The sequence below is a fragment of the Dorea phocaeensis genome (assembly GCF_900240315.1).
GTDB lineage: Bacteria > Bacillota > Clostridia > Lachnospirales > Lachnospiraceae > Dorea_B > Dorea_B phocaeensis.
This window is the reverse complement of record NZ_OEPZ01000004.1, coordinates 115,139-172,809: the sequence shown is the minus strand read 5'-3', so window position 1 is coordinate 172,809 and position 57,671 is coordinate 115,139. Positions and strand designations below refer to the sequence as shown.

Below are 57,671 nucleotides of genomic sequence, written 5' to 3'. Positions count from 1 at the left end.
CCTCCCTTGATCACTTTGTCAGCCGGGATCTTACCTCGACCTGCACGGATCATTTCCTTTAAGTTCTCTACTGATGTTCTTTCCATTTTCGTAATCCTCCTTAACATTGTCTCTCTTGCAACAAAAAAGATACATCGGCCAAAGGCTAAACAGGTTTCCCGTCCTGCAAATGTATCTTGAAGAATTTTGAAATATTCAGTTGTATTATCTCGTTAGATTTATCATAGCATATTGATCTGCAAATGAAAATCTCTTACCCCATTACATTTTTGCATATCCATTCATAAGTTATACTTATAAAGGGAAGAGCACCTATTTCAATAAGTGCTCTTCCCTTTATATTTCATTATATTTCATTATACTTCCATATTGTATCGCAGATAATTTGATCACAATTAATCGACCAGTCCGACCATATCGGCAACCGTCTCAAATCCGTATTTTTTCATATACGCTTCAATTCCATCCACAATCTCCATCGTCACAGCCGGATTGTGGAAGTTAGCTGTTCCTACAGACACCGCACTGGCTCCTGCCAGAATCATCTCAATCGCATCTTCTGCACTGGCAACTCCACCCATTCCGATAATCGGAACCTTCACCGCATGCGCTACCTGATAAACCATACGCACCGCAATCGGATGAATGGCTGGACCAGATACACCTCCGGTCTTATTCGCCAATACGAACTGTCTCCGGTTCACATCAATCTTCATTCCAGTCAGTGTGTTGATCAGAGAGACCGCATCTGCGCCACCGGCTTCTACAGCCTTTGCCATCTCTGAAATATCTGTCACATTGGGACTCAACTTCATAATCACCGGCTGCTTCGCATACTTCTTCACAGCCTTTGTAATCTCTTCCGCCGCTTTCGGATTCTGTCCAAATGCGATTCCGCCTTCCTTAACGTTCGGACAGGAAATATTGATTTCCAGCATATCCACATCCTCATCTGCCAGACGTTCCACCACTTCACAGTAATCTTCTGTTGATTTTCCACATACGTTCACGATAATGCGAGTATCGTATTCTTTCAAAAACGGAATGTCCCGCTGACAGAACAGATCCATACCCGGATTCTGCAGACCCACTGCATTCATCATTCCTCCATAGACTTCCGCCACTCGAGGAGTCGGATTGCCCGGCCACGGAATATTGGCAACACCTTTTGTCGTCACAGCTCCCAACCGGTTTAAATCTACATAATCCGCAAATTCAGCGCCGGAGCCAAAGGTTCCAGATGCTACTGTTACCGGATTTTTCCATTCCACTCCCGCGATATTTACCTTCATATTCATCAGATCTCCACCTCCGTAGACAGGAATACCGGACCATCTTTGCAGATCCGCTTGTTATTCACATTGCTGTGATGATCCTTCTCCTTCGACTTGCAGACGCAGGCAAGGCAAGCTCCGATTCCGCATGCCATTCTCTCTTCCAAAGAAATATAACATTCTATGTTCTGTTCTTCTGCATACTGCTTGATTGCCCGAAGCATCGGGGTCGGACCACATGCGTAAATGATGTCAGCCTCAAGACCATTTTCCCGAATCGCATCCATAACATTTCCTTTTGTTCCCACACTTCCATCTTCGGTAGAAATATAAAGCGTCCCGTTCTGCTCAAATTCTTCCTTCAAAAAGGTCTGCTGATCGCGGTAACCCGCCAGAATCTGCTTTTCTTCACACTCCAGCTGTTTTGCCAACTCCAAAATTGGCGGCACACCAATTCCACCGCCCATCAAAAACACTTTTTTCCCTGCTGCTCTTTCCAACGGAAAACCATTTCCAAGAGGTCCGATAACCGGAATGGTGTCTCCCGCTTTCATCCGTGAAAAGCTTTCCGTTCCTGTGTGCTCTCCTGTCACGCGGTATACCACGCGAAGGCTGCCATTTTCTGCATCGATCTCACAGATGCTGATCGGACGCGGAAGAAGCTTTGTTCCATCGTTCGTATACAAAGACAGGAACTGTCCCGGCTTTGCCGCCCTGGACGCTTCCGTCCGAATCCACATACTGTATATTCCATCTGCAAGCTGTTCTTGAGATATCACCACAGCCTGTTCTTTCTTCTTTTCTTCCATCCTTGTTCCTTCTTCCCTTTTCTATTTCTGTTCCAGACTTTCCCGAATATCAGCAATCATATCCTCTACTGCTGCTCTGGAGGCATCCCCAAAGTTTTCTTCTCCATATTTTGCGTATGCTTCCTGCTTATAAGCCGCGATAATTCCACGGGAAGAATTAATGATTGCACCCAATCCGTCTTCATTGAAGAAGTGAACCAGATCTTTGCCTTTCCCGCCCTGGGCTCCATATCCCGGAACCAGAATATAGGATTTCGGCATTACTTTACGTAATACTTTTCCCATCTCAGGATAGGTTGCTCCCACAACAGCTCCTACATAACTGTACTCATCGCCCATATGCTCGCTTCCCCATTCTGCAACTTTCTCTCCTACCAACTCATAGAGCGGTCTTCCATCGATCAGTCTGTCCTGGAATTCACCACTGGAAGGATTGGATGTTTTCACCAAAATAAAGAGGCCTTTCTTTTCTTCCTTACATACATCTACGAATGGTTTCACACCGTCAGAGCCCAGATACGGGTTAACCGTCACAAAATCTTCATCAAACGGTACATATGTCTTAGATCCAACCTGTACACGTCCCACATGACCTACTGCATACGCCGCAGAAGTAGAGCCAATGTCTCCTCTCTTAATATCTCCAATAACTACCAGCCCTTTTTCTTTACAATAATCAACCGTCTTCTTAAAAGCGGCAAGTCCCGGAATTCCAAACTGCTCATACATAGCGATCTGTGGTTTCACAGCCGGAATCAGATCATATGTCTTATCTACGATCTCTTTATTGAATTGCCAGATTGCTTCTGCCGCACCTTCTAAAGTCTCTCCGTATTCCGCAAAAGCTTTGTCCTGTACATGCTTTGGAATATAGTTTAACATTGGATCCAGTCCAACCACGATTGGCGCTCCTGTCTTTTTAATATTGGCTACTAATTTGTTAATCACTTTTCGTTCCTCCTTATTTCTCGTATACAACTTTTCCATCTACCAGCGTGAACCGTACTTCTCCTGTTACGGTTCTTCCGTGAAACGGAGTATTTTTTCCTTTGGATACAAACGTATTCTTATCAATGGTGTAGGTTGGATTCGGGTCAAAAATCACCAAATCTGCCTTCTTCCCTTCTGCTACAGCTCCTTTGTCCGAAAGTCCCAGAATCTGCGCCGGATTGTAACTCATCTTCTCTGCCATCTGCATCACAGACAAAATTCCCGTCTTCACAAGCTCCGTATAGGTCAGCGCCGCGGATGTCTCAAGACCCACAATTCCAAATGCCGCCTTCGCCATAGATCGGTTCTTCTCTTCTTCTGAATGAGGTGCATGGTCTGTGGAAATGACATCCATCGTTCCATCTGCCAGCCCACGCCTCAACACTTCCACATCTTTCTTCCCTCGAAGCGGTGGATTCATCTTGTAATTACCGTCATCTTCCAAGATATCGTCTGCCGTCAGAATGAAATGGTGCGGACACACCTCTCCTGTTACCGGAAGGCCTTCTTCTTTGGCAAGACGAATCATCTCTACACTGTCCGCTGTAGAGCAATGACAGAGATGGAGCCGCACTCCCGTCTCTTTTGCCAGCAGAATATCTCTTGCTACGATCACATCTTCTACTGAATTCGTAATTCCTTTTAGTCCCAGACGCACAGCGTTCTCATCGGCATTCATCACACCGCCCTCTACCATGGTAATATCCTCACAGTGGGCAAACACCGAGATTCCTTTCTCTTTCGCGATCTTCATCGCCTTGCGATAAAGAGAGGCATTCATCACCGACTTTCCGTCCTCGCTAATGGCATGGCATCCCGCTTCTGCCATCCCTGCAATATCGGCCAGTTCCTGACCTGCCTGATCTTTCGTAACCGCGCCGATTTGTATCACATGAGCAGGAGACTCTTCCTCCGCCCTCTTGTGAACCTCTGCCACCTTCTGCCCGTCATCCATAACCGGCTTTGTATTTGGCATGGCGCACACCGTTGTAACACCGCCTTTTACCGCAGCCATTCCACCCGTCTGAAGGGTCTCTTTATATTCCAGTCCCGGATCTCTCAAATGTACATGGAGATCAATAAATCCTGGCATCACATAGCAGCCTTCCGCGTCCAGCACACGGTCTGCAGTCTCGTCAATCTGTTCTGCCACGCGCACGATTCTGTCATCTTCCACCAGCACGTCAAAGCGTCCTTCCGTTTTGGAGGACGGATCTACTACCTGTCCATTACGGATTAATATTCTCATATTCTCTATCCTTTCCTTAAACATCACAGTTTGTAATTTATTTTATCACAAGGCATGATAAAAGGGAATGCCTGTTTTGCATTCCCCTTTTGATTCCTCTTTGTTGTGATTTTATTTCGTTATTTTTTCTTTTACAACCTCAACAGCCCGGTTCAGCTGATTGTCTGCCGTTGGATCTTCCAAATTCGCTTCATATTCCACTTCTACATCTGGAACGATTCCTTTTCCGTCAATACTTCTCTCCTTCGCTGTAAAATATTCCGCAACTGTAAGCTTTAAGGACGTGCCGTCTTTCAGATCGAAAACCTGCTGAACTACGCCCTTTCCATAGGTCGTCGTTCCCACAATCTCGCCAATTCCATAATCCTGAATGGCTCCTGCATAAATCTCAGATGCGCTTGCGCTATTGCCATTCGTCAGCACAGCCATCGGTTTTTCAAACTTATGCTCCTCATCCGAATCAATCTGTTCCTTATGCCCACCTTTATCTTCGGTAAACACAATCGGTCCCTTTGGAAGCATCAGATCCAGCATATCACACACCGTCATCAAATTGCCTCCCGGATTATTCCGAAGGTCTACAACCAGACCTTTCATTCCCTGGGCTTCCAGATCTTCCAACGCCTTCTTATACTGCTCGTAAGTCACTGTGTCGAATTCAGATATCGCAATATAGCCGATCTGATCAGCCATCATCCGGTAATCAACGGTCTGCGCTTCTACCTTGTCACGGGTAACCACTGCCGTAATCTCCTCTGCTGTCTCACCCCGAAGCACCGTTAATTCCACCTTGGTTCCTTTTTCTCCCTTAATTTTAGAAACAACCTCGGAGAGATCTTTCCCAGTCACTTCCTCGCCTTCTACCTTGTAAAGGATATCATTATCCCGAAATCCCGCCTTCATTGCCGGCGAATCTTCATATACCTGAACCATTGTAATCGCTCCCGTCTCCCGATCCTGGCTCATAAGCACTCCAATTCCCTCAAATTCTCCGGAAGACGTCTCATACATTTCTTTCGTCTCCTCTTTATCGTAGTAAGCAGAATAAGGATCTTGAAGTCCTGCAATATAACCCTTGTAAATGCCTTCTGTCAGCTCCTCTTCATCCACCTTATGGATATAACTTTCATCAATCAAGGATTCCAGTTCACCCAGCTTTTGCTCCACCGCTTCTGCCGGATTCTTTCTTCTGCCATTATTCAATTTTCCACCGCAAAATACTAATCCTGCCGCCAATAACATAGCGAGGGCGCCACAAAGCGCCCCCTGCAAAAAACTTTTCTTTTTCATTCTATAAAGTCCTGTTCTGTTTTCCGTCTTCCTACAAGAAATTTCTCGGATTTACCGGTGTTCCATTCTGCATTACCTGAAAATGCAGATGAGGTCCGGATGAATTTCCCGTATTTCCTACCGTTGCAATATTATCTCCTTTGCTGACTGTCTGACCTGCCCGCACAAACATCTGATTGGTATGCATATAATAGGTTTGCAGTCCGCCGCCGTGATCAATAATCACAAGATTTCCAGCATTACCGCTATAACTTGCCTGAAGCACACGTCCAGAATCCGCTGCATAGATTGGAGTTCCTGTTCCTGCCGCAAAATCCATTCCCTTATGGTTGGAACTTGCTCCCGGAATCGGTCTCGGTCTCCATCCAAATTCACTGGAAATATAAGTATAGCCCGGACACGGATGTGCAAAACGTCCATTTCCCGATATCAAAGAACCGCCTGCATTTGGAGAATATCCATTATTTGCCTCGTTCTGCTTTCTCGCTGCCGTTGCTGCTGCTTCTTCCAGCTCAGCAAGTGTCGCCTTAGCGTCACCAAGCTTGGTGTCCAGTTCACTGATTTCTGCATCTTTGCCGCTGATCGTACTCTCTACCTCGGTCTGCTTTGCAATCAGATCATTCTGCATCACTTCCAGATCATCGTATTCTTCCTGCAGCTCTTTCTCCTGCTTCTCCACAGTTTCTACCACTTCCTGGAACTCTGTCAGCATATCTCTGTCATATTCCGAAATGGTTGTAATATATTCGGCATTATTTAAGAAATCACCAATTGACTGGGATGCACAGAGGATCTCAATAAACTGTGTATTCCCATTTTCATACATGTACTGGATTCTCTTCTTCATGCTGTCATACTGATTGCTTTCATCAATCTTTGCTTCAATCAGTTCTTCTTCCTTGGCAGTAATCTCTTCTTCCATATCCTCAATCTTGGTCTTGGTCTCCTCCATATCGGAAATGATATCTGCCAGCTGCGTTGTTAGAGATTCTTTTTCTGCCTCCGCTGCTTTCTTCTGATTTTCAAGTTCTTCTGCCTTCTTTTTTGCCTCGTCAATTCCTGCCGCTTCCACCTGAGCCGCCATTCCAAAGCAAAGCGTCGTCGCGAGAAGGAGACTGACAATTTTCTTCTTACCTTTCATATGTATCCCCCTTGGCATTGATACCTCTTATCAAATCATTCTACCTTGTCTGCTATACTTTCAGATGCTTGCGGATCGTAAAGAAACTTCCTACAAAACCAATTCCAACTCCCAATGCAATTCCAACTGGAAGTAACGTACGGTAAACGTGTGCCACCGGAAGGAAATCTATAATATTGTTCAGCAGACTGAACCGAGTCATTACATAAGCCACCGCTTTGTCATACATAAAATACAGAAGTACCAGCGGGATCAGCGCTCCTATCACACCGATCAAGAGACCTTCAATAACAAACGGCGCCCTGACGAATCCGTCCTTCGCTCCAATATACTTCATAATTGCAATCTCTTCTCGTCTGACCGTGATACCCATGGTAACCGTATTACTGATCAGGAAGATAGAAACTGCTAAAAGGATTGCAATAATCGCAATGGAGATATATCCTACCAGCTTATTCACACTGGTCAGCGTCTTTGCCACAACATCAGACTTATTTACCTTACGCACGCCATCTAACGTCTCCGCGTAAGAAACAACGTCTTTCTGTTTGGATACATCCGCCATGTAAACCTCATAGTTATCAGAATTGGCAAGTGGATTATCGTTCTTAAATCCTTCTGCCAGTTCTCCTGACTCTCCAAAGTAATCATCTTTGAATTTATCCCAGGCTTCATCTGCACTGACATATTTTACTTCCAGAACACCTTCCGCCTTCTCAAGCTTTTCGCCGATGTCCTCCTTTTCTCTCTCAGTTGCATCATCATCGAAGAATACGGTAATCGCAACCCCTTCTTCTGCTTTTTCCACAATATAGTTAAAGTTCATTACAATAGCGTAGAACAATCCAAACAGGAAGATACAAGCTGCCATCGTCGCAACAGACGCAATGGAAAACATCTTGTTTCTTCCGATGTTCTTCACCCCTTGTTTCATCGAATATCCGACTGTACTAATTCTCATTATTATACCCACCTTTTTTCTCGTCGCTTACAATGACTCCCTTTTTCATCGTAATTACACGCTTCTTCATCTCGTTTACAATTTCCTGATTATGCGTAACAACCAGTACCGTTGTTCCTCTTTCATTCGCCTCTTCCAACAGTTTCATAATCTCCCATGAATTGGTCGGATCCAGGTTACCGGTAGGTTCATCTGCCAACAGAATAGCCGGTTCATTAACGATCGCACGCGCAATGGCAACTCTCTGCTGCTCACCTCCCGAGAGCTCTTTCGGGAAGGATTTGTACTTCTGTGCAAGTCCTACCAGTGACAGTGCTGCCGGTACTTTCTGCTTAATAATACGAGTTGGCGTCTCCGTTACTCGCTGTGCAAACGCAATATTTTCATAAATGTTTCTGTCTTTCAGAAGACGGAAATCCTGGAACACAACTCCGATTCCTCTTCGGTACATCGGAATCTTTCTATGCTTCAGTCTCGCCAGATTCTGTCCATTTACTACAATACTTCCAGACGTAGGTTCCAGCTCTTTCATCATCAGACGAATCAGAGTTGACTTTCCTGACCCACTGTCTCCTACGATAAATACAAACTCTCCCTGTTCAATCTTTAAATTGATTCCATTCAGAGCTGCAACCCCTTTTGAGTACTCTTTCGTTACTTCTTTTAATTCAATCATATTCTCCTCCTGATCCTTAATACTCCAGCGTCTCCATATACTTCATATACTTCACTACCATCAGTGCAATCTTAAAAGTAATGGCATCCTCAAACACGCGCAGATCAAGCCCCGTGCTCTTCTGAAGCTTATCCAGCCGGTATACCAGCGTATTCCGGTGAATGTATAACTGTCTTGACGTCTCTGATACGTTCAGATTGTTTTCAAAGAATTTATTGATCGTCGTCAGCGTCTCTTCATCAAAGTCATCCGGCGACTTTCCTTCAAAAATCTCACGTATAAACATCTTGCAAAGCGGAATCGGCAGCTGATAAATCAATCGTCCAATTCCCAAAGCACTGTACGCAATCACATTCCTCTCCCCAAAGAATATCTTGCCGACATCCAATGCAAGCTTTGCCTCCTTGTAGGATTTGGATACTTCTTTGATATCACCTACAATGGTTCCATAAGCAATCAGTACATCCTCTTCTCCGTCATCCTTCAAAAGTGTGTACATATTCTGAGCGATCTTCTCAAGCTCCACATGCCCGTCTGTCGGTTCCAGTTCTTTTACTACAATAATGTTTTTCTCATCTACCGCTGTCACAAAATCTCTTGCACGGTTTCCAAGAAGCGTACGCACATTGTCAAGGGCATTGCTGTCCTTCTCGTGCTTCGTTTCAATAATAAAGATAACACGTCTTACTTCTGTGTCAATATGTAATTTTTTGGCGCGGTTATAAATGTCCACCAGAAGCAGGTTATCAAGCAAAAGATTTTTAATAAAGTTGTCTTTGTCAAACCGTTCTTTATATGCGACCAGCAGATTCTGAATTTGAAATGCCGCGATCTTGCCTACCATGTAGACATCGTCGCTTCCGCCATTTGCCAAAAGAATATATTCCAGCTGATGCTCATCAAAAATCTTAAAGAACTGATATCCCTGAACAACCTGACTGTCTGCCGGGGACTCCACAAAGGAGACAATCTCGTCTTCGTAGTTCTCCTGTTCCGCAAATGTACTTGCCAGAGATCTCCCGTCCGTGTCCATAACACAGAAATCAATCCGCGTAATTCCTTTCAATCCTTCAATTGTATTTTGAAGTATTTGATTAGATATCATATTCCATCTCCTCCACTCGTTTCAATATGCATTTTCCACAACAAATTTATCATCGATGCAGACAAATCGCATACTACCAATCCCTATATTAATATATATAAACAAAAAAATAAAGAGGAAATTACGTATTTTTGTTAATTTCCTCAGGTTATTTCGTCTTTTCCCGTTTTTTCGTGCTATACATAGTGACGAAATATATTTCTTATTTTTTTCTTATCTCTTGCTTTTTTCTACTTCTTTTTTCAAAATATACTTTGTTACAAACCGAGCAATTCTTCCCTCTCCAAAGCCTCTGCGCCTCACTGAAAGAATTCCCGGCCCCATTCCAAGCCATACTTCAGCATCCAGCCGGCTTCGATTCCGAATAATGAACTCCTGCTCCAAGGGCGCCGGAAGGGATGCAAACACACAATCTGCCTCTCCTCCGTTAATCGCGTTCACCAACATATCATCCGCCCGGTCTTCTGCTGAAACCTTCGCAAGACCTGCAACCTGAATCCCGCTGTAATTCTTCTGAAGATAATCATAGAACTGCTGTCCTTCTTCTTCCGAACCAACCAAAAGATAAACCCTCTTATGATTCTTATGAAGATAACGCAAAAACATCTTCAGAAAGACCTGCCCTTCCGTCTCTTGCAGATACTTCCGGTCCGTCACCTCTGCTGCTTCCAGAATCATCTTATCCCCGGCCAGCACCAGATCAAACTGACTGATCCCCTCTTTTAGCTCCTGCGCTTCGTTGATTCGCATCAGCCCTTCTGCCGTCACCATCTCGATCACACTAACCGGCATGGATCCCAAATACCCGATCGCCGCCTTCATTGCCTCTTTTGCCGGACATTTATTTATTTCTATATCAAATACATTCATCTTACTGTCCATCACTTCACCTGCTAATTCCTATTGCCAGTTTTTCGATTATAGCAAATGGGGCATGTCTTTTCAAGCTTTCTTGGTAATTGTTCACACTTATTAATATTCTTAATAATTTTGTTACTTTTGAACTTCTTTTTGTGCTTTTCGTTTCTTTGTCATCAGACCGCCAATTCTTCCGGTCTCTTTTGACGACAAGGATTTCCATCCCTGTTCCATCACCCGATCCAGAAGTCCCAATTCTTCTGCAATCTCATATTTCAATTTCTCTTCCTTCGGTAAATTCGCCAGATCCACTGGCTGTTTCTTTTTTCCTGCCATAACAAATACCCCTTTCCTGTTTTCTAAAGTATTGACTCAGGAAAGGGGTATTATTCATTTTTTCTCTATTTTCTATTCTTGGGCTTCAAACTGCACAGTTACCGTTCCCATTCCGCACTCAATTCCAAATTCTCTTCCCGTATGATTCAGAATCTCCTGTTCCAATCCAACTCCGGAATAATGTTCTTCTCCAAGCAGCACGGTTCCAGCTCCACACTCGATCTCATAATCATAGGATTCTTTTTGATCCGATGCAGTATAGTTGATCTCACCTGTTCCACAACTTAGACTAACTTCCTGGCGTGCCGTTCCTGACGCTGTCAGCGTACCCGTACCACAGTCCATTTCCACCTCATTTACTTCAAAACCATTCACATCTGCCTCCCCAGCTCCAATGTCTACCGACAGACTGTTAGAATGAATATCTTCTATATATAAGGCTCCCACTCCTATGGACACAGAAATCTCATTTAATAGACGATCGTATGGCACATAGACCGTGATCTCTCCCAAATGTCCCAGGTTCTTTAATTTCGCCGATTTCTTTTGAGAACTTATCATCAGTTCGCTTCCCTCCCGGCTGCAGAAAAGTCCCAGTTCTTGCGGAACATCATGCGTCTCAACTCTTACGTGATTTTCTTTGGATGGCTGAATATGAACCTCTGCTCCATAGATATCAATCTCCAGCTCCTGTACTCCTTCATATATTTCTTCTCCGTCTGCTGCCAGTACGTCCCGGCCTCCCTGCCAATGGTGGTCTTCGTCATCCCCGTCGCCGATTTCGTCTAAATCATCCAGCCAATCATCCTGGAATAGTCTGATTCCATGTCCATCGTCATTCCAAATCCCGATTCCATTGGGGAACCGATAGCGAAGCGACGCTGCCGATACCCCCATTGCCAAAGCTACAACACAGCACGCAACACCGATTCCTGCCGTCACGCCACATACAATCCAGAAATTTCTCCAGCGTTTCTTCATATTATGCCACCTTCTTTCTATTCTTCACCTTATTCCACATTTTCGTAATCCATCTGCCTGCTGCCGGAAATGCAATCATGCAAAGCTTTACCAAAAGTACACTTGCGATGACTCCGCACACCCCTGCGATCAGTCCTCCGCCAATTAACGCAAGTCCCACCGCCGGTTCTGCGATCAAAAGTGCAATTCCTGAAACAACTGCCAACACACCTGAAACCACAACGAGAACCGCTGTTAAAATCACGGAAAATACGGTTGCAATGATTCCGGCAAGTAATCCCAATACTCCGCCGCCGATCCCCAAAAGGAGGGGAAGCCCAAATATTACCACCAGTACAATCAGTACGATCTTCCAGATATGATTGCTCTGTTCCTGCGTTCCGACGTTCTGTGTCCCGACGTTCTGTGTCCCATTATTCTGCGCTCTGGCATCCTGTGCTCCGGTATGATTCGCTCCAGTGTTCTGTGCCCCACCACTTGCTATCTCTGTCTGAATGCCAAGATCTTTTTTTATATTCTCTGCCACCTTCTCCGGACTTCCAAGCTCCTTCACAACATCCTTTTCTTCCTCGCCTGCATCGTCAAAATAGTCATTATAATACTGCATAGCTTCCTTACGCTCTTCCACTGGTACATCCTGCAAAAGTGCCGCCAGTTCTGTCATAAATTCAATCCGATTCATGCAATAACACCTCCCTCAAATAGATTACTGATCTTTAACGAATATTCTTTCCATTCTGTCCGATAAATCTCTAACTGATCTCTTCCTCTTTCTGTCACCTTGTAATAACGACGGTTCCTTCCATCAAACTGCCTGTCATATACTACCAGGCATCCATCCTTCTGCAGTCTTCTAAGAACCGGATACAGTGTAGACTCTGACACGTCTATGGCTCCCCTTACGTCCTGCGTAATTTTATATCCGTAAGTCCCTTCCGCTTCCCGTGACACAACCGCCAGGACAATCGCATCCAAAAGTGCAGCTCCGGTGTTAAATACCATATTCTCACTCCTTTTCTTTGGACTTTTAGTTTTGCAATATTGTTTTGTTGTATATATTATATGTCGTATAATATAGTTTGTCAACATATATTATAAAAAGAGCGTAGTAAGAAAGAATCTGACATACATTTGATGCCATCCTTTCCTATCACACTCTTTTTAAAAACCTTATTTTATAGTTTTTCTCCTTTACGGCAGTTTAATCTCCTGCTGAAGGGTAAAAGAATAAATCCATTTCTCTTTCACTCGTTTTCCGGTAATCTGCTCCAGTGCTTTACTATAATAATCCAGCTGTCCATGGTATCTCTCCATTAGCTCTTCTGCCTTGGACACCCGGTCCGTCTTATAATCCAAAACCACCAATCCATCCGCTTCCTCAAAGTAGACGTCGATGATTCCCTGTACCAGAAGCAATTCCCCTTCCTGTTCGTCTGGATAAACGTCCGACGCATCTACCCCCAGTACAAAGGGTTGCTCCTTCCAAAGCCTTCCGCTCCTTGCCGCTTCTTTCATCCGAAGTCCTAAATCGCAGGATAAAAACGTAAGAATATCCTTTGTCTGAATACAATCTTTCATTTCCTGTGTCATCCGTCCTTCCGCGATGAATCTGGCGGCTACTTTCGCAAGCTTCGATCCATCATAATCATCCGCAAAATCCAAAAGTTCCATCAGGCGGTGGTACGCTGTACCCCTTAATGCTCCGGTCAATTTCTCTTCTTTTTTCAAAAACTTCGGAATCAAAGGCGCCACCTCTGGTTCCCCGTAAAGTGCTTCTATGTCTTCTCCCAGAGCCTCTTCTTTCTCCATAAAGTAAATCTGCTTCTTTAACTCTGACACGGTAAACTTAAGCTTGCGGCCACTTTCAGACGCATAGGGATACCGATATCCAAACTGTTCTGTGACCCCGGATAAGCCATCCCCCGTCTTTTGTTCACACTGCTTATACTCTTCCATCCTCTCCCATGTCTCGAAAGCTGCTCGCGTCACTTTCTTCACCGAACGTTCTTTTATCTCGCCTTCCACAACATCAAGAATTGTCCAATATTTTCTGCAAATTGGGATGTGTTCATCGATTCTTGCAAGAGCCGGAAGAATCCAGTCCCAGAAAGTAGATGCCTTGCTGAGTCTGCCAAATCCAAGCTCTATCTGCTGCCGGCTTCTGAGCATACAAACCGCTTCTTCCTGCTTCACGGGATCCGTCATTGTTCCCGTCAGGATCAGCTTTTCTTTCGCACGCGTCAGCGCTACATAGAGCACCCTAAGCTCCTCTCCCAGACTATCCAACACTTCTTCTTTCTGAATCATTTTCTTAATTAGGCTCGGTCTCTTTGTCCGCTCTTTCAGATTCACGGCATCCAACCCGATTCCAAGTCCTGCATGGATTACCACACTGCTCCTTGCGTCCGTCATATTGAACCGCTTGCCAAGTCCGGCTACAAACACCACCGGAAACTCCAAGCCCTTACTTTTATGAATCGTCATAATCCGAACCGTATCCGACTGCTCATCTTCCATATTCGCCTCACCATAATCCACATTATATTTCTGCAGCTGCTCAATATACCGAACGAAATGAAACAATCCTTTATAACTCGTGGACTCGTAGCTTCTCGCCTTCTCCATCAGCATTTCTAAGTTCGCTCTTCTTTGCTCTCCTCCCGGCAGCGCATAGACATAATCTCCGTATCCTGTCTCTGTCAAAATTTTCCAAAGCAGCTCGTGCATCGGTGTATAAGGAACCATCCTCTGGTAATGATTCAGCGTCTCGAAAAAGTGACGAAGCTTCTCCACAAGCACCAGATTTGGCTGTTCTTCATCCTCCGCCTTTGGAGAAAAATATTCTATTACCGCCTCAAAAAACGACTTCTTAGGGCTGGCACTTCTAATTGCGGCAAGTTCTGTTTCTGTCACTTTACCAAACGGGGATACAAGCGCTGCCGCCAGCGGAATATCCTGGCACCGATTATCTAAAATCCTCAGATAATCCAGGACAACCCCGACTTCCCATGCATCAAAATAGCCTTCTTTCGTTCCTGCGTAGGCTGGAATTCCTTCCCGATTCAACACCTCAGCAAATACATCTGCAATCCCCTGCACGCTTCGCGTCAGGATGACGATATCCCGGTACCTCACCGGGCGAAAATCGCCGGTTTCCTTATCTACTACCTGGAAGCCGGAAAGAAGCTCTTTGATCCGTCTTGCGATCACTCTGGCTTCCAGTTCTCGCTCTGAGATTTTGCCCGCCTCATATTCTTCCATCCTGCTGTCTATCATCAGCACTTCCGTCTCCTGACCTTCCCCTTCCGGATAGCTGGCCCCTACATAAAGAGCCGCCTGATCATCATAAGTAATCCCGCCAAGACTCTGCGTCATCAACTGCCGAAAAAGATAGTTGACGCTTCCTAGCACCTGGCTTCGGCTTCTGAAATTCTTATGAAGATCAATCCTCTGCATCCGGCTGTCATCGGTACTGTAGGTACGAAACTTTTCCATGAATAATTCCGGTCTTGACAGACGGAACCGATAAATGCTCTGCTTGACATCTCCGACCATAAACATATTATATTTCCCCTGATGCACTCTGGAGATACTGGTCAGAATCGTCTCCTGAATCAAGTTGCTGTCCTGGTACTCATCGATCATAATTTCCTGGAACTGCTCCTGATATTCCACCGCGATCTCTGACGGTTTCCATCCGCCCTCTGTCTTACTAGCCAAAATTTGAAGGGCATACTGTTCCATATCCGAGAAATCAATCAGATTGCGGGCGCGTTTTTTTTCTTCAAAGGCTGTTTGGAAGCGAATCACCAATTCCTTCAATTCTTCTATGGCAGGCTGGCACCGCGAAAGATCTGCCAGAATCTCTTCCGGGCTTTGAGAAAAATATTGATTTCCCAAATCCTTGATCATTTTTCGCAGTTCGTCCCGAATGGACTTCACCTGAGAAATCTTCTCCTCAGACACAGTCTCATCCTTGTTGATAGCCAAACGCACCAGTTTTGCCTTAGACACCTTCTGGCAAAGCTCTCCAAAACTAATTTCTTCTTCCAGTTCTTCCAAAAGCGCACGATCTTTCCTTAGCGTTCCTTCGTAAGCCGCCGGTCCGTCTGCCTCCAGACAAATATCGATTCCCTGCTCAATTAACTCTTTTAAATCTGCCAAGTACTTTTTCACATTTTCCATGGCAATTTTTACATACCGATTTTCTTCCAGCTCCTTCTCATCCCTGATTCTGTAAGCTTCCACACATTCTTCCAGCCAGTTGTCTGCATCCGGATAACTTCTGGAAATCTCATAGATTTTCAAGATCAGCTCTTCTAACTTCTTATCATTCTTCCCTGCTCCGTAGGCCGATGCAAAATCAAGGAACCGCTGCTCTCCTTCCTGGTACTTTTCTTCCAGCACAGTTTCCAGCACATCGTGGCGCAGAAGCTTTAACTCTCCTTCCTCACCAACCCGAAATCCCGGATCTAGATCGATAGCCGGGAAATGATCCCGGATTACCGACAAGCAGAAACTATGTATCGTTGTAATACGCGCATTGTGAATCAGTGTCGCCTGCTGTTTCAGATGTTCATTCTCCGGGTAAGCCTCCAGCGCCTTTTCGATCGCCACACGGATTCGCTCTTTCATCTCCGCTGCCGCTGATTCTGTAAAGGTCACAATCAGCAGGCGATCCACATTCACCGGAGTAGGATCCTTCGTCAGCATCGTGATAATCCGTTCCACTAAAACTGCCGTCTTTCCCGAACCCGCTGCCGCCGATACCAGAATATTGCGGTTCCTTAGATCAATCACTTTCTGTTGTTCTTCTGTCCAGGTCACTCCCATGATCTATGCCTCTCCTTTCCCGGTTTCTTTCACATCTTTTTGCATATTTGCAAGAACTTCTTCCTGGTTCATGGATTCAATTTCGAGATACTGATACCCCTCAAGCCGACTGTCAAACCCACAAATATGCCGATATCTGCAATAATCACACGCCGTCTCCTTCCCTCTTCGGTAAGGAGACGGCCTCACATCTCCGGACGCAATCTTTCCGCGAATCTCCTCCGCCTTTTGCACTGCATAATCCATCATTGTCTGAAACGCTTCCTGCGCCACCGCCTTCGATCCTCTTCCCAGAGATCCATTGAGGTTATATTTCACCGGTACAGCAAGAGACTCTCCTTTCTGATTGCGATCCAAATGCAAAAGCACCTCGTCCTGAAGGTTAATCATGCCGTCTGGCTTCAATTCTTTCAAAAGCAGCGTTTCTACCTCTTCCTTTTCCTTCGGTGCCTCCACAAAAGGATCCTGAATACGGTAGTAAAACACACCTGCGGGAACAATCTCTTTCTCCGAATGTTGTTCCTTCTCCCACTTTACAGCGGCATTTAAATACACCATCAACTGCATCTGCAGTCCATGATACAACGCCACCATATCAAACGTCTTGCTTCCCGTCTTGTAATCCATTACCTTCACATAAATCTTATCTCCATCCTCGCAGTCATCCACCCGGTCAATCTTGCCTTCTGCAAACCGAAGCTCATAAGCTGCCGGACGGAAATCCCCCGCCGCAAGCTGTTTAGACAATGCCCACACGGTACGTTCCAGCATCCGCTTCATTCTCACAATCAGATATTCGTTGCGCGCAGAGCTATAAAGAACCGAATTCTCATAATCTGCGATGGCTTCCTCTACGCTTTCGTCGATGTACCGACAGCGCAGTTCTTCTGAAACCTGTGTCCAGTCAAGTCCTTCCCCGGCAAGCTTTCCGGAAAAATGTTCCAGCGCCCGGTGGCAGACATTTCCCATGTCCATTGGTTGAAATTCATACACTTTCCGCTCGGCAAGACGAAGTCCATATGCCAGATAATGGGCATAAGCGCAGGCGGAAAAGCGTTCCATACGGGAAATACTATTCTCGAACCTCTCTCCATACAGCCGCTTCGCCACTTCTCGATCCAATGCGTCCATCTTTTTGACGAAAAATACAGCGTCTAGAATCTGTTCTAACTTCTCTTTCCACTCCGGGAACTGCCTATACCATCCATAGAGCTCCTTCCAAATCTTTTCTTCCTTCTGCTGATTTTCACAAGCTCCATCCTGCCTTTTCATTCCCCCAGCTATCGCAGTCTGCTTCAGTCCTTTGATCAACTCATCAATTCCAAGGCTCTCCGTCAGTTCTCTTTCCTCGACTCCCTTTTCCTCTTCATCAATTACTGTCAGCTTTGGATATAGTTTTTTCAGCTCCTGAATCAGATAAGACGGCCGCACACTCTTTCCATCCGAAGATACCTTACTATAAAAAATTCGTACCGCCTCAGACGGCTTTGTCAGATTCATATATAAATAAAATTTCTGAATATAAGTCTTTTCTTTTCCTCCCGGAGCCAACTCTAGCTTCTCTTTTGCAAATTTTTCCCGATCCTGCTCCGACAATAGTCCTGTGCGCAGCAATGTTCCAGGAAGCTGCGTATCATTCGCACCGATTAAGAACAACGCTTTGATATCTTTTAATCGTGTACGCTCCACATCACCTGCCACAACCTGATCCATACTTGGCGGGATCACTCCCACCCGTGCTTCCTCAAGCCCCGCATCTAACAAAGTACAGTATTCCGAAAGACTTACTTCTTCCTCCCCCAAAAGTTCCACGAATTTGTCAAACAGATCTATCATAATCCGATACACTTGTGCGTACTCTTTGGCAAGCGCCAGTTCCCCGTTCTCCTGAAACAGTTCTTCCTGCTTCTTCAACTTTTTCTGCAGTTCTTCTTTCACCATGAATTCATAGACTGCCTGGGTAATATCCCGCACGGTCTTCTTCCTCTGTTTGAGCACGAACAACAGATCATCCACCTTCTCTACCAGAATAACCCGGTAATGATTCAGTTCTTCCAACTCCTCTTCTGTCATCCCCGGCATCTTACGGATCCACTTCTCCTGCCACCTCTTATATCCTCGGATCCCTAATCCCAGCACATAGTTTTCCACACGGTCCACCACATGATGATCCATTCCAGCCATGTCTGTTCTAAGAAAACGGAACACACTTTCATAAGAGAAATTTTCTTCTGCCATTCCAAGAAGACTTCGGATATATTCCACGAAAGAATTCAGCAGAATACTCCGCTTATGATCCATGAAAAAGGGAATCTGATAGGTTTCAAATGCCTGTTTCAAATAGTCACCATACACATCCATATTGCTGACGATAACCCCAATTTCCCGATAACGATATCCTCTTGTACGCACCATCTTCCTAATTTCACTTACGCAGGCGTAAGCCTCTTCCCGCGGGCTTCTCGCCACGTGAATCTCTACAGATTCCGGCACTTTCCCGAATGTTTTCTTTCCATAACGGAACAGATTTTTCTCTAAAAATGCAAGTTCTTCATTTTCCCTGAACCGATGAACCGGATGTCCAAACAGACGCACCGGATCCTCCACCTCTACGGCAGCTTCTTTTGCTAAGCAAAGTAGTCCCGTCACCATATGCTTGCTAAGTCCAAACAACTGATAAGGATGACTGTACGTAAATGGATCTTCCCTCTCATCTATGACCGCAGTCACCATCACCTTCCGGCAGCACTTCATTAGTTCCAGCATCAACCTGCTCTGCACCGGCGTAAATCCGGTAAATCCATCCAACACAATTGTACTGTTCTGAATCAACTCTGATTTTCCTGCCACCCGGCTCAAATGATCCAGAAGTTCCTCTTTTGTAATATATTTTTTTTCTAAATAATCCTGAAATCCTCGATATAAGATTCCAATATCACGAAGCTTATAGTAAAGCCTGGAACCTTCTCCTGCTCTTTCCATCACCCGTTCCAGTTCTTCCTCACCGATATCATACTGCGTAAATTCTGAAATCACCGACTTCACTTCACTGATATAACCAAGCTTTTTCATATTTCCACGCAGGACTTTCAATTGGGATTCATAATCCCCGGCAATTTTCCGAAGGATCAGATTCTTTCCTTCATCGTCCAATACCGGAAGCTCGCCTCCTCCAGTCTCTTCGAAGACACGATAGGCGAGACGCCCAAAGCTTAAGACATCAATATTCATAATTCCATGATTGGGATGCATGCTGACCAGATCTTTCTGCGCCTGCATTGTGAACTGCTCCGGCACCAGCACAATATAAGACTGTTCCGGATGTTTTCCTGATTCTTCAATAATATGTTGATATAGATAATGTGATTTTCCTGAGCCCGACGGCCCAAATACAAATTGTAAAGGCATAGGTCTTCCTCCCTATGCCTTAGTATACCTGATTAAACCAATACAGTCCAATCCTATTTCTGTTTTCTAGTTCGCTCTTAGTTTCTCCACAAACTCATTGCTCAAAGAAATCTTCGCTACATAAAAGACATCGCCCGTCATATAAACGTTCCAGTCATCTGCAATCTCCACCTGAAGATCTCCGCCCGGCATATGAACTATCACCTTATTATTCGTAAGTCCCAGCTTATATGCCACACCTGCTGCCGCACAGGCTCCTGTTCCGGATGCCAGCGTGTATCCCGCACCCCTCTCGTAAATCTCAATGGCAACATGCTCTTTATCAATCACCTTCATAATCTGTGTATTGATACGATTTGGAAAATATCTTGCAATCTCTGAGTAATCCCCGATCTTACATACCAGCGGCTTAGAAATCTCCCGCATCGGAATTACACAGTGCGGATTTCCAATGGATACACAGGTAACCGGATAGAGAGTTCTGCCAAATACCATGTCCTCGTTGATCACTTCTCTTCTCTCGCCCGTCACCGGAATATCGTCGCTCCAGAAAGAAATCTTCCCCATAGATACCCGCAGTCTACTTCCATCTTCATTTAAAAATGTAACTTCCACCGGTCCATTTCCGGTATATAATTTAAAGTTTTTCTTCTGCACATAACTGGCGTCTTTCAGATATTTTGCAAAAATACGCACACCATTTCCACTGGTCTCTGATTCACTGCCGTCCGGATTCCAAACTTTCACATGCATTCCATCTTCTTTCAGAACCGGACCTTCTAGCACACCGTCTGAGCCAAGCCCTGCATTCCGGTCACAAATCATCTTTACATTTTCCGGTGTCAGTTCCAATTCATTTCTATTCGGATCAAACACAACATAATCGTTGCCAAGTCCGTGGTAACGTTCCAATACAACCTTCATAACTTACCTCCGCTCATTATTTTCCTGGTTACTTACATCATAGCAGGCATTATTTCCCTTTACAAGACAAATCATGCTCATAACATTGCAAAAAATGCCCTATTCTTGTATGATAAAATCAAACAGGAGGGATTCTATGGATCAGTATAGCAAAAAGGGATATTTAAACAGCGAATTTCGACTCTTTCACCTGACGGATCAGGAAACACAAGAAGTCGATTATCACTACCATGATTTTGATAAAATTACGATTTTCATCAAGGGCAGCGTAACCTATACCATCGAAGGAAAATCTTATGAGCTTAGACCCTACGACATTGTCCTGGTGCGCCACGGCGATATCCACCGCCTCACTGTCGATAACTCGAAAGTGTATGAGCGAATTATCGTCTATATCTCTCCTAATTTCATGAACGCTTACAAGACAGATTCCTATGATTTAAGCTGTTGCTTTCAAAAAGCTTTGCAGGAGGAATCGAATGTACTTCGGATTTCTTCTTTGGAAAAAAGTTCCCTCTTTCGCTCCATCACCCGGCTGGAACAGTCTTTTGCCGATGACGGATATGCTGCCGATCTTTACCGGCAGGTCTTATTTCTGGAATTCATGGTTCACTTAAACCGGGCTGCAAGAAAAAACCGACTGGAATTTATCGACACGGATAACTGCAATGCCAAAATCATAGACATTCTGCGTTACATCAACGATCATTTGACCGGTGATCTTGGGATTGATACCCTCGCCGGGAAATTCTATATCAGTAAATATTATATGATGAGACGATTCAAACAGGAAACCGGCTATACACTGGGACAATATATTTCCCAAAAGCGGCTCCTGTTTGCAAAAGAATTGATATCATCTGGGGTTCCGGCATCCCAGGTCTGTTTTGACTGTGGATTTCGAGATTACTCTACTTTTTCCAGAGCCTACCGAAAAGCATTCGGCAAGTCTGTACGAGACACCTTAAACCAGTCTCTCTAAACTGCTATGCTTTCCCAGCCGGGCGGACTTTTTCATAAAATTCCGCCGGCACATACGCCTGTACAAAAATTCCATCTTCCCGGTATTCCTCTTCCTTAAGTTCTCCGTATTTGCGAATCAATTGAAGTTTCCCGGCATCCTGATAAGGATACACCCCTTCAATAAATACTTTCTGCTCTCGAAGAACAGCCTCTATAGTTTGCAAAAGTTCAGAAAGGCCATCTCCCTTTTTTGCAGAAATCTTCACCGTATAATCCGCATGAAAATCCCTGATAATCAGCCCTTCTTCTGCCAAATCCTGCTTATTGAATACCGTAATGATCGGCTTATCCTTCACCTCTAAATTCGTCAATGTCTCATAGACCGTATACATCTGCTCATCCATCTGTGGATTTGCCGTGTCCACTACATGCAGAATCAGATCCGCGTACTTTGCTTCTTCCAGCGTACTTTTAAACGCCTCTATCAGATGATGCGGAAGCTTGCGGATAAATCCAACCGTATCTGTCAAAAGAATACTCTGTCCACTGGGAAGCTTTAGCTCTCGTGTCGTCGGATCCAAGGTTGCAAACAGTTTATCCTCCGCCAAAATATCTGCTCCCGTCAGTGTATTCAAAAGCGTAGACTTTCCTGCATTGGTATACCCAACGATCGCCGCCACCGGCATATGACTCCTATTCCTCTGCTCTCTGGTCACCTCACGATGTCTTCGGACATCTTTTAACTCCCTATTTAACTGGGCAATTCGATTTCGGATCAGACGCCGATCCATCTCCAGCTTCTTTTCTCCCGGTCCTCTGGTTCCGATACCGCCGCCAAGTCTTGACATCGCCGTTCCAAATCCCGTCAACCGGGACTGGCGATACTTTAATTGAGCCAGCTCCACCTGGATCTTTCCTTCACTTGTAGACGCTCTCGCCGCAAAGATATCTAGAATCACCAGCGTTCGATCCATCACCTTTGTGTCCAGCAATTCCTGCAGATTCTTCATCTGTACCGGTGATAATTCATCATCACAAATAATACCTGTCGCGTCCATCTCCCACAACAGGTCCTTAATCTCCTCTATCTTTCCTTTTCCCACGTAAGTCCCCGGATGCATCTGTTCTCGGTTCTGCACAACCATACCAGCCGTCTCGGCTCCTGCTGTAGCCGCCAATTCCGCCAGCTCTTCCAGTGACTTTAAGGTATCATCCTGATCAGACGTGCTGACTCCCACCAGGATGACCCGTTCCTTCTTTTCCTTTAATTCTATCATTTCTGTCCTTTCAGATTCTATCTGGTATTTAGAAATTCCAGCTCTTTTGCCGCCTTCTCGTCATCCGGATACGCCTCTGTATAGGCTTCCAGCTTGACTTTTGCACTCTCCCAGTCTTCCATAGCTTCATAAGCCGCAATTTCATTATATTCCATTTCCCGCTTCAGTTCCTTACTGATATCTTCACTGGCAAGTCCCAGATTGTAATAATTCAGAGCAGATTCTGGATTACCCAGGCGAAGCTCACAGGTTCCAATAAAATTGTATAAAGTTCCCGTCTTCTTCGCACCATTTTCCAAAGCATTCTTAAACGCCTCGCACGCGCCTTCATAGTCTTCCTGCTCCCATTTGGCAATTCCAATTCCACGATAGGCGTCTCCAACGTTTACGTCGTCCTCAACGGCCTGTTCAAATTCTTTCACTGCCTCTTTATATTTCCCTTCTTCCAGTAATTTTACTCCGTCCTCGGATGCATTTTTCCCACATCCTGTTATCAGAACTGCAAGTGACGCTGCTAAAAGCATCTTACCCAAACATCTCTTCACTTCGTTCACTCTCCTATACTCTGTACCGCACCACCCAGACAGCATTTAAAATCCCGGCAAACATCACGCCTACTTCTGCAATAATGGCCTCCCACATACTGAAATAGCCTATTGCAGCCAACACCAGAATCACCGCCTTAATCACAAGCGCAAAGGTAATGTTCTGTGTCACCACTCTGAGTGTCTCTTTTGCAATCTTAATCGCATCCTTAATTCTCGGAAGCTCATCGTCCATCAAAATAATGTCCGCTGCCTCTACAGCTGCCGCAGATCCCATTGCTCCCATAGCAATACCCACATCTGCTCGTGCAAGCACCGGCGCATCATTGATTCCATCCCCCACACAAACGACCCGTTCCATTCCATCCTGAAGCTCCATAAACTCTTCTAACTGCTCCATCTTATCTGTCGGCATCAGGTCCGTGTAAGCATAATCCATCTTCAATTCCTTGGCAACGGGAATACTTGCATTCTCTGTATCTCCGGTCATCATTACCAGTACAGCTTCCCGTTTTTCTTTCAGATACCGAAGCGTCGTACGCGCCTTCTCTTTAATGGTATCTGCAATCACAATATATCCGGCGTATTTATCCCCTAACGCCACATAGACAACGGTCCCAGGCTTTGACACGGTATCACAGACAATCCGCCTCTTCTCCATCAGCCTCTTGCTTCCCATATATACCTTCTGTCCTTCAAACGTTGCGCTGATTCCATACCCTGGAATCTCCCGCATCCGTCCCACTTTCACCTGGCTGATTTCGCCTTCATAAGCTTCCTGAAGCGACTGTGCAATCGGATGATTGGAATAACTTTCCACATGGGCTGCAATCCGAAGAAGCTCTTCATTCGACATCCCCACCGCTTTGATTTCTTTCACATGGAACACGCCCTCTGTCAGCGTACCCGTCTTATCAAATATAAACGTATCTGCTTTCGTCAGATCTTCCAGGTAATTGCCGCCTTTTACTACAATTCCATGGCACGCAGCCGATGCAATGCCTCCCAGAAATGCAATCGGAACAGAAATCATCATTCCGCTTGGGCATGCCACTACAAGGAAAATCAATCCCCGGTAAATCCAGGTATCCCAATTTCCGTAAGAGAAGGTAAGCGGAGGATAGATCATTACCAAAAGCGCCAAGATCAACATGATCGGCGTATAAATTTTGGAAAAGCGTGTAATAAAATTCTCGCTTTCTGCCTTCTCATCCTGTGCTCTTTCCACCATCTCCATAATTCTGGACACAGTCGAATCCTGATAAACAGCCAATACTTTCGCCTCAATTACAGCATTCAAATTAATGCAGCCACTGTAAATCTTCTCTCCCGGCTGTACAGACTTCGGAACAGACTCTCCTGTAAGCGCCTTCATATCAATGCTGGTTGTTCCTTCTGTCACAACTGCATCCACAGGAATCCTCTCTCCCGGTTTAATCACAATGGTATTCCCAAGCTTAAGCGCCGAAGGAGCCACCTGATATTCTTTGCCATGCACTTTTCTCGTTGCATACTCCGGACGAATGTTCAGCATCTTTGTAATGGAGCGCTTGGCGCTGTCCGTAGCAAAGGATTCAAAAATCATCCCCAGTTCAAATAACAGCATTACAAGTACGCCTTCTCTGTATCTTGCGATACCGAACGCACCTACGGTCGCCAAGATCATCAATGTGTACTCTGTCAAAAATTTCTTCTGGAGAATCTGTTCCGCCAGCTTCTGAAATGCACCGAATCCAATCACCAGATACGCTACCAGAAACCAGACAAACTGAACCTCATCCGCCACTGTATGCTTTCTGGTCACCATCACCGCACACACATAGATCAGCACACCTATTCCATATATGATACTTCTTATCTTCAGTTCCTTCGTCATAGCAATCCCTTCAAATAACTATATGAACACTATTCCGCGATATGTTCCATTCCCTGGCTGATAATAGTCAAAATATGATCATCTGCCAACGAATAATACACCGTCTTTCCTTCCCGCCTGTTCTTCACAAGCTTCATCTGCTTCAGCACCCGAAGTTGATGGGAGATCGCAGACTGTGTCATTCCCAATATCTCGGCAAGGTCGCACACACACACTTCTGATTCCAGCAATACACACAGAATCTTGATTCTGGTTGCATCTCCAAACACCTTATAAAAATCAGCCAGTTCTTTCATCTTCTCTTCCGCAGGCATCATTTCTCGAACTCTGCGGACTGTATTGTCGTGAATGCATGTCACCGTACAACATTCGACTTCCGTCTTCTTCATATATTTCTTCCTTTCATTATATACTTAATAATTATGCCAAATGGTCTTCTTCATTTCAACCACTTGGCATAAATTGACACGAAAGTTAATAATTCTGTAATGATTTCTTACGCTTTTCTTTTGGAATACAGAATTCTGACAGAATTCAGTACACAAAGCATGGCTACTCCAGTATCGGCGAACACCGCCATCCACATATTTGCACATCCCGCAAACCCAAGTACCATGATCAAAAATTTTACTGCCAGCGCAAAGATCACATTCTGCATAGCAATCCTTCCGGTACACCTTGCAATCTCCACGGCTTCCGGAATCGCATCTACCGAAGATGTCATAAACACCACATCTGCCGCTTCAATAGCTGCATCTGCTCCACTTCCCATCGCCGCACCCACATCAGCTCCCGCCAATACCGGCGCATCGTTGATTCCATCTCCCACGAACATTACAGCTCCATGATCCGTCCGAATCTTCTTAAGATGGGTCAGTTTTTCCTCTGGTAAAAGCTGTGCATACACTTCATCAATTCCCACCTCACAAGCTACTGCTTTTGCGTTTCTTTTTGCGTCTCCCGTCAGCATAGCAGTTATCATATGCTGACGCTTCAGCCTTCCAACAGCCTCTTTGGCTTCCGGTTTAATCACATCTGCCACAACCAGATATCCTTCCAGTCTTCCATCTACCGCTACAAGCACTTCTGTCCCATAGCCCTCCTTCTGGTAACCGGATACATCCACGCCGTAATGTTCCATAAGTCCTTGGCTTCCGCACAGTACCGTCCCCTCTGAAAATACCGCGAAGATTCCTTTTCCGGAAATCTCCTGCACCTCTTTTGGACGAATCAGCTTACAGTGCTTTTCCTCTGCCGCCTGAACAACACTTCGCCCGATTGGATGGGTGGAAGCAAGTTCACAGTCCGCCGCCATCGTCAAAATCTGCTTTTCCGTCAGTCTTCCTGTACTTACCGTTTTCTGTACCACGAAATTTCCTCTGGTAAGCGTCCCTGTTTTATCCATTACTACTGCTTTGATATCTTTCAGCGCTTCCATAGCAAGCCCGCCCTTGAAGAGAATTCCTTTTTTAGAACCTGCTCCAATTCCAGAGAAAAACGCAAGCGGAACGCTCAATACCAACGCACATGGACAACTGATAACAAGGAATGTAATCGCCGTATAGATCCAGTACCTCCACTCTCCTGTCATCAATGACGGCACTACCGCCGTCAACACTGCCGCCAGCACTACAATCGGTGTATAGATTCTTGCAAATTTGGTAATAAACCGGTCAATCTTCGGTTTACTTGCCGCTGCATTTTCTACCGAATCCATAATTCTAGATACCATAGATTCTTCTAGCGGCTTCTTTACCTCCAGCTTCAATACGCCCTGATCATTCACACATCCAGAGTAAACTTCCACTCCCGGATAGACACTGACCGGCACCGGTTCACCTGTTACCGGAGACGTATCAATCTGGCCTCGCCCATCTACAATCGTTCCATCCAGCGGAATGCGATCACCCGGCCGGATCATCAGGATATCTCCTACTTTAGCATCCTTCGCCGGAATCGACCGTACTCCTTCGGCCGTCACCACCTGGACAACCTCCGGTCTTAAATCCACCGCTTCCATAATCTGAGAACGGCTTCTGCTGACCGCAATATCTTCAAAAAGTTCCCCCACCCGGTAGAACAACATCACGCCAACCGCCTCTGCAAAATCCCCAATTGCAAATGCTGCCAGTGTAGCTACGCTCATAAGAAAATTTTCATCAAACACATGACCTTTTGTCAGGTTCTTAAGCGCCGTCCACACAATGTGCGCTCCTAAAATCACATAGGCAGCCACAAATATTACCACGATCAAAGCTGATTTTGGCATCATATGCTCCAGCACCTGACCAGCTACAAACAAGACCGCTCCGGCGCCGATTGCCTGAAAGCTTTTCCGGTTCTTCTGATAAATAGACTCTGTCTTTTTCTCTTTCTTTCTCTCTTCTACTTCTTCTCGTGGAACCACCTCAACTCCATCCTCAATGGAAGTACAGATTTTCTTAATTTGCGGATATAGGCGCTCTGGATCATCCGCTGCAACAACCAGCTGTTTTGTCGCATAAGTAATGGTTGCTGCCTTCACCCCCGAAAGATTCCGAATCTGTCTCTCCATCTTCGCTGCACAATTGGCACATCCTAGATTTTCCAAAATATAGACCTGCTTCTTTACATTTTCCGGCATCACAACCGATTCTTCCCGCTCCGTCTGCCCATGATCTTCCTGCATATGACTATGGCCATCGTGTGTATGGTTGTGACCGCAGCCACAGGTGTCGTGATGATGGTGATCGTGATCGTGACCGCAGCCACAGGTGTCGTGGTGATGGTGATCGTGACCGTAGCCACAGGTGTCGTGGTGATGGTGATCGTGACCGCAGCCACAGGTATCGTGATGATGTCCTTCCTTACTTGTCATATCTATTCCTCCTGTAATTCATATATTTTCTATCTTTCTCGTTTCAACACATGAACAACTATTCATATGTTCATACCTAAATATAATCATATCAAGACGGATTTGTCAATAGATATTTCTTATCTTTTCTTTTGTAACAAAAAAGCCCATCCAGGCTATTCCTGAACAGGCTTTCATCAACTTTTTTTCATCAACTTTTTTTCATCAACTTTTTTTCATCACATAATACCAGATCTACCACCTTGGTCTATCTTCTCTGCTGTTTTCCACTGCGCAGGAAATCGCCTCATTAAAGGTTGGATGCGCACGCATGGCATACATAAGCTGTGTGGACGTCAAGCCATTCGCAATGGCTGTCGCCATCTCTCCGATCATATCCGTCGCCCTCGGACACATCATCTGCGCGCCAAGAAGCACATCACTGTCAGATGCGAACAGTAACTTAATAAATCCTCTTTCTTCTCTGGAGATAATAGACTGTCCATTTACGTCCATCACATACTTCCCACATCGAAGCATAATCCCCTTTTTCCGTGCCTCCTCTTCTGTAATCCCTACTGATGCGATCTCCGGATCTGTATACAGACAGCTTGGAACAATGGAAATTGACGTAAACAGGCAGCTTGGAACCATCTCAATAATGACGGAAGGTCTCATTTGATTCATCCGCTCCACTACATAAGTCGCCTGTGCAGAAGCCACATGCGCAAGCTGAATTCCACCAATCACATCTCCGATAGCATACACTCCCGGCATACTAGTCATATAGAAATCATCAACAACAACCTTTCCTCCTGACAAGCGAATCTGTACATCTGGATCAAACAAATGCTCCGTATCCGCACTTCGCCCTACCGACACCAGAACGGCATCTACCTTCTCTTCCTGTGTTTCTCCCTGATAAACAAAATGACAGCTCAATCCATCTTTCCCATTTTCAGCTTTCTTTTCGATCTTCTCCAAAATACTCTCTTTGCAGATCCGTATTCCACGATTCCGTAAAATCTCTTCTAAAGCCTCTGAGAATTCCAAATCCATATTCGGAAGCAGCCTGTCTGCGATCTCCACGATCGTGACCTTTGTCCCCAATGCATTGAATACCGTTGCCAACTCAATTCCAATCACTCCGCCGCCTAGAATCAGAAGGCTTTCATACTGTCTTGCATCCGAAGTCAAAAGTTCTTCGCTGGTCATCACTCCCGGCAAATCCATCCCCGGAAGATCTACCTTCTTCGCTTTTGCCCCAGTGGCAATTAGAATATTTTCCCCTTCCAGATACTCCGTTTCCTTAGCATCGAAAATAACCCTGACCCTCCGGTCACTTTGGATCGTCGCAGTACCCTTCACAAAACGAATGCCAAGCTCTGAGAATTCTTTTTTCAGTTCCTCCCTCATTTTTGAAGCGGACAGATCTTTATACTCAAAAATCTTCTGCAGATCAAATCCTACCCGTTCTGCATAAAGTCCGAATTTTTCACACTCTGTCATCTCCCGATACAGCGTCGATGCATGGATGAGAGCTTTTGTCGGAATACAGCCACGATTCATGCAGGTTCCGCCAACTTCTCCTTTATCAATAATAACAACGGACATTCCTGCTTTTGCCGCCTTCTTCGCCGCTATGTACCCTCCTGGTCCTGCTCCAATAATAACCAGATCATATCGCTTGCCCATCTGCCTCCCCTTCCTCTGACACTTCAGCTATGGCTCTATCTGCCAGTCTATTGGTTCCACTCCATGATTTTCAAGAAATGTATTCGTCTGACTAAATGGCTTACTTCCGAAAAAGCCACGATAAGCGGATAACGGACTTGGGTGTGGCGCTTTTAAGATCAGATGCTTCGGATTATTTAGCATTTTCTCTTTCCGCTGCGCCGGAGCCCCCCATAGAATAAACACCATCGGCCGATCCTCTTTATTCAGCGCCATAATTGCAGCATCCGTAAACTCCTCCCAGCCAATTCCTCTGTGAGAATTTGCCTGATGTGCCCGCACGGTCAATACGGTATTAAGCATCAGTACACCTTGCTCTGCCCATTTGGTTAAGCATCCATGATCTGGAATATCGCACCCCAGATCATCCTGAAGTTCCTGATAAATATTCACCAGTGACGGCGGCACTGCAACCCCCTTCTTCACCGAAAAGCAAAGGCCATGTGCCTGTCCGTTATTATGATAGGGATCCTGACCCAAAATCACTACTTTAACTTTATGAAGAGGTGTCAGATGAAAAGCATTAAAAATATCATCCGCCGGCGGAAAGATTAATCTCGTCCGGTACTCCTCATTTACTGTATCAAATAATTTCTTATAATAAGGCTTGTGAAATTCATCCTTTAACGCTTCTAACCAGTCATTGTTAATCGCTGCCAAACCCTTTGCCCTCCTCACATCTACAACCTTACCGAGACTCCTCTGTCACGAAGATACTCTTTCACTTCCCGTATCTCTAATTCTTTATAATGGAATAACGATGCCGCAAGCGCCGCATCTGCCTTTCCTTCTGTAAGCGCATCGTAAAAATGTTCCAATTTCCCGGCGCCTCCTGATGCAATGACCGGAATAGATACCGCTTCTGCAATAGCTCTGGTCAGCTCCAGATCATATCCTGCTTTCGTCCCGTCTCCGTCCATGCTGGTCAGCAAAATCTCACCGGCTCCAAGCCTTTCCACTTCTCTTGCCCATTCTACTGCATCAATGCCCACATCAATTCGTCCGCCGTTTTTATAAATATTCCATCCGCTTCCATCTTCCCGCTTTCTCGCATCAATGGCAACCACCACGCATTGACTTCCAAACTTATCGGCCGCATCCGAAATTAATCGCGGTGTATTAATCGCAGAAGAATTGATCGAAATTTTATCTGCTCCTTCTCTTAGAAGCGCTTTAAAATCATCAACGGTACGAATTCCTCCGCCTACGGTAAACGGAATAAAAATCTGTTCTGCCACTTTGCGAACCATGTCTACTACCGTATTCCTTCCATCGGATGATGCTGTAATATCAAGAAATACCAATTCGTCTGCGCCAGCCTTATCATACGCCATTCCGATTTCCACCGGATCTCCGGCATCTTTAAGATCCACAAAATTCACGCCCTTTACCACGCGCCCATTACAGACGTCCAGGCATGGAATGATCCTCTTTGTATGCATATCATTCTCCTCCTCTTCGGCATCCATGTTTTTATAATTCCACAAAATTCTTTAGAATCCGAAGACCCACATCACTGCTCTTTTCCGGATGGAACTGACAGGCAAATATCTGACCTTTTTCCACCGACGCATGAATCTCCGTTCCATAATCCGTCCTGGCCGTCACAATCTCCGGCTCCTCTGCTTTCAGATAATAAGAGTGTACAAAATACACATATGCATCTTCCGGGATTCCCCGAAACAGCCTTCCATCTCCTGATAATTCCAGGGAGTTCCATCCCATATGCGGAACCTTCAAGCCTTCCGTCTCCGGAATCCTCAAGATCTCTCCCTTTAGAATTCCCAGCCCCTGCACCCCCGGACTTTCCTCACTTCTTTCAAACAAAAGCTGCAATCCCAGACAAATTCCTAAAAAAGGAATCCGCCGTTCCACAACTTCATGGATTACTTTTTCCAGATCATACTGTCGGATCTTTCCCATTGCATCACCAAAAGAACCAACTCCCGGAAGAATCACTTTATCCGCACTAAGAATCGTCTCTGGATCTCGCGTCACCACAACCTCCTGCTTTAGAAGCTTCATGGCCTTTTCAACACTTTTGATATTTCCCGCATCATAATCAATGATCGCTACCATTTTTGCCCCGCCTTTCCTTGCTTGCCCTAGTCATCTCATTCATACGCCTATTTTACATCAAGTTCAAACCAGAATTCAACGCCATTTCCATAATTCTTCACTCCATAGCGCTGGTGGAACGACTCCATAATTGCCTTAACGATAGAAAGACCGATTCCATTGCCGCCGTATTCCCTTGTATGCGCCTTATCCACCTTATAGAATTTATCCCAAAGATGCTTCAGATCCTCTTCCGGAATTGGCGTACCGGTATTAAATACAGACACCTTAACTTTATCATCTTCCACCTGCATTTTGACTTCTACAATCTTATCCCCGGATACATGATGAAAGGCATTGCTGATATAATTACGTACAACTTGTTCCGTCTTAAATTCATCCGCCCATACACAAATCGGCTCTTCCTGACGGAAAATCACTTCTGCCTCTGACTGCTGTGCCAGAATCTCCATACTCTGCAGTACCCCTCTGATCAGCTCTGTTAGATTGAACCGTTCAAATACAATATCCTCATCACCGAACTCCAACTGATTCAGTGTCAGCAGATTCTTCACCATCTGATTCATCTTTGACGCCTCATCCATAATCACGTCGCAGTAGAACGCACGGCTCTCCGGATCGTCACTGACTCCCTCCTTTAAGCCTTCCGCATACCCTTGAATCAGTGCAATCGGGGTCTTCAGCTCATGGGAAACATTTCCAAGAAAATCATTGCGCATCTCTTCTAACTTTTCCTTCTGCTCAATGTCCTTCTTTAACCGATTATTGGCTCTTTTCAATTCTGAAATGGTACTCTCCAGACGATTTGACATCCGGTTAAAGTTCTCTCCCAGCCTGCCTATTTCATTACTTCCTCCACTGGTATAACTGACATCAAAATCAAGATCCGCCATCTTTTCAGACAAGGCTGTAAGTTCCTGAATCGGTGTTGTCATACGTCTGGAAAGATACCATACCAGGGCAGCGCCAACCAGCATCAGCATACTTCCAAGCCCAATCAAGAAACGATTGGAAATCTCTGCACTTTCTTTAATACTCTCCAGCGGACTTCGCATCAGAAATCTGCTTCCATCATCCAGCGTTCCCCACATGTCAATGTAATCCGTCTTATTCCACGGATCCCAGGATTGATTAATCTGATACCGCTCTGTTCTCTCTAATACTTCCGCATCCTTCTGTGCCTGATTCAGAAGATATCCGGTCAACTGGTTCATCAACATATCAAAATCATAAACATTAGAATACCTTTTTCCATTCACATCTTCTACCACAAAAGAAATATTATTCTTTTCCGCAAGACGCACTAGTTTGACCGCCGTATTCTCATCCTGAAAGCCTCCGTCGTCCACCATACTTTCAAGATGCTGATACATATTAATAAACTGCAGCCTTTTATCCCGAATATAGTAAGGCTCCAAAAAACAGACATTGATGATCAGGAGTACCAGAATCAAACTGGTCATTAATCCAATAAACACGCCCATCATCTGCTTCTTAATTGAGTGCTTCATGCCTCTTCTACCTCAAACTTATATCCCATTCCCCAGATTGTTTTAATATAATTTCCCTGATCTCCCAATTTGCTTCTTAGCTTTTTCACATGGGTATCAATGGTTCTGGCATCTCCAAAATAATCATAGTTCCATACATTATTCAGAATCTTTTCCCTGGACAGCGCAATCCCCTGATTTTCCGCAAAGTACGCCAGCAGTTCAAACTCTTTATAACTCAATTCGATCTCTTTTCCATCCACCTTTACCTGATGCGCCGCTTTGTCGATCTGGATGCCGCCTACCGAAATCACATCTTCTACATTTGTCCCGTGCGTTCTCCTAAGGAGCGCGCCAACTCTTGCCACAAGAATCTTAGGACTGAATGGTTTGGAAATATATTCATCTACGCCAAGACTGAATCCTTGCAGTTCATCCCGCTCTTCTGATCTGGCTGTCAGCATAATCACCGGAACTTCAGATGTCTCCCGAATCTCTCTGCAGGTCTGCCATCCATCCATCCGCGGCATCATCACGTCCAGGATGATCAGTGCAATGTCTTTATCCTCATAGAAAATCTCCATAGCTTCCATCCCATCGCCTGCTTCCAGCACCTGATATCCTTCCCGCTCCAGGAAATCTCTTACCAGCTTGCGCATTCTGCTTTCATCATCAACCACTAATATCTTTATCTGCTCCATGCGTTCTATCCTCCTTACGGTAATCCATAGCCTTTTCTCAATGGATACACGATATCATTTTATCTTATTTCTTTTTAGCATAGCAGACAAATATGTCCGTTCTGTGAATCTTTTCCATAGCTTATCAGTCAAGCCTTCCTTTTTCCAATTTGCGGCAATAGTAAGAATAGATAACCGCTGAAATCACATTACAAATCGTCAGAATTACCACCGCCGATCTGCTCATCCAAACCTCTGCGCCTTTCACTAACACGTCTACATTCCTGCCGGTCATGACAAAGACAATACCTGCCACCATGCCAAATGCTCCTCCGATAACCATCCATAAAATAAACTTAAGGCAAGAATCTGTCTTACTCTTTGTCATCTCTTTCTTCATAGTCTTCCTCCTTATAGATAAAAAGTTCTTCTACTGTCACCTCAAAAATCTTCGCCAGCTTAATTGCCAGTGTCACAGACGGCGAATAATCCCCACGTTCAATCAGACTGATTGTCTGCCTCGATACATGGGCTCGCTTTCCAAGCTCTGACTGATTCATGCTCAGCCTCGCACGGTATTCCTTCAGCCTGTTTTCCAAACCCATCTTCATCTCCCTTTCCATCCCAATAATATGACAATTTTATTCCACATTCTGACAACTTTCCTTGTCATTTTCAGAATAGCATATGACAACTTTCCTTGTCAACAAAATTTGTCAGCTCCTTTTTAAAGCACATAATCCATTTGACGAATCCCATTCTCATACTATAAAATAATTATAAGGAAATTCAGACTCAAAATACATTCAGAAAACAGAAAGGATCTATCAAAATACTATGTCAAACAAAGAATCAAACACTCCACAGACAAGCATAGAAAACGTCTATCGTTTAAACGGGCGCGTTCCTCTTGGAAAGGCAATTCCATTCGGACTTCAGCACGTCCTTGCCATGTTCGTATCAAACCTGGCTCCAGTTCTGATCGTCTGCAGCGCAGCTCTGATCCGAGGTACTTCTCAAACTCTAGACTCCGCTGAAATCACACGCCTCCTGCAATGCGCCATGTTTGCCGCCGGAATCGGTACCTGTCTGCAATTATATCCCGTCTGGAAGATTGGCTCCCGACTCCCCGTCGTCATGGGCGTCAGCTTTACCTTTTTAGGCAGTCTTCTGATGATCTGCACAAATCCCGACCTTGGATATGAAGGAATGGTCGGAGCCGTCATCTTAGGCGGTATTTTCGAAGGATTGGTAGGATTAAGCGCCCGATACTGGAAACGATTTCTGACTCCGGTTGTCTCTGCCTGCGTCGTAATCGCCATCGGACTTTCTCTTCTTCCCGTAGGAATGGACTCCTGGGGCGGCGGAACCGGCTCTGAGACATTCGGTTCCTGGTACCATCTTTTGGTAGGCGGCATTACCTTAATCGTCTGCCTGGTGTCACGTTACAAACTCCGGGGAATTTACAAAAATCTGAATATTTTAGTTGGCCTTGTGGTTGGCTACCTGTTGTCTGCCGTCTTTACCGTTGCCGGAATTGCTCCTATGATCGACTTCTCCGGTATCTCAAAGACCATTCAAGAGGTAGGCTTTTTCAGCCTTCCACAGCTGGTCTTTTTCACAGACCACAAGCCAATCTTTGATCTGGGCGCCTTCTTTACCATCGCAATCGTATATCTGGTATCTGCGGCTGAGACAACCGGAGCCACCACTGCTGTCTGCAAAGGCGGCCTTGGCCGGGACATTCAAATGGAAGAGCTGCAGGGTGCGCTCGCGGTAGACGGATTTTCCAGCGCTATTTCCGGATGTTTTGGCTGCCTTCCTCTGACTTCTTTCAGCCAGAATGTAGGACTGGTTACCATGACAGGCGTCATCAACCGATTCACCATTCTGATGGGTGCACTGATTATGATTCTCACTTCACTGTTCCCACCTCTTGGAGCATTCTTCAACTCCTTGCCACAGTCCGTATTAGGCGGATGTACCGTTATGATGTTTGGATCCATCATGTACGAGGGTGTGAAAATGCTTAAGGACTGCGAGTTCAATGACCGCACCATGATCATTGTCTCTCTCGCCTTTTGTGTCGGCGTTGGACTGACTCAGACATCCGGGAACTTCTTTGCTGCATTTCCATCCTTTATCGGAGATATTTTTAACGGAAACGCAGTCGCCGGGGTGTTCGTAATCTCACTGCTTCTGAGTCTGTCCCTGCCAATGGAAAACAAAGAGCAAAACAGCAAATAGAGGAAGAATCGAAAAGAACTTCACACTTCAAAAAATCAGCACCTCATTCCTTTCGGAACAGGTGCTGATTTTTCACTCTCTTTGGGAAATATTGATCCTCTTTGTCCCAATCTTCTCTTCAAACACAGTGTCATGTTCAACAATCAACATAGTTGGAGAAAATTCTAAAATTAGTTGTTCTATTTGCATTCTTGAATAAACATCAATGTAGTTCAACGGTTCGTCCCAAACATATAAGTGCGCAGGTTCGCAAAGACTTTTTGCAAGTAAAACTTTTTTCTTTTGACCAGCAGAAAAGTCCTTCATATCTTTTTCAAATTGAATCCGTTCAAAATCCAATTTTCTTAAAACCGTTTTAAATAGACTTTCATCTAAATGATGTTTAATCGCAAACTCCTTTAAATCGCCTTCTAAGAACGAAGTATCTTGCGGAACGTATGAAATCACCAGATTTGAACCTATGTCTATCTCGCCGGTATATTCCATATCGCTATCCAGCAACACTTTCAACAGGCTGCTTTTCCCACTGCCATTTTTACCATTTAACAAAACACGCTCTCCGCGCTTTACTTCAAATGAAACATTTTCACAAACTCGCTTCCCGTCATAAGAAACAGATACGTCAGAATAAGAAACCAACAAACTTTTGCGGTATGCAAGCGATTGCATTTTTAAGGATTCTGCTGTTTCAATATTTTTTAATAATTTTGATTTCGCTTCAATAGCTTTCTCTTTTCCAATCAGAATCAATGGCAAAACTTACATCCTTAAAAATCTCGTCATAGCTTGACGGATACGAAAACGTAAGATTCTCAACACGAATCATCGACATCATATCATCCCCCTTTACATTGAAAAAGGCTTTTTGCATACGCAAAAAAGCCTTACATCAACATATCAAAAATAAAAGGGTATAGAGCACCTGTCCATTTGGATAAGTAATTTGACGAAAGACAACTTATTTAAGCGTACACAAACAAAGCCACTAATGCAGCATTCTTATCATATTTTGCGTTTCACTTAAAATAAATTATCTAATAATCATCTTCTCACCCTACACAATCGTGCCCTTTCATTTAATACCTGTAGTTTATCACATACTCACTATATGTCAAGAGAATTTGCTTTTTATAAAAAAGCAACTATTAGACAGCGATTTCAAGAACTACCGCCTGGAAGGCACACAGTTCTTCAAGTGCAATCTCCAAAAAGCAGACTTTCGTGACGCAAAGGGGTATGTCATAGATATCCACAACAATCAGATGAAAGCTGCAAGATTTTCATTTCCCGATGTCATTCGTCTGCTGGAAACACCGAACATTAAAATCGAATAAATATCTGTAAAGATCCTGTCCTTTCAGATTCGCAGACAAAAAGAACGCTGTAAACCTTCTGTTTACAGCGTTCTTTAACTTCTTCCATTCAGAAATGGACCTGGCGGGAGTTGAACCCGCGTCCGAAAGCCCATCCACCAGAGCATCTCCCATCACAGTCGCTATATTAACATTCCCTCCATCCGTCACCTAACGACAGGTTACGGATTTCAGTAGCTTCATAAATTCTTCCATCCTCTCAAAGCTTTGAGAACGAAGTGCTCCGCCTGTTTGAAGCCGGTAACCCGAACAGCGGATAATCCGGGGCCGACTGCGGCCTAATTAGGCTGCGTACGCTAATTCTCTATTGTCTGCGTTTATATTTAATTGAAACTTTTAACGTAGTGTCCCGCTACGGATGGCTTCTCCAACTTCCAGACCCCCGTCGAAACCAGTACAAGCCCTGAATCTCTTTTTCAAGGGTAACTCCTATTATAGGAATGCCTGCCACCTTTGTCAAGTTATCCGTCTATTTTTTCTTCTTCTCTTGACTCCTATTTTTCCAAGTGTTATATTTCTTATAGAACAGTTATTACAATTTAAAAACAAAGATTTACTGCTAGGAGGTGAGCTCTATGTCACAAAAAGAAGATTATTATAATACACTTGGAATTTCAAAGACTGCTGATGATGCAACTATCAAAAAAGCGTATCGACGGTTGGCCAAGCAGTACCACCCGGATACCAATGCTGGGAACACAAGGGCTGAACAAAAATTTAAAGAGATAACCGAGGCCTATTCCATCTTAAGCGATCCCGAAAAAAGGAAGCTCTACGATCAATTCGGTCACGCTGCCTTCGATGGAAACTCATCCACCGAACAAGCGAACAGCTCCGGGAACAACGGTTTCTACGAATATCATTTTGAAAATGGAAATATGGATGATATCTTCGGAGACATCTTTGGCAATTTCTTCTACCAGAAGAGGCAACAGAACGGTCGAGCCTTCGCCAGAAAGGGGGCTGATATTCAGGCCAACCTTCACATAACCTTTGAAGAAGCTGCATTTGGCGGTGACAAAATCATTACACTTACCGATGATAATGGTCAAGCTCAATCACTGAAGGTTCATATCCCTGCCGGAATCGACACCGGAAATACCATCCGGCTTCGTGGAAAAGGCTCCCTTGGAACCGGCGGAGGTGAAAATGGCGATCTGCTTCTTCATATAACCGCGGGCTCCAAATCTGGCTATGAGCGAAAGGGAACGGACCTCTACACAACGCTCCAGATCCCCTACACTACCGCAGTCTTCGGCGGAGAAGCAAGGGTACAGACCATCCATGGCGACGTGATCTGTAAAATTCATGCGGGTATTCAGTCCGGCTGCCAGATCCGCCTAAAAGGAAAAGGTATCGTCTCTATGAAGAATCCTTCTATCCTCGGAGATCAGTACGTCACCGTGCAAATTCAGGTGCCAAAATACCTGACGCCAGAAGCCAGACAGAAGCTCAAAGAATATGAACAGCTCTGTCATCAAAGCCATCACGGAAATGCCGCCTGACCCGCGGCATAAAAAAATTTTTATTTTTTAGCACTCACGTGTTGACTTTGCTAACAATAAGTGTTATATAATATATATAACAAATAAAACAATTCACATAGATACATTTTTTAAGGAGGAATGACTTATGTTACTTGCAAACAGAGGATTTAATAATTTATTTGATGACATGTTCAACGACCCGTTCTTCACACGTTCTTACGACCGTTCATCTTCCCAGATTATGAAGACGGATATCCACGAAAAGGATAGAAACTACCTGGTAGAGATGGAACTTCCAGGATATAACAAAGCTGATATCAAAGCAGACTTAAAGGATGGTTACCTAACGATCACTGCTCACAAGAATGAGACCAAAGAAGAAAAGGACAGCAAAGGAAACTGCGTACACAAAGAACGCTATACCGGCACTTGCAACAGAAGCTTCTATGTAGGCGATGATTTAACCCAGGAAGATATCAAGGCCTCTTTCTCAGACGGAGTTTTAAAGCTTTGTTTCCCGAAAGAAGTTGAAAAACAGGAAGAACAGCCAAAGCTGATTACCATTGAGTAATCTTCACCATAACGGGATTTGACTCCCATTCTACTATCGGGGGAGAATTCTCCCCCTTCCTTATACAGACATAAAATCACAAAAGGACCTCTCTATATGAGAAGTCCTTCTTCTATGTCTTTTGACCGAGCTTTCTAATCTTCAAGCCCCAGTATTTCTGCCAAAACCTCTATGATAATCTCATTAGTACAGGATTTCACATACCCCATCATATGAAGGGAAATCTCATCCTGCTTCTGAGCCTCTGTCAGGGATTCATCATGCTTCGTCTGATCAATCAGCTGAATCAACTGAGGCGTCAATTCCTCATAAATCTCCACAGTAGTCTGTGTAACCAACTTCCTTAATTCCTCTTTTTTTACAGGTACCATATGTATCTCCTTTCCACAGCCCTTTCAACATTCCAACCGTATTCTTACTTCTTCCATCGCTTATACACTTAAGTTTCTTACTTTAAAGTCCCTCTGCGCCTCTCGTTTCTGATCCTTCTTCGCAATATCCTGGCGCTTATCATATAACTTCTTTCCTTTTGCGAGACCAATCTCTACCTTCACCAAGCTTCCTTTAAAATACACCTTCAAAGGGACGATTGCCATTCCCTTTTCCTTCGTCTTGCCGATCAGTTTATTGATCTCCTGCTTATGCAGAAGAAGTTTTCTGACCCGCAGAGGGTCTTTGTTGAAAATATTTCCTTTTTCGTATGGGCTGATATGCATTCCATAAATGTACACTTCTCCATTCTCTACACGGATAAAGGACTCCTTGATACTGCATTTCCCCATACGAAGAGATTTTACCTCTGTCCCGCTAAGGGCAATGCCCGTCTCATAGGTATCAAGAATAAAATAATCATGGTACGCTTTCTTATTATTTGCTATCATTTTCCCATTACTCTTTGCCATCTTCCTCTTCCCCTTCCTCTGCAATCTCAAAATCAATCGTGCGAAGCAGCCGATCTGCGCCAGTTACCTGTATCCAAATTCTTTGCCCCAGCTTATATACTTTATTCGTATGTGCTCCTATCAGTTCATATCGATTTTCATCATACTCATAATGATCATCCCGCATATTTGCCACATGCACCAGTCCCTCTACCGTATTGGGCAGCTCTACATACATCCCCCACTTGGTAATGCTAGAGATAACCCCCTCGAAGATCTCGCCTAAATGCTGCTGCATATATTCTACTTTTTTCAGCTTCACCGTCTCTCTTTCTGCCTCTTCTGCGCGCCTCTCCATCTCGCTTGCGTGCTTCGTCACCTCCGGCAGAATCTTATCATAGTGCACAATCTTTTCTTCCTGCATCCTTCCCCGAATATTATCTTTAATAATTCGATGAATCTGAAGATCCGGATATCTTCTAATTGGGGAAGTAAAATGCGTATAATACGCCGCTGCAAGCCCAAAGTGTCCGCTGTTCTCCGGCGTATACTTTGCCTGCTTCATAGACCGAAGCGCCAGTCTACTGATCATCGCTTCCTGTGGGCTTCCTTCTACTTTTGCAAGGAGTTTCTGGATCTCTTTCGGACGCACCTCATTCGCTCCCACATGCATAGAATAGCCAAAGTTATTGATAAATGTCGCCAGCGTACGGATTTTTTCTTCGTCCGGAGCCTCATGGGTACGGTAGACAAACGGCAGTTCCTGCCAGTAATAATCCTCCGCCACCGTCTCATTTGCAAGCAGCATAAAATCTTCAATCATCCGTGTTGCCACATTGCGTTCATAGGGTTGAAGCTCCAGCGGACGTCCCTTCTCATCCAGAATCATCTTCGTCTCCGGAAAATCAAAATCGATGGATCCCCTTATTCTTCGGTGCTCCCGTAAAATCTTCGACAGTCGGCTCATTTCCTCGAACATCGGCACCAGTTCCTGATACTTCTTCGTCTCCTTTGGATCATGATCTTCCAGAATCTTCTTCACACTGGTATAAGACATTCTCTGATCTACCCGGATCACCGTCTCGGCAATCTCATGGTCCACCACCCGCCCTTTCTCATCAATCTTCATAATACAACTAAGCGCCAGACGATCCTCTCCCTGATTCAGAGAACAAATTCCATTGGACAGCGTATGCGGAAGCATAGGAATAACCCGATCCACCAGATACACACTGGTTCCTCGCTTGAATGCTTCCCGATCCAACGCGCTGTTTTCCTGTACATAATTGGTGACATCGGCAATATGAACGCCCAGTATATAACAGTCTCCTTCTCTTGCAATAGAAACTGCATCGTCCAAATCCTTGGCATCCTCCCCATCAATGGTAACCATCTGCCAATCTCTAAGATCCTGTCTTCCTTGTCTATCAGCTTCTGATACCGGTTTTGCGACGCGCTCTGCCTGATTTAAAACCTTCTCCGGAAACTCCAGCGGCAGATCATACCCTTTTACAATGGAGAGAATATCGATTCCGGGATCATTGATATGACCAATAATCTCCACTACTTTCCCCTCCGGGCTTCTTCTATCATCCCCGTAGGATGTTAATTCTACCACCACTTTATGACCATCTACCGCCCCTTTGGAATACTCGACAGGCACAAAGATATCACTGCTTAACCGCTGATTATCCGGAATCACGAACCCGTAAGATTTTCCTTTCCGAACCTGGTAAAGTCCCACTACTTTCGTGAGCGCCCGATTCACAATCCGCACAATCTTACCTTCTCTGCTGCGTCCATCCGGCTCTCTTGTAATTACAACTTCCACTTCATCCTGATCCATTGCTGTATTGGTGTCTTCCTCTGCAATATAGATGTCCTGTTCTTCGCCTTCTATCACGACGAACCCAAAACCTTTTAAGCTTGCACGGAAAATCCCTGTCAGCCGCTTTGCTTCTCCCCGACAGTACTTCCCACGCTTGGAAAGATAGATTTTCCCTTCCGACTCTAATGCCTCCAAGATCTGGCGAAGCTCATCTCTTCTCTCTTTTGGAACCTGCAGAAGCATTGCAAGTTCCTTAAATTTCATGGGTGTATACAAATCATCACAGATCAGATCATAAATCACTTTTTTTCTCTTCTCAAATGTCTTGTCCATCTTCTGCACCTCCTAAAGATAATAGAAAGAGACACTCCCATACAGGAGTGTCCCGCCATTCTCATAAAATATACTCATCTTATGCAAATACTTTTAAATTCAACACTGCTGCCAGTACAATAAACAGTATTGCCAGGAACTTTGTGGACTTCACCAAAGCGCCTTCCATAGAACGTCCTTTATTCTGTCCCCAATATGTGTCAGCCATACCACTAATGGTTCCTAATCCTGCTGATTTTCCTTCCTGCAGCAATACGATTGCCGTCAATGCGATACAGTCTATTGCAAATATAATCATTAATACCGTTTTTAAAATTTCCACTTTCTACACCTCCTGCGGATAAACCATACTTAGTGTACCACAAGCCGGATGGATTCGCAAGTAGTAATTTCCCGTTCTCTCCAACTTCTCCCCTGCTCTCTTGAAAGCTTTTTAAGCTCTATTTAAAGCCGTTCTTCAATCCGCAGCAGCTGATTATACTTTTCCACTCGTTCCGCCCGACACGGCGCTCCGGTTTTGATCTGTCCAGTACGAAATGCCACGGCAAGATCCGCAATCATCGAATCCGCTGTCTCTCCTGACCGGTGAGAAATGATGGTCTGATACCCTGCTCTTTTCGCCATTTCTATGGCTTCAATTGCCTCTGTCAAAGTACCAATCTGATTGACTTTAATTAAAATTGCATTGGCCGCCTTCCACTCAATTCCTTTTTTCAGGCGCCTTGTATTGGTCACAAACAGATCGTCCCCCACCAACTGCAACCGGCTTCCCAGTCGTGCCGTCAGCATCTTCCATCCTTCCCAGTCTTCTTCATCCAGTGGATCTTCGATGGATAAAAGCGGAAATTCGTTCGCCAGCTCTTCGTAATAATCGGCCATCTCCGCTGCAGTACGGGCTACCAAATTTCCTGACCGCTTTCCTTCTCCTTCAAATACATATTTACCAGACTGCAGATCATACAACTCACTTGCCGCCACATCAAGCGCCAGGCCTACCTCTTTTCCCGGCTGGTACCCTGCCGTCTCCACAGCTTTTACCAGAAAACGAAGCGCTTCCTTTGCACCACTTAAATCCGGTGCAAAACCGCCTTCATCTCCTACGGCCGTGCCGTATCCCTGCTCTTTTAAAAGTCCCCTTAAAATATGGTAAATCTCTACACACATCCGAAGACCTTCCTGATAGCAGCAGGCTCCGATCGGCATAATCATAAATTCCTGAATATCCAATGTGTTGTCGGCATGGCGGCCGCCATTTAAGATATTCATCATCGGAACCGGCATCTTTCCCACATGAATGCCGCCCAAGTAAGAATAAAGTGGCGTCCGAAGCGCAGCTGCCGCAGCTTTTGCCGCAGCCATGGAAACTCCCAGCGTTGCATTTGCACCAAGATTTGATTTATTATTGGTTCCATCCAACTTCTGTAGCGTTTCATCGATCGCCTTCTGATCGAACACATTCATTCCCACCAATGCATGTGCAATCCTGGCATTGACATGATCCACTGCGCGACGTACCCCCAGACCACCATATCGCTTTCCGCCGTCCCGAAGTTCCACCGCTTCAAATTTCCCGGTAGAAGCCCCGGACGGAACTCCTGCGCGTCCGAGAAACTCATCTCCTGCCAACACCTCAGCTTCTATCGTAGGATTCCCGCGAGAATCAAGAATTTCTCTTGCGTAAATATCTGTAATCGGCAAATACTTATACATAAGTTCTCCTTCCTTTTCCACATGATTCTATAGTATGTGTCAATTTTAAAAAACTCATGCAAAATAAAGAGGCTTATAATACAACAGGCACAGTGAAAACACTGTGCCCGGAATACGTTCATTATTCAATCATCAGACCTTCGGCTTTGATAACATCAACCACCTGATTTACATATTTCTCACAAAGTTCATCCGTTGCCGCCTCAACCATCACACGAATCACCGGCTCCGTTCCACTTTCTCTTACCAGAATACGTCCATCGTCGCCAAGAGCTTCGGCAACAGCTTCCACCGCTTTTACAACTGCTGGATTCTCCCTCGCTTCTTTTTTATCAGCCACGCGTACGTTCTTTAGAAGCTGTGGATAAATCTTAACCTCCTCTGCCAGCTTTCCAAGACTCATCTTCTTCTCCAAAATAACTTCCATCACCATCAGAGATGTCAGGATTCCGTCTCCTGTCGTCGCATGTTTGCTGAAAATAATATGGCCGGACTGCTCTCCGCCAAGAGAATAATCATTTTGTACCATATTTTCATATACATACTTATCTCCAACTGCCGTCTTTTCATACTTAAGACCTGCTTTGTCGCATGCTTTGTAAAGTCCCAGATTGGACATAATCGTCGTTACAATCGTGTCGCCGTTAAGCCGTCCATTCTCCTTCAGATATTTTCCACAGACATACAGAATCAAATCTCCGTCAATCACATTGCCATTCTCATCCACTGCAATACACCGATCGGCATCACCGTCATATGCAAATCCGACATCCAGCTGATGCTCCTTCACATACTGCTGAAGCACTTCAATATGTGTGGAACCACAGTTCGTATTAATATTCGTTCCATCCGGTTCACAGTTGATCACATAGGTTTTTGCTCCTAATGCATCATAAACGCTTTTTGCAATGGCGAATGCGCTTCCGTTAGAGCAGTCCAAACCTACTCTCATATCTTCAAAGGACCTTGTTGCCAGAGAAATCAGATAACCAATGTAACGATTTCTTCCCGCTGCATAGTCTACGGTTCGACCGATCTCCTCTTTCTTAGCAAGCGGAAGTTCCCCGATTTCACCGTCAATATACGCCTCAATCTTTTCTTCCACTTCGGCTTCCAGTTTATGCCCTTTTCCATTGATGATCTTGATTCCATTATCATAAAACGGATTATGGCTTGCGGAAATCATAATACCACAGTCAAAATTCTCTGTTCTTGTCACGTAAGATACACTTGGAGTCGTCGTCACATGCAAAAGGTACGCATTAGCTCCAGATGCCGTCAATCCTGCTACCAGAGCATACTCAAACATATAACTGCTTCTTCTGGTATCCTTTCCGATCACAACCTTCGCCTTATGATCCTGTCCATAATACCATCCAAGAAATCTTCCAACCTTAAACGCATGCTCAACCGTCAATACTTCATTTGCTTCTCCGCGGAATCCATCCGTGCCAAAATATTTACCCATAATTATAATCTCCTTGTATTTGCCTTTTTGTCCGATTTTTTTGCACAATCGGATTTCAACATGTGTTCTATTATACGAGGTTTTGTCTGAAATTACAACCTAAAATTACAGCCGGGGACTTGGTCTTCTCAAAAAATCACCAAATCCCCGGCTGTAATTCTGCTATATTTCTTCTATATTTTCTATATTTCCTCTGTATTCCGTCTGGATCTACTTCTCAAGAATACATCTTGCCACACAAATTCCATTGGCAGATGCCTGCTGAAGGCCTCTGGTGATAGACGCTCCGTCGCCCATTGCGCGAAGGCCTTTGATATTCGTCTCAAACTCCTGATTTACAACCACCTTATTGGAATAGAACTTCACTTCCACACCGTACAGCAGCGTCTCATCTGATGCAATTCCCGGCGTCACTTTATCAAGCGCCTGAATCATCTCATCGATCGCCACCATAATTCGATGCGGAAATACCAGCGACAGATCTCCCGGTACCGCATCCTTTAAGGTCGGCGTAATATTATTTCGCATCAGACGCTCCTGTGTGGTACGCCTTCCTCTTCGGAAATCTCCGTATCTCTGCAGCAGAATCTTACCGTCACAGAGCATATTTCCCAGCTGCGCAATATGCTTGCCATACTCGATCGGAGACTTGAAAGGCTCCGTAAAGTTTTTGGAAACCAAGAGCGCAAAGTTCGTATTATTCGTCTTCATATCCTGTGACTTATACGCATGTCCGTTCACCACAGCCAGCCGCTCGTCATAATATTCGGTTGCCACTTCCCCGGATGGATTCGTACAAAATACGCGCACCTTATCGTCAAATGTCGGCGTATAATACACTAATTTTGCTTCATAAAGCTTCTCATTAAGTTCCTTCATAATCTCATCGCGCACTTCCACACGCACGCCCACATCCACGGTACCGTTTCGAGTCTCAATATTGTGCTCTTTACAGATATGAGAAAACCACTCCGATCCTTCCCGTCCGATTCCTGCTACAATCTCCGATGCGTAGTATGTCTCACCCTTATCCGTCACAACACCTTTTGCCACGCCGTCTTCCACCAGGATATTCTTCACCATGGTCATAAACTGGATCTCAACACCTTGTTCCAGCAGATGATTCTGAAGACGTGTATAGATCTTATAACCTTCTTCCGTCCCCAGATGACGAATCGGACACTCGATCAGCTTTAGATTCGCACGAATCGCCTTGGCCCGAATATTCTCAATCGCCTCGTAATCTTCGATTCCATAGACTTTCTCATCTGCACCAAATTTCAGATAGATATCATCAGCCTCACGGATCAATTCCTCTGCCCTCTCATAGCCCAGAATTTCCGGAAGCGTCCCTCCTACATCCGGAGATAGCGATAATTTCCCATCAGAAAATGCTCCCGCTCCTGCAAATCCGGTTGTAATGGAACATGGCTGACAGCCCACACATACCTTTGTCTTTCGTTTCGGACACTGTCTCTTTTCGATAGATCGTCCTTTTTCAAGCATCAAAACTCTCAGATCAGGTCTTTGTTTTTTCAACTCATACGCACAGAAAATCCCAGACGGACCTGCGCCGATAATAATTACATCATACTGATCCATTGCAAACACTTCCGCTCTCACTACTGATGTTTTGCCACGATTGGCGCCACCACATCAAGCGGCATTTCTTTTCCTGTCCAAATGGAAAAACTTTTCGCCCCCTGATACAACAGCATCTGCTTCCCGTTCATAATCTTACATCCACAGCTTTCTGCCATCTCCAGAAACTTTGTCTTAGCCGGATGATAAATCACATCGATTACCGACAGTCCCGGCCGGAACACCGCAAGATCATTCACCGGACTCTTCCCTTCCATTTTTCCCATGCCGACTGGCGTTGCATTTCCAAGGATATCACTTTGCGCCGTCTGTTCTCTTAAAATATTTTCCTCCGTCAATTCATATACCTGAACCTTGCAGTTCGTCTCATGATTTAATCTCTCGGCCAGCTTTAATCCTGCTTCAAAGGTGGCATCCTTAATTCCGAACAGTGAGATTTCTCTCATTCCATCTAAGGCAGCCTGCGTACAGGCAGCTGCACTGACGCCGCCTGTTCCGATCAGCGTCATCTTCGCTCCTTCGATCTTCACCCCATTTCTGCGAAGCGTTTCCACAAAACCATGACCGTCCGTATTATAACCAATGAGCTTTCCATTCTCATTATGAACACAATTCACGGAACCACAAAGTCTTGCTTCTTTACTTAATTCATCCAAATACGGAGCAACAACCTGCTTATTTGGCATCGTAACACTAAATCCTTTCACGCCCAGCACCTTCAAGCCTTCCACCGCCTGCGCAAGCGTATCCTGTCCCACCTCAAAAGCCAGATATTCATAGTCCAAACCCAGTGCATCAAATGCCGCATTGTGCATTTTCGGAGAACAGCTATGCTCAATCGGTGTTCCGATCACCCCGAATAATTTTGTTTTTCCGGTTACATTCCTACTCATACTATACCTTCTTCCCTGATTTTCCAGTTTCCCTGACTAATTCCAAAAAAATCGCAACCCTAGCTTCCTCAACCTTCAGACTACGATTTTCTTCTGGTCCATTTCTATGTTCCGATACAACGGGCAGCGATCCCGTTCTGTGCTTTTAGTGGTGGAACAAACGGATTCCCGTAAAGGACATCACCATTCCATACTTGTCGCACGTCTCGATTACATTGTCATCTCTTACAGAGCCACCTGGCTGTGCAATGTATTTCACACCGCTCTTATGTGCCCGCTCAATATTATCTCCAAATGGGAAAAATGCATCCGAGCCAAGAGCCACATCCGTCAGCTTATCAAGCCACTCTCTCTTTGCCTCTCTGGTGAATACTTCTGGCTTCTCTTTGAAAATCTTCTGCCACTCACCATCTGCAAGTACGTCCATATAGTCGTCTCCGATATACAAATCGATCGCATTATCTCTATCTGCTCTTCGGATGGAGTCCACAAATGGAAGATTCATCACCTGAGGAGACTGTCTCAGCCACCAGTTATCAGCCTTCGTTCCCGCCAACCGGGTACAGTGGATTCTAGACTGCTGTCCTGCCCCAATTCCGATTGCCTGTCCGTCTTTAACGTAACATACGGAGTTAGACTGGGTATATTTTAATGTAATCATGGAAATAGCCAGATCAATCTTTGCCTGTTCTGTCAAATCCTGATTCTTCGTTACGATATTTTGAAAGAACTCTTCATCAATTTTCAGTTCGTTGCGTCCCTGCTCGAACGTAATTCCGAATACATCTTTATGCTCCAAAGCTTCCGGTACATAATCAGGATCAATCTGAATAACGTTATAATTGCCATTCTTCTTTGCTTTCAGAATCTCCAAAGCTTCCGGCTCATATCCCGGAGCAATCACACCATCAGACACTTCTCTCTTAATCAGTCGCGCCGTATCCGCATCACACACATCAGATAAAGAAATAAAATCTCCAAAGGAAGACATGCGGTCTGCTCCTCTTGCTCTTGCATATGCACATGCAAGCGGAGACAATTCTCCCAGATCATCCACCCAGTAAATCTTCGCCAGCGTATCGCTAAGCGGAAGTCCTACTGCTGCTCCTGCCGGTGACACATGCTTAAATGAAGTCGCCGCCGGAAGTCCGGTCGCTTGTTTCAATTCCTTTACCAACTGCCAGCCATTAAAAGCATCCAGAAAGTTAATGTATCCCGGTCTTCCATTTAAAACCTGAATCGGAAGTTCTTCTCCATTTTTCATATAAATTCTGGATGGTTTCTGATTTGGATTGCAGCCATACTTTAATTCTAACTCTTTCATCATCTGTCTCCTTACTGATTACTGATTTTTATTCACGATTTTGGTTTCATAGGTTTCTGTTGCAATATCGATATAGCGAACAAACAAGGATACCTTGTTCTCTGCATTCAGACTATTCCAGAGCATATCTGTAAATGCACCCATATCATCCGGGATCTCAATCAGCTTTGGTTCTCCCTCAAAGCTTGGAAGCGGATTGCCGTCACACTGGTAAGTATGAATAAAATGGCCTTCCCCTGCCGCCGGATTTTCATACGCAAATGTATAGCGGTTACACCCTTCTGGACTTCCATTATTGCTCTTTAAAATGGACATCGCATAGTTATAGTTTCCATTTTCAATATGCATAATTCCGGAAATTCTAGGTGTATAATTCGGTGCATCCGGCTCAAACTCTCTGCATCTTAAGGACTGTTCAAACGTCATCTGTTTATCCATTCCCTCATAGATGGTATCTGTCTGATCTCCGTTGGTCACAATTGTCTTATTGCCCAGTACCCTAACCGGTGCATAAATAATAAGGCTTGGATCTGTCAGCTTGGATGGGTCATAAGCCTGCGTACGGATTCCCTCGCCGTCTTCTACAAATACGCGGTTGCGGCTGTTCTCACTTCTTCCCATAATAAAATAAGCGGTCACTGCCTTTGTTCCGTCTGCACTTCTTCCTATGATAATGCCTCGCCCAGGATAAGAATTGCCCTGTAATTCTTTCTCAATGTTTAACATTTCCATGAATACCTCTCCTTTTCATTCGTCATCAGCAAGTATTTCAAACTGCCCTTCTATTATATATAAAATGTATCGGTTTTACCAGTCTATATTCCGAGAAATTTGCGCTCGATTTTTCTTTTCTATTTTAGGAGGGAATGCTATAATAATTCTAATTAAATCCGAATATGAAGGGGGTATTTCTTATGAAGAAAAAACGATTGCTTTTGATCCCGTGCATCATTGCACTTCTGCTTTTGACCGGCTGCGAAAAAGAAGGCGCTGACGATGCCATTGTCACCAAAATCAACGCTCTGAAAAGGGAGGACACCAAACCCTTCGAGACACTTCTAAACGAAGGCATCAAAGAGCCCAACGAATCTTATGTACTTCAGTTCCCAGACGAACTGAAAAAGACTTACGTCAGCTTCTTACAGCAGGCGTTTAACCGTATGGAATTTGAGATTTCCAAACCTAAGAAACAGGAAGACAAGACTCAGGTTGTCACGGTTTCTTTTCAGCCTATCAGCATCGGCGAAACCATGAAGGATGCCTGCCAGAAGCATCTTGATTCCATGAGTTCTGCTGATTTGACACAGGAAATGAAAGCTTTGTTAGAAGCCAAGGACTCTCCTTTAAAAGGGGATCCCGTATTCCAGGGAAAGACTTCTTCTACCTTTCATCTCAAAAAAACAGACAAAGGATACACTTTTGCCGAAAAAGAGCTAAATGCTTTCCTGAAAAAAGCACTGGTCGGATATATGAAGCCTTATGAATCCGTCTGTGAAATATTAGATATCCAGGACTTCATGACTTCTTATCTGAATGCTTCTTTTAAAGGCGATGTTACAAACTTTGCACTGCACACACACCGTACCGAAGAAGAAGCGCTCGCCTGGTATGAATCTGACACATTCACACCGCCTTCTGACTTAAGTTCGGACTACGCACAGCGTTATCAGAACGCATTAAAAAATATTCTGAAGCAGTCTCAGTACACCGTCGGAATTCCAAAGAAGGTTACCAGCGGTTACACCGTTGAGGTTACCTTAACTCCTAACAACAGCTTTGTAGATGCCTTCCATGAATTTGAGCAAGGAACCTACTATTCTATTGAAGAAGCATCCGCAGGACTGGTACAGGCAATGGAGAAATATGCAGCCACACCAACCTATGGAGCTGAAACTAGTATGACCATTACTTTGAATACAGAATCTCTTCTTTTATCTGACCAGACAGAATCCGAAATGCAGACCCTTTCACAAACGATTCTTCCGATTCCATCTTAAAATCTATAACATCTTCGGTATATTTGTTACAAATTTATGACAAAAATATGAATTTTTCATCTATTTTACTCCTTGTCCAATAAATGGGCACGGGGTAAAATAGATTCTGCTAAAAATTCAGCAGTGGAGGAAATCATATGATGTCATCTGGCAAACAACAATCCAGAGATTATTTATTTGATAATTATAAGGTATTGCTTATCGCTCTTGTGGTGATGGGACATTTTATTGAACTCAGCTATAGAAACAACGATTTTTTATATACTGTCAAGTGGCTGATCGTATCTTTTCATATGCCGGCGTTCATTTTTATATCCGGATACTTTTCCAAACGGGATCTTCCGCTCAAAACATTGATCCAAAAACTACTGATCCCCTATCTGGTATACGAACTTTTATACTATGCTTTATATACCTTTATCATTGAAAAACCTACAGAATTATATCTTCTGTACCCCAAATTTTCTCTGTGGTATATTCAGGCGCTCTTTTTTTGGCGCCTCTTAACTCCAGTAATACGGCGAATTCCGGGATATATGATCTTATCTGTCATAGCAGGACTTCTCGTTGGCTGTTCCGACATGCCGGACAACCTGTTAAGTATTCCAAGAACGTTGGTTTTCTTTCCGTTCTTCCTTGCAGGAACCCGTTTTGACCGTTCCTTACTTACGAGGTTTCGTACCCGAAAAAACCAATGGTGGTCCGGTATATTCATCGTTTCTTTCGTACTGTTCCTGATTTTGGAACCCGGACACAAAGCGCTGTCTCCTAAAATTTTCTACGGACGCTATAATTATGCTTATCTGGGACAGACAGCCTTGGATGGAATCCTCTGTCGCCTGTTCTGCTATGCCATTGGTTTTGCCATGACCTTTGCAATAGCGCTGCTTATTTCCGAAAAAAGGCTTCGCTGTTCCTTTGCCGGAAGCCGTACTATGGCAGTCTATCTGTTCCATGGATTGACTTACTCCTTTCTGAAGGGTTCGTCTAATATCCTGTCCGGAATCGATACCATTACAGGTTCTATTCTCCTGCTTGGGTTCTGTATCCTGCTTACGGCAATATTTTCGCTTTCACCATTTACCCACTTTACCAACATGGTATCCGGTCTTACACTTCCCGGCAAGCGAAAACAGGTTCCAAAAACAGACGACTTCCCGCTTCCAAAGAGACGTTTTCTGCCCGGAAATCTGCTACCCCAAAATATATGATCAAAAAGCGGAGAGTTTGCTTAAGCTTGCAAACTCTCCGCTTCTATCTTACTTCTTCGCCCGGTTTTATGATTCTTTTCACCCACTCTTTTTTTATTTCCCAAATATTTCCGCACACATTAAAAATGGTCCAATGATCAATCCGAAACGCCCGCTTCCAACTCTCTTTGATCCGCGTCACTTCCTCCGGGTACACCCCTTTATATCTTCCTTCAAAAAACTCAAATCCGTTGGAAACACCGAGCTCTTTCAAATGCTGCTTATAGGCCTTTGCATCCGCTTCGTCATCCGGAAGATAAATCCGATTCAGCACATAGTCCCATTTCACATCGTCAAAATAAATCACTTTATTTTCCGGAACTTCCAGTACATAGACCACCGTTCCTTCGATTGGCTTCAAACAATTATCCGGGCTTATGGAACACCAGATCGGCGCATGTACATCCTCTGGTTTTTCCAATATCTTAGACGCCTCTTTGGTAAACCAGTCGTAGCTCTCCATAAAAAGAGGCGCAATATCTCCGAAATGCATCTGCACATAGGCACGATGATTAATGATTCTGCCGTCACGTTCAAGCTGGCGCAGTGTCTTATCATTTTGTCTGGTATATAAGGTTACTGTTTTCTCCATCATAACAAACTCCCCCATAACTATTTTTCAATTGAGCAGCACGTCTTCAACGGCTGTTTAGTGCATATCTGCATTTTGCTCTCCTTTTGACTGTCCCCTCTAAACAAGATATTATATTCAGTATATACAAAAATCTATTAATTGTACACACCTATCCTCACCACCAATCCAACGACTTCCCCGTCCCTTCTTACTTCCAACACCTGACACGCTTTTTCTTCAACACCTCCGCATATTTCCTGTATCTGTTCTTTTACAATCCTCCACACTTCTGCTTCTCCCACCCAATCATCTGCCTTTGTTTTCTCGCCTGAAACTACAGAAAAGTGCCGATTGATACTCAGCACCTCCATTAAATATTCCATATATCCTGACGGAAAGAGGGCATGGGATGAAAGATAAAGTTCCGGCGCTATCCGTATTCCTTTAAGTTCTATCCGCTACTTTACCAGCGACAAACGTATCGTACGGGTGGTGACAGATAACGGAACTTATGATTTTTATGACAAATTAAATGATTTGGAAACGAAGCTTTCCGACGCATTTGTGCGCATTCACAATCGTTATCTCATTCATTTAAAATACTTAAGTGAGATTCAAGGAAATCAAGCAATCGTAGACGGTGAATCCCTTCCCGTCAGTCGATCCTGCAAATCTGCGCTATCTATTGCATTTGCAAAATTCATGCTCCAATAACGTGAGGTTTCTTAATTTCCGATATAGTGAAATTTATTTACACGAAAGAAATGTGAGGTTTTCATTATGATGACTTGGACTGTGCCATACTTGGCAGAAACAATTATACTCTGGATGATCAGTATCCTTTTCGGTTATCTGATTTTCTTTGTCGTGCGAAATTTCCTAACACCGAGGTGGAAGCATCCGGTCTCCACCGCTTTTTCCGTATTACTGTTGTTTAGCTCCGCAAATATTGTAGTTTATCCGGAAGAACTGACAGGCACTGTCGGCTTCTTCTTTTGTTTTATATTGATTATTTTTCTCTTATTCAAAAATGAATGGTACTTGAAATTATCTGCAGCGATTTCGATCTTCCCTGTGGTTGTTTCTATTAACTATATTACGCAGGATATCGGTCATCTCATTTGGGTTTATGCCTTTGATCGTACGCCTTCTTCCATCGTGCAGACAGTTTTACATACGACAACGTTAGCCCTTCGCCTCCCTATCTGGTATCTTCTGTACCGGTTGGTGAAGCACTGGCTCTCTTATACTGTAAAACTTTTACTTCCCCGCATGTGGATCGTGCTTGATCTGGTGGCTCTTACTTCCTTTACCGGAATTATAACTGTCATCAAAAATACAGGAACTGCACATTCTTACACCGCGTATCCGGCTTGTGTCGCCTGTGTTTTCACAACCCTTGGCTGCTGCTACTTATGCACTTATATGGCAAAGACGGTGCGCTCTGATATGGCGCTTGAAACGTTCCAATACCAGCAGTCTTACTACCAAGAACTGGAACAGAACCAACAGACGGTGCGAAGACTTCGGCATGATATGAAAAATCATCTGAATATCATCGGCACATTTTTAAGAGACAACGAGATTGAACAGGCAAAAGAATATTTTCAAGAATTAAATCAAGAATTTGCTTCCAATCTTAAAGTTTATTGTCCTAATAAAATTGTAAATGCCGTTTTAAACAACAAAGAACAACTTGCCTTGGACTCCAATATCCAATGTGATTTTCAGATCGATTTAGAAACGTCTCCGAAAATTGATGACATTGACCTTTGTTCCATCTTAGGAAACACCATTGACAACTCCATTGAAGCTCTCAGAAAGGTGCCCGAATTATCCGAGCGGACACTGTCTCTGAAAGCCAGATATACAAAAGGCTTTTTCAGTTATGAGATTACAAATGCGAAAACCAACGAAGTCCACGTAAAAAACGGACGGTTTCTTACGGACAAGACAGAAAAAGAAGCCCACGGAATCGGGCTTCGAAGCGTACAGACTATTGTTGAAAAATATGGCGGCGATATGGACATCTCTTATACCAATGATACCTTTACAGTGACGATTATGATACAGGGTTAATTTATTTCTTACAGCAATCTCTTGCGCCACTGGAACTGCTCCATGTCCACCTTCCCAACTGCAAGTTTTACCCCTTCTTTTTCCAATAATGTAGCTTGAATATTGCAGCCACTTCCGTCCTTGCAGGAAAATAATTTTCCTTCCTTCGTTACTACCCGATGCCAAGGCACATCACTTCCGGACGGAAGTGCATGAAGCGCATAGCCCACTACTCGCACCCACCTGCGATTTCTGGCAAGCTCTGCAACCTGTCCGTAAGATGCCACCTTTCCTTCTGGGATTTCACGAATCACATCATAGATTTTCTCGTATGCATTTTTCTCTTTCATATTAGTCATAATTCTCCCGTTACTCTGCAAGCATTTTTCTGGCATTCGTGACCTCTTCTTCCGTACAGTGGTACTTCTTTGCCAGTTCTTCATCTGTAATATTTGCACATTGCACTAATTCCTTACAGATTTTTACCGCGAGCTGAAAACCTTCAACTTTTCCTTCCTCTTTATAATCTTCACATAACGCATCTAAGGATCCACACATATCTACAACCTCCTTATTCTCCTTTTCTAATATTTTCTCCATCTTTTTATTTAGGTTCATCATCTCACGAATGGCAAGAAAATCATCCCAGCTGAGACACCCAAAATATTCTCTATGTTCATTTACATAACTTTGTATTTCTTTTTTATATTTACTTCCCTTATATTTTATCATTCCGAATACCACTTGTAAATCTGTTTGAAATCCATCCAACCTCCCCAGTCTTCCGACGTCCACTAGATTAATCGGAAATCTTCTGCAATTCTTCCGCTCTCACCACCTGCCTTCCATCAAATACTGTGCCATTGTAAAAGTCCGCAAAACGCTCCTTTACAGAAATCCAGTTTTTCACCGCCGCATTACTTTTTCCCATGCAATTTCCTCACTTTCTCTCTTGTTATATTAACTTTTCTCTTTCTTGGATACGTCCACAGAATTTGTGGATAGACATTTGAATCTGCCCTAGAATTTGGAATCAGAATATTCCTCGATAAAATTCTAAGAACTAAAATATAAATGTGAATATATTATAGTGCTTCTTAGGCTCCTTGTAAATATGGGAAAATTTGGGACAGGGCAAAACGCAATTTGGGACGGAGTAAAATGAAATTTACTCCGTCCCAAATTAATCACCGAGTCAATACATACACAAAAAATACGAGATAACATAAAAGAAAGATTGCTCCTTCTCCTTTTTTAATCTCCCGTTTACTAAGCGCACAGAGATAAACGATCAGGCTTGCTGCAATTAAGATCAGCGTGTCATAGACTGCTGTGATATCGAGTGCAATTGGCTTGATCGTCGCAGACGCTCCGAGAATCAGAAGAATATTGAAAATATTTGATCCGACTACATTACCGACTGCCAGATCATTTTCTCCTTTTCCGGCAGCAACCATAGACGTTACAAGCTCTGGCAAGGACGTTCCGACCGCCACAATCGTAAGTCCGATAAATGTCTGGCTTAATCCGAATGTCTCTGCAATATTACATGCGCTATCTACTACAAGATCTCCGCCCCAGATGATTCCGGCAAGTCCAATGATAATATAAAGCGCGCTCTTTATCGGACTCATAACCTTATATTCCTCTTCATCTACCATCTCATCTCTAGCGCGAAGTGCTGTTTTCACTGTTGCATACAAAAAAACTGCAAATAAAATCAGAAATAAAATTCCGCCTAATCTTCCAAGTGTAAAAGT

Annotated in this window: 55 protein-coding genes, 1 other RNA gene and 1 pseudogene (2 of these 57 running past the window's edge); 8 read left to right on the top strand and 49 right to left on the bottom strand. The window is 44.3% G+C overall.

The window, feature by feature from the left end; translation table 11 throughout:
- The 18 genes from C0979_RS09965 to dapF all read right to left on the bottom strand — a co-directional run.
- Positions 1 to 86, bottom strand: the 5' portion of a protein-coding gene (locus tag C0979_RS09965) for an adenine deaminase (protein ID WP_101695833.1). The gene continues 1,699 nt to the left of window position 1, outside the view; 86 of the gene's 1,785 nt are visible here — the first part of the coding sequence; it begins with the start codon at positions 84 to 86; its stop codon lies off the left edge, out of view.
- Positions 87 to 395: 309 nt separating this feature from the next.
- Entirely contained in the window at positions 396 to 1,298 is a 903-nt protein-coding gene (locus C0979_RS09960) for a dihydroorotate dehydrogenase (protein ID WP_101695832.1), read from the bottom strand.
- Positions 1,298 to 2,083 (bottom strand): dihydroorotate dehydrogenase electron transfer subunit, encoded by a 786-nt coding sequence (locus C0979_RS09955; protein ID WP_101695831.1) that lies wholly within the window; start codon positions 2,081 to 2,083, stop codon positions 1,298 to 1,300. Before C0979_RS09955 ends, C0979_RS09960 begins: the two co-directional genes overlap by 1 nt.
- A 21-nt stretch (positions 2,084 to 2,104) precedes the next feature.
- Positions 2,105 to 3,031, bottom strand: coding sequence for an orotidine-5'-phosphate decarboxylase (gene pyrF / locus C0979_RS09950; RefSeq protein WP_101695862.1), 927 nt, complete (start codon positions 3,029 to 3,031; stop codon positions 2,105 to 2,107).
- 13 nt (positions 3,032 to 3,044) lie between these two features.
- Complete coding sequence (locus C0979_RS09945; protein WP_101695830.1) at positions 3,045 to 4,322, bottom strand: dihydroorotase; 1,278 nt, start codon at positions 4,320 to 4,322, stop codon at positions 3,045 to 3,047.
- A gap of 111 nt (positions 4,323 to 4,433) precedes the next feature.
- Entirely contained in the window at positions 4,434 to 5,612 is a 1,179-nt protein-coding gene (locus C0979_RS09940; protein ID WP_101695829.1) for a S41 family peptidase, read from the bottom strand.
- 31 nt (positions 5,613 to 5,643) lie between these two features.
- Positions 5,644 to 6,753, bottom strand: coding sequence for a murein hydrolase activator EnvC family protein (locus C0979_RS09935; RefSeq protein WP_101695828.1), 1,110 nt, complete (start codon positions 6,751 to 6,753; stop codon positions 5,644 to 5,646).
- Between the two features lie 52 nt (positions 6,754 to 6,805).
- Positions 6,806 to 7,714 carry a permease-like cell division protein FtsX gene (gene ftsX / locus C0979_RS09930; protein WP_101695827.1) on the bottom strand — a complete coding sequence of 303 codons (909 nt, stop codon included), beginning with the start codon at positions 7,712 to 7,714 and terminating at the stop codon, positions 6,806 to 6,808.
- The gene (ftsE, locus tag C0979_RS09925; protein WP_101695826.1) at positions 7,704 to 8,390 is read right to left on the bottom strand and encodes a cell division ATP-binding protein FtsE; all 687 of its coding nucleotides are present in this window, start codon (positions 8,388 to 8,390) and stop codon (positions 7,704 to 7,706) included. Before ftsE ends, ftsX begins: the two co-directional genes overlap by 11 nt.
- 16 nt (positions 8,391 to 8,406) lie before the next feature.
- Entirely contained in the window at positions 8,407 to 9,495 is a 1,089-nt protein-coding gene (locus C0979_RS09920; protein WP_101695825.1) for a PucR family transcriptional regulator, read from the bottom strand.
- 213 nt (positions 9,496 to 9,708) lie between these two features.
- Positions 9,709 to 10,377: a WecB/TagA/CpsF family glycosyltransferase gene (locus C0979_RS09915; RefSeq protein WP_101695824.1), complete on the bottom strand. Its 669-nt coding sequence runs from the start codon at positions 10,375 to 10,377 to the stop codon at positions 9,709 to 9,711.
- A 111-nt stretch (positions 10,378 to 10,488) separates the two neighbouring features.
- Positions 10,489 to 10,689 (bottom strand): alpha/beta-type small acid-soluble spore protein, encoded by a 201-nt coding sequence (locus C0979_RS09910; RefSeq protein ID WP_101695823.1) that lies wholly within the window; start codon positions 10,687 to 10,689, stop codon positions 10,489 to 10,491.
- A gap of 72 nt (positions 10,690 to 10,761) precedes the next feature.
- On the bottom strand, positions 10,762 to 11,670 hold the full coding sequence (locus C0979_RS09905) for a DUF4097 family beta strand repeat-containing protein (protein ID WP_101695822.1): 909 nt from the start codon (positions 11,668 to 11,670) through the stop codon (positions 10,762 to 10,764).
- Between the two features lies 1 nt (position 11,671).
- Entirely contained in the window at positions 11,672 to 12,352 is a 681-nt protein-coding gene (locus C0979_RS09900) for a DUF1700 domain-containing protein (protein ID WP_101695821.1), read from the bottom strand.
- The gene (locus C0979_RS09895) at positions 12,349 to 12,672 is read right to left on the bottom strand and encodes a PadR family transcriptional regulator (protein ID WP_101695820.1); all 324 of its coding nucleotides are present in this window, start codon (positions 12,670 to 12,672) and stop codon (positions 12,349 to 12,351) included. The genes C0979_RS09900 and C0979_RS09895 overlap by 4 nt, the downstream gene beginning before the upstream one ends.
- 189 nt (positions 12,673 to 12,861) lie before the next feature.
- Positions 12,862 to 16,503, bottom strand: coding sequence for a helicase-exonuclease AddAB subunit AddA (gene addA, locus C0979_RS09890; protein WP_101695819.1), 3,642 nt, complete (start codon positions 16,501 to 16,503; stop codon positions 12,862 to 12,864).
- Positions 16,504 to 16,506: 3 nt separating this feature from the next.
- Positions 16,507 to 19,911, bottom strand: coding sequence for a helicase-exonuclease AddAB subunit AddB (addB, locus tag C0979_RS09885; RefSeq protein WP_101695818.1), 3,405 nt, complete (start codon positions 19,909 to 19,911; stop codon positions 16,507 to 16,509).
- A gap of 66 nt (positions 19,912 to 19,977) precedes the next feature.
- Positions 19,978 to 20,835, bottom strand: coding sequence for a diaminopimelate epimerase (dapF, locus tag C0979_RS09880; RefSeq protein WP_101695817.1), 858 nt, complete (start codon positions 20,833 to 20,835; stop codon positions 19,978 to 19,980).
- Between the two features lie 136 nt (positions 20,836 to 20,971).
- Between dapF and C0979_RS09875 the strand changes: the two genes are divergently transcribed.
- On the top strand, positions 20,972 to 21,817 hold the full coding sequence (locus C0979_RS09875) for an AraC family transcriptional regulator (RefSeq protein WP_101695816.1): 846 nt from the start codon (positions 20,972 to 20,974) through the stop codon (positions 21,815 to 21,817).
- A 4-nt stretch (positions 21,818 to 21,821) separates the two neighbouring features.
- Here the strand turns inward: C0979_RS09875 and hflX are convergent, their stop codons facing one another.
- The 13 genes from hflX to C0979_RS09810 form a co-directional block, all read right to left on the bottom strand.
- Complete coding sequence (gene hflX / locus C0979_RS09870; RefSeq protein WP_101695815.1) at positions 21,822 to 23,075, bottom strand: GTPase HflX; 1,254 nt, start codon at positions 23,073 to 23,075, stop codon at positions 21,822 to 21,824.
- A gap of 17 nt (positions 23,076 to 23,092) precedes the next feature.
- Entirely contained in the window at positions 23,093 to 23,620 is a 528-nt protein-coding gene (locus C0979_RS09865; RefSeq protein WP_242962686.1) for a tetratricopeptide repeat protein, read from the bottom strand.
- 13 nt (positions 23,621 to 23,633) lie between these two features.
- Positions 23,634 to 25,496, bottom strand: coding sequence for a heavy metal translocating P-type ATPase (locus C0979_RS09860; protein WP_101695814.1), 1,863 nt, complete (start codon positions 25,494 to 25,496; stop codon positions 23,634 to 23,636).
- A 29-nt stretch (positions 25,497 to 25,525) separates the two neighbouring features.
- Positions 25,526 to 25,885 carry an ArsR/SmtB family transcription factor gene (locus tag C0979_RS09855; RefSeq protein ID WP_101695813.1) on the bottom strand — a complete coding sequence of 120 codons (360 nt, stop codon included), beginning with the start codon at positions 25,883 to 25,885 and terminating at the stop codon, positions 25,526 to 25,528.
- Between the two features lie 107 nt (positions 25,886 to 25,992).
- Positions 25,993 to 28,353: a heavy metal translocating P-type ATPase gene (locus C0979_RS09850; protein ID WP_101695812.1), complete on the bottom strand. Its 2,361-nt coding sequence runs from the start codon at positions 28,351 to 28,353 to the stop codon at positions 25,993 to 25,995.
- Between the two features lie 234 nt (positions 28,354 to 28,587).
- Positions 28,588 to 30,027 (bottom strand): dihydrolipoyl dehydrogenase, encoded by a 1,440-nt coding sequence (gene lpdA, locus C0979_RS09845; RefSeq protein ID WP_101695811.1) that lies wholly within the window; start codon positions 30,025 to 30,027, stop codon positions 28,588 to 28,590.
- A 27-nt stretch (positions 30,028 to 30,054) separates the two neighbouring features.
- Positions 30,055 to 30,726: a uracil-DNA glycosylase gene (locus tag C0979_RS09840; RefSeq protein WP_101695810.1), complete on the bottom strand. Its 672-nt coding sequence runs from the start codon at positions 30,724 to 30,726 to the stop codon at positions 30,055 to 30,057.
- Between the two features lie 20 nt (positions 30,727 to 30,746).
- Positions 30,747 to 31,508: an imidazole glycerol phosphate synthase subunit HisF gene (hisF, locus tag C0979_RS09835; protein ID WP_101695860.1), complete on the bottom strand. Its 762-nt coding sequence runs from the start codon at positions 31,506 to 31,508 to the stop codon at positions 30,747 to 30,749.
- A gap of 31 nt (positions 31,509 to 31,539) precedes the next feature.
- Entirely contained in the window at positions 31,540 to 32,145 is a 606-nt protein-coding gene (gene hisH, locus C0979_RS09830; RefSeq protein ID WP_101695809.1) for an imidazole glycerol phosphate synthase subunit HisH, read from the bottom strand.
- Positions 32,146 to 32,192: 47 nt separating this feature from the next.
- Complete coding sequence (locus C0979_RS09825) at positions 32,193 to 33,656, bottom strand: sensor histidine kinase (protein ID WP_101695808.1); 1,464 nt, start codon at positions 33,654 to 33,656, stop codon at positions 32,193 to 32,195.
- Positions 33,653 to 34,336 carry a response regulator transcription factor gene (locus C0979_RS09820; RefSeq protein ID WP_101695807.1) on the bottom strand — a complete coding sequence of 228 codons (684 nt, stop codon included), beginning with the start codon at positions 34,334 to 34,336 and terminating at the stop codon, positions 33,653 to 33,655. The genes C0979_RS09825 and C0979_RS09820 overlap by 4 nt, the downstream gene beginning before the upstream one ends.
- Positions 34,337 to 34,460: 124 nt before the next feature.
- Positions 34,461 to 34,715: a DUF3169 family protein gene (locus C0979_RS09815; RefSeq protein ID WP_101695806.1), complete on the bottom strand. Its 255-nt coding sequence runs from the start codon at positions 34,713 to 34,715 to the stop codon at positions 34,461 to 34,463.
- A complete protein-coding gene (locus C0979_RS09810; protein WP_101695805.1) occupies positions 34,690 to 34,920 on the bottom strand; it encodes a helix-turn-helix transcriptional regulator in 231 nt (76 codons plus the stop codon). Before C0979_RS09810 ends, C0979_RS09815 begins: the two co-directional genes overlap by 26 nt.
- A 232-nt stretch (positions 34,921 to 35,152) precedes the next feature.
- Here C0979_RS09810 and C0979_RS09805 point away from each other — a divergent pair, with 232 nt between their 5' ends.
- Positions 35,153 to 36,562 carry a uracil-xanthine permease family protein gene (locus tag C0979_RS09805; protein WP_101695804.1) on the top strand — a complete coding sequence of 470 codons (1,410 nt, stop codon included), beginning with the start codon at positions 35,153 to 35,155 and terminating at the stop codon, positions 36,560 to 36,562.
- Between the two features lie 72 nt (positions 36,563 to 36,634).
- Here the strand turns inward: C0979_RS09805 and C0979_RS09800 are convergent.
- Both C0979_RS09800 and ssrA read right to left on the bottom strand, forming a co-directional pair.
- Positions 36,635 to 37,297: pseudogene (locus tag C0979_RS09800) on the bottom strand (ATP-binding cassette domain-containing protein); the annotation flags it as partial.
- A gap of 691 nt (positions 37,298 to 37,988) precedes the next feature.
- Positions 37,989 to 38,339, bottom strand: a transfer-messenger RNA (tmRNA) gene (gene ssrA / locus C0979_RS09790).
- A 171-nt stretch (positions 38,340 to 38,510) separates the two neighbouring features.
- On the opposite strand from ssrA, the gene C0979_RS09785 reads away from it, so the two are divergent.
- Both C0979_RS09785 and C0979_RS09780 read left to right on the top strand, forming a co-directional pair.
- The gene (locus C0979_RS09785) at positions 38,511 to 39,440 is read left to right on the top strand and encodes a DnaJ C-terminal domain-containing protein (protein ID WP_101695802.1); all 930 of its coding nucleotides are present in this window, start codon (positions 38,511 to 38,513) and stop codon (positions 39,438 to 39,440) included.
- A gap of 127 nt (positions 39,441 to 39,567) precedes the next feature.
- A complete protein-coding gene (locus C0979_RS09780) occupies positions 39,568 to 39,993 on the top strand; it encodes an Hsp20/alpha crystallin family protein (RefSeq protein ID WP_101695801.1) in 426 nt (141 codons plus the stop codon).
- A gap of 134 nt (positions 39,994 to 40,127) precedes the next feature.
- On the opposite strand, the gene C0979_RS09775 is transcribed toward C0979_RS09780, so the two are convergent.
- The 10 genes from C0979_RS09775 to C0979_RS09730 all read right to left on the bottom strand — a co-directional run bounded on the left by C0979_RS09775 (position 40,128) and on the right by C0979_RS09730 (position 50,764).
- Positions 40,128 to 40,364 carry a hypothetical protein gene (locus C0979_RS09775; RefSeq protein ID WP_101695800.1) on the bottom strand — a complete coding sequence of 79 codons (237 nt, stop codon included), beginning with the start codon at positions 40,362 to 40,364 and terminating at the stop codon, positions 40,128 to 40,130.
- Between the two features lie 60 nt (positions 40,365 to 40,424).
- On the bottom strand, positions 40,425 to 40,895 hold the full coding sequence (gene smpB, locus C0979_RS09770) for an SsrA-binding protein SmpB (protein ID WP_101695799.1): 471 nt from the start codon (positions 40,893 to 40,895) through the stop codon (positions 40,425 to 40,427).
- Positions 40,882 to 43,035, bottom strand: a complete 2,154-nt coding sequence (gene rnr, locus C0979_RS09765; RefSeq protein WP_101695798.1) for a ribonuclease R — start codon at positions 43,033 to 43,035, stop codon at positions 40,882 to 40,884. Before rnr ends, smpB begins: the two co-directional genes overlap by 14 nt.
- 79 nt (positions 43,036 to 43,114) lie before the next feature.
- Positions 43,115 to 43,357, bottom strand: a complete 243-nt coding sequence (gene secG, locus C0979_RS09760) for a preprotein translocase subunit SecG (protein ID WP_101695797.1) — start codon at positions 43,355 to 43,357, stop codon at positions 43,115 to 43,117.
- Between the two features lie 122 nt (positions 43,358 to 43,479).
- A complete protein-coding gene (eno, locus tag C0979_RS09755) occupies positions 43,480 to 44,745 on the bottom strand; it encodes a phosphopyruvate hydratase (RefSeq protein ID WP_101695796.1) in 1,266 nt (421 codons plus the stop codon).
- A gap of 121 nt (positions 44,746 to 44,866) precedes the next feature.
- Complete coding sequence (gene glmM, locus C0979_RS09750) at positions 44,867 to 46,213, bottom strand: phosphoglucosamine mutase (protein WP_101695795.1); 1,347 nt, start codon at positions 46,211 to 46,213, stop codon at positions 44,867 to 44,869.
- Between the two features lie 210 nt (positions 46,214 to 46,423).
- A complete protein-coding gene (locus C0979_RS09745; protein WP_101695794.1) occupies positions 46,424 to 47,815 on the bottom strand; it encodes an NAD(P)/FAD-dependent oxidoreductase in 1,392 nt (463 codons plus the stop codon).
- Between the two features lie 20 nt (positions 47,816 to 47,835).
- The gene (locus C0979_RS09740; RefSeq protein WP_101695793.1) at positions 47,836 to 48,708 is read right to left on the bottom strand and encodes a shikimate dehydrogenase; all 873 of its coding nucleotides are present in this window, start codon (positions 48,706 to 48,708) and stop codon (positions 47,836 to 47,838) included.
- 145 nt (positions 48,709 to 48,853) lie between these two features.
- Positions 48,854 to 50,032 (bottom strand): phosphoribosylaminoimidazolecarboxamide formyltransferase, encoded by a 1,179-nt coding sequence (locus C0979_RS09735; protein ID WP_101695792.1) that lies wholly within the window; start codon positions 50,030 to 50,032, stop codon positions 48,854 to 48,856.
- An 18-nt stretch (positions 50,033 to 50,050) separates the two neighbouring features.
- Positions 50,051 to 50,764 (bottom strand): IMP cyclohydrolase, encoded by a 714-nt coding sequence (locus C0979_RS09730; RefSeq protein ID WP_101695791.1) that lies wholly within the window; start codon positions 50,762 to 50,764, stop codon positions 50,051 to 50,053.
- A gap of 182 nt (positions 50,765 to 50,946) precedes the next feature.
- Between C0979_RS09730 and C0979_RS09725 the strand changes: the two genes are divergently transcribed.
- A complete protein-coding gene (locus C0979_RS09725; protein ID WP_145995114.1) occupies positions 50,947 to 52,029 on the top strand; it encodes a hypothetical protein in 1,083 nt (360 codons plus the stop codon).
- Positions 52,030 to 52,166: 137 nt separating this feature from the next.
- Positions 52,167 to 53,240, top strand: a complete 1,074-nt coding sequence (locus C0979_RS09720) for an acyltransferase family protein (protein WP_242962685.1) — start codon at positions 52,167 to 52,169, stop codon at positions 53,238 to 53,240.
- A gap of 43 nt (positions 53,241 to 53,283) precedes the next feature.
- Here C0979_RS09720 and C0979_RS09715 read toward each other — a convergent pair whose 3' ends face one another.
- Together C0979_RS09715 and C0979_RS09710 are read right to left on the bottom strand one after the other, a co-directional pair.
- The gene (locus C0979_RS09715) at positions 53,284 to 53,874 is read right to left on the bottom strand and encodes a DUF3841 domain-containing protein (RefSeq protein ID WP_101695789.1); all 591 of its coding nucleotides are present in this window, start codon (positions 53,872 to 53,874) and stop codon (positions 53,284 to 53,286) included.
- Between the two features lie 134 nt (positions 53,875 to 54,008).
- Complete coding sequence (locus C0979_RS09710) at positions 54,009 to 54,236, bottom strand: hypothetical protein (protein WP_145995113.1); 228 nt, start codon at positions 54,234 to 54,236, stop codon at positions 54,009 to 54,011.
- Between the two features lie 49 nt (positions 54,237 to 54,285).
- Between C0979_RS09710 and C0979_RS12440 the strand changes: the two genes are divergently transcribed.
- The gene (locus tag C0979_RS12440) at positions 54,286 to 54,567 is read left to right on the top strand and encodes a LytR/AlgR family response regulator transcription factor (RefSeq protein WP_101695787.1); all 282 of its coding nucleotides are present in this window, start codon (positions 54,286 to 54,288) and stop codon (positions 54,565 to 54,567) included.
- Positions 54,568 to 54,633: 66 nt separating this feature from the next.
- Positions 54,634 to 55,932, top strand: coding sequence for a GHKL domain-containing protein (locus C0979_RS09700; RefSeq protein ID WP_101695786.1), 1,299 nt, complete (start codon positions 54,634 to 54,636; stop codon positions 55,930 to 55,932).
- Between the two features lie 8 nt (positions 55,933 to 55,940).
- Here the strand turns inward: C0979_RS09700 and C0979_RS09695 are convergent, their stop codons facing one another.
- The 4 genes from C0979_RS09695 to C0979_RS09685 form a co-directional block, all read right to left on the bottom strand.
- On the bottom strand, positions 55,941 to 56,261 hold the full coding sequence (locus C0979_RS09695) for an MGMT family protein (RefSeq protein ID WP_101695857.1): 321 nt from the start codon (positions 56,259 to 56,261) through the stop codon (positions 55,941 to 55,943).
- Positions 56,262 to 56,280: 19 nt separating this feature from the next.
- Positions 56,281 to 56,643 (bottom strand): tudor domain-containing protein, encoded by a 363-nt coding sequence (locus C0979_RS09690; RefSeq protein WP_145995112.1) that lies wholly within the window; start codon positions 56,641 to 56,643, stop codon positions 56,281 to 56,283.
- A 67-nt stretch (positions 56,644 to 56,710) separates the two neighbouring features.
- Positions 56,711 to 56,842: a hypothetical protein gene (locus tag C0979_RS12215; protein WP_274602433.1), complete on the bottom strand. Its 132-nt coding sequence runs from the start codon at positions 56,840 to 56,842 to the stop codon at positions 56,711 to 56,713.
- Between the two features lie 256 nt (positions 56,843 to 57,098).
- A protein-coding gene (locus C0979_RS09685) for a calcium/sodium antiporter (RefSeq protein WP_101695784.1) crosses the window boundary here: on the bottom strand, positions 57,099 to 57,671 show its 3' portion. The gene runs 390 nt beyond the window's last position; 573 of the gene's 963 nt are visible here — the last part of the coding sequence; the start codon falls outside the window, past its right edge — the gene reads right to left on this strand; the stop codon is at positions 57,099 to 57,101.

Excerpts from the sequence above, each read along its gene's own strand:
- C0979_RS09945 (WP_101695830.1), bottom strand. The coding sequence starts at position 4,322 with ATGAGAATATTAATCCGTAATGGACAGGTAGTAGATCCGTCCTCCAAA.
- C0979_RS09955 (WP_101695831.1), bottom strand. The coding sequence starts at position 2,083 with ATGGAAGAAAAGAAGAAAGAACAGGCTGTGGTGATATCTCAAGAACAG.
- C0979_RS09700 (WP_101695786.1), top strand. The coding sequence starts at position 54,634 with ATGATGACTTGGACTGTGCCATACTTGGCAGAAACAATTATACTCTGG.
- C0979_RS09810 (WP_101695805.1), bottom strand. The coding sequence starts at position 34,920 with ATGGGTTTGGAAAACAGGCTGAAGGAATACCGTGCGAGGCTGAGCATG.
- C0979_RS09720 (WP_242962685.1), top strand. The coding sequence starts at position 52,167 with ATGATGTCATCTGGCAAACAACAATCCAGAGATTATTTATTTGATAAT.
- glmM (WP_101695795.1), bottom strand. The coding sequence starts at position 46,213 with ATGGGTAAATATTTTGGCACGGATGGATTCCGCGGAGAAGCAAATGAA.
- C0979_RS09850 (WP_101695812.1), bottom strand. The coding sequence starts at position 28,353 with ATGACAAGTAAGGAAGGACATCATCACGATACCTGTGGCTGCGGTCAC.
- hisH (WP_101695809.1), bottom strand. The coding sequence starts at position 32,145 with ATGGTAGCGATCATTGATTATGATGCGGGAAATATCAAAAGTGTTGAA.
- C0979_RS09715 (WP_101695789.1), bottom strand. The coding sequence starts at position 53,874 with ATGATGGAGAAAACAGTAACCTTATATACCAGACAAAATGATAAGACA.
- C0979_RS09690 (WP_145995112.1), bottom strand. The coding sequence starts at position 56,643 with ATGATAAAATATAAGGGAAGTAAATATAAAAAAGAAATACAAAGTTAT.
- C0979_RS09910 (WP_101695823.1), bottom strand. The coding sequence starts at position 10,689 with ATGGCAGGAAAAAAGAAACAGCCAGTGGATCTGGCGAATTTACCGAAG.
- C0979_RS09875 (WP_101695816.1), top strand. The coding sequence starts at position 20,972 with ATGGATCAGTATAGCAAAAAGGGATATTTAAACAGCGAATTTCGACTC.
- addA (WP_101695819.1), bottom strand. The coding sequence starts at position 16,503 with ATGGGAGTGACCTGGACAGAAGAACAACAGAAAGTGATTGATCTAAGG.
- eno (WP_101695796.1), bottom strand. The coding sequence starts at position 44,745 with ATGTATAAGTATTTGCCGATTACAGATATTTACGCAAGAGAAATTCTT.
- C0979_RS09820 (WP_101695807.1), bottom strand. The coding sequence starts at position 34,336 with ATGGAGCAGATAAAGATATTAGTGGTTGATGATGAAAGCAGAATGCGC.
- C0979_RS09915 (WP_101695824.1), bottom strand. The coding sequence starts at position 10,377 with ATGGACAGTAAGATGAATGTATTTGATATAGAAATAAATAAATGTCCG.
- C0979_RS09730 (WP_101695791.1), bottom strand. The coding sequence starts at position 50,764 with ATGGAAATGTTAAACATTGAGAAAGAATTACAGGGCAATTCTTATCCT.
- C0979_RS09740 (WP_101695793.1), bottom strand. The coding sequence starts at position 48,708 with ATGAGTAGGAATGTAACCGGAAAAACAAAATTATTCGGGGTGATCGGA.
- C0979_RS09745 (WP_101695794.1), bottom strand. The coding sequence starts at position 47,815 with ATGGATCAGTATGATGTAATTATTATCGGCGCAGGTCCGTCTGGGATT.
- C0979_RS09735 (WP_101695792.1), bottom strand. The coding sequence starts at position 50,032 with ATGAAAGAGTTAGAATTAAAGTATGGCTGCAATCCAAATCAGAAACCA.
- C0979_RS09935 (WP_101695828.1), bottom strand. The coding sequence starts at position 6,753 with ATGAAAGGTAAGAAGAAAATTGTCAGTCTCCTTCTCGCGACGACGCTT.
- C0979_RS09960 (WP_101695832.1), bottom strand. The coding sequence starts at position 1,298 with ATGAATATGAAGGTAAATATCGCGGGAGTGGAATGGAAAAATCCGGTA.
- rnr (WP_101695798.1), bottom strand. The coding sequence starts at position 43,035 with ATGGACAAGACATTTGAGAAGAGAAAAAAAGTGATTTATGATCTGATC.
- dapF (WP_101695817.1), bottom strand. The coding sequence starts at position 20,835 with ATGAAGGTTGTATTGGAACGTTACCACGGACTTGGCAACGATTATGTT.
- C0979_RS09900 (WP_101695821.1), bottom strand. The coding sequence starts at position 12,352 with ATGAATCGGATTGAATTTATGACAGAACTGGCGGCACTTTTGCAGGAT.
- ftsE (WP_101695826.1), bottom strand. The coding sequence starts at position 8,390 with ATGATTGAATTAAAAGAAGTAACGAAAGAGTACTCAAAAGGGGTTGCA.
- hflX (WP_101695815.1), bottom strand. The coding sequence starts at position 23,075 with ATGATAGAATTAAAGGAAAAGAAGGAACGGGTCATCCTGGTGGGAGTC.
- lpdA (WP_101695811.1), bottom strand. The coding sequence starts at position 30,027 with ATGGGCAAGCGATATGATCTGGTTATTATTGGAGCAGGACCAGGAGGG.
- C0979_RS09710 (WP_145995113.1), bottom strand. The coding sequence starts at position 54,236 with ATGGAATATTTAATGGAGGTGCTGAGTATCAATCGGCACTTTTCTGTA.
- C0979_RS09905 (WP_101695822.1), bottom strand. The coding sequence starts at position 11,670 with ATGAAGAAACGCTGGAGAAATTTCTGGATTGTATGTGGCGTGACGGCA.
- C0979_RS09780 (WP_101695801.1), top strand. The coding sequence starts at position 39,568 with ATGTTACTTGCAAACAGAGGATTTAATAATTTATTTGATGACATGTTC.
- C0979_RS09785 (WP_101695802.1), top strand. The coding sequence starts at position 38,511 with ATGTCACAAAAAGAAGATTATTATAATACACTTGGAATTTCAAAGACT.
- C0979_RS09940 (WP_101695829.1), bottom strand. The coding sequence starts at position 5,612 with ATGAAAAAGAAAAGTTTTTTGCAGGGGGCGCTTTGTGGCGCCCTCGCT.
- C0979_RS12215 (WP_274602433.1), bottom strand. The coding sequence starts at position 56,842 with ATGGGAAAAAGTAATGCGGCGGTGAAAAACTGGATTTCTGTAAAGGAG.
- addB (WP_101695818.1), bottom strand. The coding sequence starts at position 19,911 with ATGCCTTTACAATTTGTATTTGGGCCGTCGGGCTCAGGAAAATCACAT.
- C0979_RS09695 (WP_101695857.1), bottom strand. The coding sequence starts at position 56,261 with ATGAAAGAGAAAAATGCATACGAGAAAATCTATGATGTGATTCGTGAA.
- hisF (WP_101695860.1), bottom strand. The coding sequence starts at position 31,508 with ATGCATACAAAGAGGATCATTCCATGCCTGGACGTCTGTAATGGGCGC.
- C0979_RS09725 (WP_145995114.1), top strand. The coding sequence starts at position 50,947 with ATGAAGAAAAAACGATTGCTTTTGATCCCGTGCATCATTGCACTTCTG.
- smpB (WP_101695799.1), bottom strand. The coding sequence starts at position 40,895 with ATGGCAAAGAGTAATGGGAAAATGATAGCAAATAATAAGAAAGCGTAC.
- C0979_RS09815 (WP_101695806.1), bottom strand. The coding sequence starts at position 34,715 with ATGAAGAAAGAGATGACAAAGAGTAAGACAGATTCTTGCCTTAAGTTT.
- C0979_RS09775 (WP_101695800.1), bottom strand. The coding sequence starts at position 40,364 with ATGGTACCTGTAAAAAAAGAGGAATTAAGGAAGTTGGTTACACAGACT.
- ftsX (WP_101695827.1), bottom strand. The coding sequence starts at position 7,714 with ATGAGAATTAGTACAGTCGGATATTCGATGAAACAAGGGGTGAAGAAC.
- C0979_RS09855 (WP_101695813.1), bottom strand. The coding sequence starts at position 25,885 with ATGAAGAAGACGGAAGTCGAATGTTGTACGGTGACATGCATTCACGAC.
- C0979_RS09895 (WP_101695820.1), bottom strand. The coding sequence starts at position 12,672 with ATGGTATTTAACACCGGAGCTGCACTTTTGGATGCGATTGTCCTGGCG.
- C0979_RS09860 (WP_101695814.1), bottom strand. The coding sequence starts at position 25,496 with ATGACGAAGGAACTGAAGATAAGAAGTATCATATATGGAATAGGTGTG.
- C0979_RS09805 (WP_101695804.1), top strand. The coding sequence starts at position 35,153 with ATGTCAAACAAAGAATCAAACACTCCACAGACAAGCATAGAAAACGTC.
- C0979_RS09920 (WP_101695825.1), bottom strand. The coding sequence starts at position 9,495 with ATGATATCTAATCAAATACTTCAAAATACAATTGAAGGATTGAAAGGA.
- C0979_RS09825 (WP_101695808.1), bottom strand. The coding sequence starts at position 33,656 with ATGAAGCACTCAATTAAGAAGCAGATGATGGGCGTGTTTATTGGATTA.